Source organism: Marinobacter sp. (genome assembly GCF_052094685.1).
In the GTDB taxonomy this organism is placed as follows: Bacteria; Pseudomonadota; Gammaproteobacteria; order Pseudomonadales; family Oleiphilaceae; genus Marinobacter.
On sequence record NZ_JBQDKB010000013.1, the window covers coordinates 1 to 56,436 of the forward strand.

The 56,436-nt window shown below is 53.8% G+C and carries 56 protein-coding genes and 1 pseudogene; 25 read left to right on the forward strand and 32 right to left on the reverse strand.

The window, feature by feature from the left end; genetic code table 11:
- Positions 1-20 precede the first annotated feature (20 nt).
- Positions 21-1,250, forward strand: coding sequence for a phosphoglycerate dehydrogenase (gene serA / locus ACTH3S_RS04480; protein WP_441807889.1), 1,230 nt, complete (start codon positions 21-23; stop codon positions 1,248-1,250).
- 92 nt (positions 1,251-1,342) lie between these two features.
- Here the strand turns inward: serA and ACTH3S_RS04485 are convergent, their stop codons facing one another.
- Both ACTH3S_RS04485 and ACTH3S_RS04490 read right to left on the reverse strand, forming a co-directional pair.
- Positions 1,343-1,999 (reverse strand): OmpA family protein, encoded by a 657-nt coding sequence (locus ACTH3S_RS04485; protein WP_441807828.1) that lies wholly within the window; start codon positions 1,997-1,999, stop codon positions 1,343-1,345.
- 83 nt (positions 2,000-2,082) lie between these two features.
- Positions 2,083-3,099, reverse strand: a complete 1,017-nt coding sequence (locus tag ACTH3S_RS04490) for an alpha/beta hydrolase (protein WP_441807829.1) — start codon at positions 3,097-3,099, stop codon at positions 2,083-2,085.
- 79 nt (positions 3,100-3,178) lie between these two features.
- On the opposite strand from ACTH3S_RS04490, the gene ACTH3S_RS04495 reads away from it, so the two are divergent.
- Entirely contained in the window at positions 3,179-4,072 is an 894-nt protein-coding gene (locus ACTH3S_RS04495) for an alpha/beta hydrolase (RefSeq protein ID WP_441807830.1), read from the forward strand.
- Here ACTH3S_RS04495 and ACTH3S_RS04500 read toward each other — a convergent pair.
- Genes ACTH3S_RS04500 through ACTH3S_RS04515 form a run of 4 tightly spaced genes read right to left on the reverse strand, consistent with a single transcriptional unit; the run spans position 4,050 to position 8,134 of the window.
- A complete protein-coding gene (locus ACTH3S_RS04500; protein WP_441807831.1) occupies positions 4,050-4,328 on the reverse strand; it encodes a GIY-YIG nuclease family protein in 279 nt (92 codons plus the stop codon). The genes ACTH3S_RS04495 and ACTH3S_RS04500 overlap by 23 nt on opposite strands.
- On the reverse strand, positions 4,318-5,226 hold the full coding sequence (locus ACTH3S_RS04505) for a DMT family transporter (protein WP_441807832.1): 909 nt from the start codon (positions 5,224-5,226) through the stop codon (positions 4,318-4,320). Before ACTH3S_RS04505 ends, ACTH3S_RS04500 begins: the two co-directional genes overlap by 11 nt.
- The gene (locus tag ACTH3S_RS04510) at positions 5,223-6,665 is read right to left on the reverse strand and encodes a sigma-54-dependent transcriptional regulator (RefSeq protein ID WP_441807833.1); all 1,443 of its coding nucleotides are present in this window, start codon (positions 6,663-6,665) and stop codon (positions 5,223-5,225) included. The genes ACTH3S_RS04505 and ACTH3S_RS04510 overlap by 4 nt, the downstream gene beginning before the upstream one ends.
- Positions 6,662-8,134, reverse strand: coding sequence for an ATP-binding protein (locus ACTH3S_RS04515; protein WP_441807834.1), 1,473 nt, complete (start codon positions 8,132-8,134; stop codon positions 6,662-6,664). Before ACTH3S_RS04515 ends, ACTH3S_RS04510 begins: the two co-directional genes overlap by 4 nt.
- A 191-nt stretch (positions 8,135-8,325) precedes the next feature.
- On the opposite strand from ACTH3S_RS04515, the gene ACTH3S_RS04520 reads away from it, so the two are divergent.
- Complete coding sequence (locus ACTH3S_RS04520) at positions 8,326-8,724, forward strand: DUF4168 domain-containing protein (RefSeq protein WP_441807835.1); 399 nt, start codon at positions 8,326-8,328, stop codon at positions 8,722-8,724.
- An 85-nt stretch (positions 8,725-8,809) separates the two neighbouring features.
- Here the strand turns inward: ACTH3S_RS04520 and ACTH3S_RS04525 are convergent, their stop codons facing one another.
- Genes ACTH3S_RS04525 through ACTH3S_RS04535 form a run of 3 tightly spaced genes read right to left on the reverse strand, consistent with a single transcriptional unit; the run spans position 8,810 to position 11,751 of the window.
- A complete protein-coding gene (locus ACTH3S_RS04525) occupies positions 8,810-9,613 on the reverse strand; it encodes a mechanosensitive ion channel family protein (protein ID WP_441807836.1) in 804 nt (267 codons plus the stop codon).
- 9 nt (positions 9,614-9,622) lie between these two features.
- Positions 9,623-10,915 (reverse strand): hypothetical protein, encoded by a 1,293-nt coding sequence (locus tag ACTH3S_RS04530; protein ID WP_441807837.1) that lies wholly within the window; start codon positions 10,913-10,915, stop codon positions 9,623-9,625.
- Positions 10,912-11,751 carry a 23S rRNA (adenine(2030)-N(6))-methyltransferase RlmJ gene (locus ACTH3S_RS04535; RefSeq protein ID WP_441807838.1) on the reverse strand — a complete coding sequence of 280 codons (840 nt, stop codon included), beginning with the start codon at positions 11,749-11,751 and terminating at the stop codon, positions 10,912-10,914. Before ACTH3S_RS04535 ends, ACTH3S_RS04530 begins: the two co-directional genes overlap by 4 nt.
- Before the next feature lie 475 nt (positions 11,752-12,226).
- Here ACTH3S_RS04535 and ACTH3S_RS04540 point away from each other — a divergent pair, with 475 nt between their 5' ends.
- The 5 genes from ACTH3S_RS04540 to ACTH3S_RS04560 all read left to right on the forward strand — a co-directional run bounded on the left by ACTH3S_RS04540 (position 12,227) and on the right by ACTH3S_RS04560 (position 18,561).
- A complete protein-coding gene (locus tag ACTH3S_RS04540; protein WP_441807839.1) occupies positions 12,227-13,525 on the forward strand; it encodes an imelysin family protein in 1,299 nt (432 codons plus the stop codon).
- 150 nt (positions 13,526-13,675) lie between these two features.
- Entirely contained in the window at positions 13,676-15,073 is a 1,398-nt protein-coding gene (locus ACTH3S_RS04545; protein WP_441807890.1) for a di-heme oxidoreductase family protein, read from the forward strand.
- A gap of 11 nt (positions 15,074-15,084) precedes the next feature.
- A complete protein-coding gene (locus ACTH3S_RS04550; RefSeq protein ID WP_441807840.1) occupies positions 15,085-16,119 on the forward strand; it encodes an imelysin family protein in 1,035 nt (344 codons plus the stop codon).
- A gap of 11 nt (positions 16,120-16,130) precedes the next feature.
- On the forward strand, positions 16,131-17,231 hold the full coding sequence (locus ACTH3S_RS04555) for a DUF1513 domain-containing protein (RefSeq protein WP_441807841.1): 1,101 nt from the start codon (positions 16,131-16,133) through the stop codon (positions 17,229-17,231).
- Positions 17,224-18,561 carry an MFS transporter gene (locus ACTH3S_RS04560; RefSeq protein WP_441807842.1) on the forward strand — a complete coding sequence of 446 codons (1,338 nt, stop codon included), beginning with the start codon at positions 17,224-17,226 and terminating at the stop codon, positions 18,559-18,561. Before ACTH3S_RS04555 ends, ACTH3S_RS04560 begins: the two co-directional genes overlap by 8 nt.
- 24 nt (positions 18,562-18,585) lie before the next feature.
- Here ACTH3S_RS04560 and ACTH3S_RS04565 read toward each other — a convergent pair whose 3' ends face one another.
- The 5 genes and pseudogenes from ACTH3S_RS04565 to ACTH3S_RS04585 form a co-directional block, all read right to left on the reverse strand.
- Positions 18,586-18,957: a DUF4870 family protein gene (locus ACTH3S_RS04565; RefSeq protein ID WP_441807843.1), complete on the reverse strand. Its 372-nt coding sequence runs from the start codon at positions 18,955-18,957 to the stop codon at positions 18,586-18,588.
- A 71-nt stretch (positions 18,958-19,028) separates the two neighbouring features.
- A pseudogene (locus ACTH3S_RS04570) lies at positions 19,029-19,202 on the reverse strand (methyl-accepting chemotaxis protein); the annotation flags it as partial.
- A gap of 111 nt (positions 19,203-19,313) precedes the next feature.
- Positions 19,314-19,469: a hypothetical protein gene (locus ACTH3S_RS04575; protein ID WP_441807844.1), complete on the reverse strand. Its 156-nt coding sequence runs from the start codon at positions 19,467-19,469 to the stop codon at positions 19,314-19,316.
- 236 nt (positions 19,470-19,705) lie between these two features.
- Positions 19,706-21,736, reverse strand: coding sequence for a PhoX family protein (locus tag ACTH3S_RS04580; RefSeq protein ID WP_441807845.1), 2,031 nt, complete (start codon positions 21,734-21,736; stop codon positions 19,706-19,708).
- A 193-nt stretch (positions 21,737-21,929) separates the two neighbouring features.
- Positions 21,930-22,223, reverse strand: coding sequence for a hypothetical protein (locus tag ACTH3S_RS04585; RefSeq protein WP_441807846.1), 294 nt, complete (start codon positions 22,221-22,223; stop codon positions 21,930-21,932).
- A gap of 210 nt (positions 22,224-22,433) precedes the next feature.
- Here ACTH3S_RS04585 and ACTH3S_RS04590 point away from each other — a divergent pair, with 210 nt between their 5' ends.
- A complete protein-coding gene (locus tag ACTH3S_RS04590) occupies positions 22,434-23,705 on the forward strand; it encodes an alkane 1-monooxygenase (RefSeq protein ID WP_441807847.1) in 1,272 nt (423 codons plus the stop codon).
- Between the two features lie 5 nt (positions 23,706-23,710).
- Here ACTH3S_RS04590 and ACTH3S_RS04595 read toward each other — a convergent pair whose 3' ends face one another.
- Positions 23,711-25,513 (reverse strand): acyl-CoA dehydrogenase, encoded by a 1,803-nt coding sequence (locus ACTH3S_RS04595; protein ID WP_441807848.1) that lies wholly within the window; start codon positions 25,511-25,513, stop codon positions 23,711-23,713.
- A gap of 175 nt (positions 25,514-25,688) precedes the next feature.
- On the opposite strand from ACTH3S_RS04595, the gene ACTH3S_RS04600 reads away from it, so the two are divergent.
- The 9 genes from ACTH3S_RS04600 to ACTH3S_RS04640 all read left to right on the forward strand — a co-directional run bounded on the left by ACTH3S_RS04600 (position 25,689) and on the right by ACTH3S_RS04640 (position 34,403).
- On the forward strand, positions 25,689-25,853 hold the full coding sequence (locus ACTH3S_RS04600) for a hypothetical protein (protein WP_441807849.1): 165 nt from the start codon (positions 25,689-25,691) through the stop codon (positions 25,851-25,853).
- Positions 25,854-26,225: 372 nt separating this feature from the next.
- Entirely contained in the window at positions 26,226-29,027 is a 2,802-nt protein-coding gene (locus ACTH3S_RS04605; protein ID WP_441807850.1) for a monovalent cation/H+ antiporter subunit A, read from the forward strand.
- Complete coding sequence (locus tag ACTH3S_RS04610; RefSeq protein WP_441807851.1) at positions 29,027-29,395, forward strand: Na+/H+ antiporter subunit C; 369 nt, start codon at positions 29,027-29,029, stop codon at positions 29,393-29,395. Before ACTH3S_RS04605 ends, ACTH3S_RS04610 begins: the two co-directional genes overlap by 1 nt.
- Entirely contained in the window at positions 29,392-30,930 is a 1,539-nt protein-coding gene (locus tag ACTH3S_RS04615) for a monovalent cation/H+ antiporter subunit D (RefSeq protein WP_441807852.1), read from the forward strand. The genes ACTH3S_RS04610 and ACTH3S_RS04615 overlap by 4 nt, the downstream gene beginning before the upstream one ends.
- Positions 30,930-31,418: a Na+/H+ antiporter subunit E gene (locus ACTH3S_RS04620; RefSeq protein WP_441807853.1), complete on the forward strand. Its 489-nt coding sequence runs from the start codon at positions 30,930-30,932 to the stop codon at positions 31,416-31,418. Before ACTH3S_RS04615 ends, ACTH3S_RS04620 begins: the two co-directional genes overlap by 1 nt.
- The gene (locus tag ACTH3S_RS04625) at positions 31,415-31,684 is read left to right on the forward strand and encodes a K+/H+ antiporter subunit F (RefSeq protein WP_441807854.1); all 270 of its coding nucleotides are present in this window, start codon (positions 31,415-31,417) and stop codon (positions 31,682-31,684) included. The genes ACTH3S_RS04620 and ACTH3S_RS04625 overlap by 4 nt, the downstream gene beginning before the upstream one ends.
- A 15-nt stretch (positions 31,685-31,699) precedes the next feature.
- On the forward strand, positions 31,700-32,032 hold the full coding sequence (locus tag ACTH3S_RS04630) for a Na+/H+ antiporter subunit G (RefSeq protein WP_441807855.1): 333 nt from the start codon (positions 31,700-31,702) through the stop codon (positions 32,030-32,032).
- A 135-nt stretch (positions 32,033-32,167) separates the two neighbouring features.
- The gene (locus tag ACTH3S_RS04635) at positions 32,168-33,811 is read left to right on the forward strand and encodes a fatty acid--CoA ligase (RefSeq protein ID WP_441807856.1); all 1,644 of its coding nucleotides are present in this window, start codon (positions 32,168-32,170) and stop codon (positions 33,809-33,811) included.
- Positions 33,812-33,932: 121 nt separating this feature from the next.
- The gene (locus tag ACTH3S_RS04640) at positions 33,933-34,403 is read left to right on the forward strand and encodes a DUF4442 domain-containing protein (RefSeq protein WP_441807857.1); all 471 of its coding nucleotides are present in this window, start codon (positions 33,933-33,935) and stop codon (positions 34,401-34,403) included.
- On the opposite strand, the gene ACTH3S_RS04645 is transcribed toward ACTH3S_RS04640, so the two are convergent.
- The 6 genes from ACTH3S_RS04645 to ACTH3S_RS04670 form a co-directional block, all read right to left on the reverse strand.
- Positions 34,400-35,653 (reverse strand): D-amino acid dehydrogenase, encoded by a 1,254-nt coding sequence (locus ACTH3S_RS04645; protein WP_441807858.1) that lies wholly within the window; start codon positions 35,651-35,653, stop codon positions 34,400-34,402. The two genes, ACTH3S_RS04640 and ACTH3S_RS04645, sit on opposite strands and share 4 nt — an antisense overlap.
- Positions 35,654-35,690: 37 nt before the next feature.
- Positions 35,691-36,047, reverse strand: coding sequence for a translation initiation factor Sui1 (locus tag ACTH3S_RS04650; protein ID WP_441807859.1), 357 nt, complete (start codon positions 36,045-36,047; stop codon positions 35,691-35,693).
- Between the two features lie 71 nt (positions 36,048-36,118).
- A complete protein-coding gene (locus tag ACTH3S_RS04655) occupies positions 36,119-36,649 on the reverse strand; it encodes a DUF4136 domain-containing protein (protein WP_441807860.1) in 531 nt (176 codons plus the stop codon).
- 75 nt (positions 36,650-36,724) lie between these two features.
- Positions 36,725-37,330 carry a YigZ family protein gene (locus tag ACTH3S_RS04660; RefSeq protein ID WP_441807861.1) on the reverse strand — a complete coding sequence of 202 codons (606 nt, stop codon included), beginning with the start codon at positions 37,328-37,330 and terminating at the stop codon, positions 36,725-36,727.
- A gap of 19 nt (positions 37,331-37,349) precedes the next feature.
- Positions 37,350-38,666 (reverse strand): sensor histidine kinase, encoded by a 1,317-nt coding sequence (locus tag ACTH3S_RS04665; RefSeq protein WP_441807862.1) that lies wholly within the window; start codon positions 38,664-38,666, stop codon positions 37,350-37,352.
- On the reverse strand, positions 38,663-39,349 hold the full coding sequence (locus ACTH3S_RS04670; RefSeq protein WP_441807863.1) for a response regulator transcription factor: 687 nt from the start codon (positions 39,347-39,349) through the stop codon (positions 38,663-38,665). The genes ACTH3S_RS04665 and ACTH3S_RS04670 overlap by 4 nt, the downstream gene beginning before the upstream one ends.
- A gap of 231 nt (positions 39,350-39,580) precedes the next feature.
- Between ACTH3S_RS04670 and ACTH3S_RS04675 the strand changes: the two genes are divergently transcribed.
- Positions 39,581-39,943 (forward strand): hypothetical protein, encoded by a 363-nt coding sequence (locus ACTH3S_RS04675; RefSeq protein WP_441807864.1) that lies wholly within the window; start codon positions 39,581-39,583, stop codon positions 39,941-39,943.
- Between the two features lie 57 nt (positions 39,944-40,000).
- The gene (locus ACTH3S_RS04680; RefSeq protein ID WP_441807865.1) at positions 40,001-41,167 is read left to right on the forward strand and encodes a GNAT family N-acetyltransferase; all 1,167 of its coding nucleotides are present in this window, start codon (positions 40,001-40,003) and stop codon (positions 41,165-41,167) included.
- 39 nt (positions 41,168-41,206) lie between these two features.
- Here ACTH3S_RS04680 and ACTH3S_RS04685 read toward each other — a convergent pair whose 3' ends face one another.
- From ACTH3S_RS04685 to ACTH3S_RS04705, 5 genes are all read right to left on the reverse strand, one after another.
- Positions 41,207-41,422: a dodecin gene (locus ACTH3S_RS04685; protein WP_441807866.1), complete on the reverse strand. Its 216-nt coding sequence runs from the start codon at positions 41,420-41,422 to the stop codon at positions 41,207-41,209.
- Between the two features lie 113 nt (positions 41,423-41,535).
- Positions 41,536-42,852, reverse strand: coding sequence for a hypothetical protein (locus tag ACTH3S_RS04690; RefSeq protein WP_441807867.1), 1,317 nt, complete (start codon positions 42,850-42,852; stop codon positions 41,536-41,538).
- A gap of 112 nt (positions 42,853-42,964) precedes the next feature.
- Positions 42,965-43,276 (reverse strand): AzlD family protein, encoded by a 312-nt coding sequence (locus ACTH3S_RS04695; protein WP_441807868.1) that lies wholly within the window; start codon positions 43,274-43,276, stop codon positions 42,965-42,967.
- Positions 43,273-44,004, reverse strand: a complete 732-nt coding sequence (locus ACTH3S_RS04700; protein WP_441807869.1) for an AzlC family ABC transporter permease — start codon at positions 44,002-44,004, stop codon at positions 43,273-43,275. Before ACTH3S_RS04700 ends, ACTH3S_RS04695 begins: the two co-directional genes overlap by 4 nt.
- Positions 44,005-44,087: 83 nt before the next feature.
- A complete protein-coding gene (locus ACTH3S_RS04705) occupies positions 44,088-44,663 on the reverse strand; it encodes a hypothetical protein (RefSeq protein WP_441807870.1) in 576 nt (191 codons plus the stop codon).
- A gap of 418 nt (positions 44,664-45,081) precedes the next feature.
- Here ACTH3S_RS04705 and ACTH3S_RS04710 point away from each other — a divergent pair, with 418 nt between their 5' ends.
- The 3 genes from ACTH3S_RS04710 to ACTH3S_RS04720 all read left to right on the forward strand — a co-directional run bounded on the left by ACTH3S_RS04710 (position 45,082) and on the right by ACTH3S_RS04720 (position 48,839).
- Complete coding sequence (locus ACTH3S_RS04710) at positions 45,082-46,182, forward strand: Leu/Phe/Val dehydrogenase (RefSeq protein ID WP_441807871.1); 1,101 nt, start codon at positions 45,082-45,084, stop codon at positions 46,180-46,182.
- Positions 46,183-46,267: 85 nt separating this feature from the next.
- Complete coding sequence (locus ACTH3S_RS04715; RefSeq protein ID WP_441807872.1) at positions 46,268-47,677, forward strand: sodium-dependent transporter; 1,410 nt, start codon at positions 46,268-46,270, stop codon at positions 47,675-47,677.
- A 109-nt stretch (positions 47,678-47,786) separates the two neighbouring features.
- A complete protein-coding gene (locus tag ACTH3S_RS04720; protein ID WP_441807873.1) occupies positions 47,787-48,839 on the forward strand; it encodes a sodium:calcium antiporter in 1,053 nt (350 codons plus the stop codon).
- Here ACTH3S_RS04720 and ACTH3S_RS04725 read toward each other — a convergent pair.
- The 4 genes from ACTH3S_RS04725 to ACTH3S_RS04740 form a co-directional block, all read right to left on the reverse strand.
- Entirely contained in the window at positions 48,836-49,741 is a 906-nt protein-coding gene (locus tag ACTH3S_RS04725) for an NAD-dependent protein deacetylase (RefSeq protein ID WP_441807874.1), read from the reverse strand. The two genes, ACTH3S_RS04720 and ACTH3S_RS04725, sit on opposite strands and share 4 nt — an antisense overlap.
- A 16-nt stretch (positions 49,742-49,757) precedes the next feature.
- Complete coding sequence (locus ACTH3S_RS04730; RefSeq protein WP_441807875.1) at positions 49,758-50,489, reverse strand: spermidine synthase; 732 nt, start codon at positions 50,487-50,489, stop codon at positions 49,758-49,760.
- A gap of 181 nt (positions 50,490-50,670) precedes the next feature.
- Entirely contained in the window at positions 50,671-51,234 is a 564-nt protein-coding gene (locus tag ACTH3S_RS04735) for a DUF1415 domain-containing protein (RefSeq protein ID WP_441807876.1), read from the reverse strand.
- A gap of 175 nt (positions 51,235-51,409) precedes the next feature.
- Complete coding sequence (locus ACTH3S_RS04740) at positions 51,410-52,996, reverse strand: ABC-F family ATPase (RefSeq protein ID WP_441807877.1); 1,587 nt, start codon at positions 52,994-52,996, stop codon at positions 51,410-51,412.
- Positions 52,997-53,195: 199 nt separating this feature from the next.
- Between ACTH3S_RS04740 and ACTH3S_RS04745 the strand changes: the two genes are divergently transcribed.
- A complete protein-coding gene (locus ACTH3S_RS04745; RefSeq protein WP_441807878.1) occupies positions 53,196-53,474 on the forward strand; it encodes a peptidylprolyl isomerase in 279 nt (92 codons plus the stop codon).
- Between the two features lie 87 nt (positions 53,475-53,561).
- Here ACTH3S_RS04745 and ACTH3S_RS04750 read toward each other — a convergent pair whose 3' ends face one another.
- Entirely contained in the window at positions 53,562-54,380 is an 819-nt protein-coding gene (locus ACTH3S_RS04750; protein ID WP_441807879.1) for a DUF2059 domain-containing protein, read from the reverse strand.
- An 89-nt stretch (positions 54,381-54,469) separates the two neighbouring features.
- Between ACTH3S_RS04750 and ACTH3S_RS04755 the strand changes: the two genes are divergently transcribed.
- Positions 54,470-55,189, forward strand: a complete 720-nt coding sequence (locus ACTH3S_RS04755; protein ID WP_441807880.1) for a transglycosylase SLT domain-containing protein — start codon at positions 54,470-54,472, stop codon at positions 55,187-55,189.
- A gap of 18 nt (positions 55,190-55,207) precedes the next feature.
- On the opposite strand, the gene ACTH3S_RS04760 is transcribed toward ACTH3S_RS04755, so the two are convergent.
- A complete protein-coding gene (locus ACTH3S_RS04760; RefSeq protein ID WP_441807881.1) occupies positions 55,208-56,107 on the reverse strand; it encodes a LysR family transcriptional regulator in 900 nt (299 codons plus the stop codon).
- Positions 56,108-56,436: the final 329 nt, after the last annotated feature.

The window sequence follows — 56,436 nt, forward strand, 5'->3', positions numbered from 1 at the left end:
AAGGTTCGGAAGCAAAGCCCATGTCAACGACGTCTCTCGAAAAGAGCAAAATCCGGATTCTGCTGCTGGAAGGCGTGCACCAGTCCGCGCTAGACACCCTGAATGCTGCAGGCTACACCAACATTGAGTATCTCAGTCACTCTCTGACCGAGGAAGACCTTATCGAGAAGATTGCCGATGCGCACTTTGTCGGTCTTCGCTCGCGTACTCAGTTGACCGAGAAAGTATTCGAGGCTGCTAAAAAGCTGGTGGCCGTGGGCTGTTTCTGCATCGGAACCAACCAGGTTGATTTGCAGGCGGCTACCCGTCGTGGCATCGCCGTATTCAACGCGCCATTCTCCAACACTCGCAGTGTTGCTGAGTTGGTGCTGGCGCAGGCTATTCTGCTGCTGCGCGGTGTTCCTGAGAAGAGCGCCAAGGCGCACCGTGGCGAATGGCAAAAATCAGCCAAAGACAGCTACGAGATTCGTGGTAAAAAGCTGGGCATCATCGGTTACGGCAACATAGGTACGCAGTTTAGTGTTCTGGCTGAGAATCTGGGCATGGATGTGTACTTCTACGATGTAGTCTCCAAGCTGCCTATCGGCAATGCCACTCAGGTAGGCTCATTACAAGAGCTTCTCAACATTTCAGATGTTGTGAGCCTGCACGTTCCAGAAACAGCTGCAACCAAGTACATGTTTAAAGCAGAGCAACTGGCACAGATGAAGCCCGGCTCTATTCTGATGAACGCTTCACGGGGTACGGTTGTTGATATTGAAGCTCTGGCAGACACACTGAAAAGCGGCAAGTTGCTGGGCGCTGCTATCGATGTGTTCCCAGTTGAGCCTAAGTCCAACAATGAAGAATTTGTGTCTCCATTGCGGGAATTCGACAACGTGATCCTAACCCCACACGTGGGCGGCTCCACCATTGAAGCCCAGCAAAACATCGGGCGCGAAGTGGCTGAGAAGCTGGCTATGTACAGCGACAACGGCACTTCGGTTTCTTCTGTAAACTTCCCAGAAGTCGCTTTGCCAGCGCACCCAGATCAACACCGCATACTGCACATTCACGAAAACGTGCCGGGCGTGATGTCTGAGATCAACCAGGTGTTCTCCGAGAACGGTATCAACGTATGCGGTCAGTACCTACAAACCAAACAAGATATTGGTTACGTAGTGATTGATGTCGACAAGGCCTATGGTGAACTTGCCCTAGAGAAGCTGCTCAAGGTAAAAGGCACCATCCGCGCCCGCGTGCTGTTTTAAGGGGCTATCGTCCTCATAAAAAAACCGGAGCTGTTATGCAGCTCCGGTTTTTTTATGTCCGGACAAGGCCGGGAGTTCAAACTGGTTTTAGCTTACTTCGTAGGGATCAGCGTTAGCTCAACCCGACGGTTCTGCTCACGGCCACCCGCGTTGTCGTTAGAGGCAATAGGGTAACGCTCGCCGTATCCAACTGCACGGGTACGCTTAGACTCGATACCTTGGTTAAGCAGAAAGTCTCGCACGGTGCCCGCACGGCGCTCACTCAGCAACTGGTTATAGCTATCAGCGCCGGAGCTGTCTGTGTGCCCTTCAATCTGGATGGCGGTTTTGCTGAACTCTTTCACCACCAGTGCCACCGACTCCAGAGTATCTGTGAAACCCGGGCGGATGGACGTTTCGTTCAACTCGAACGTGATGTTCCCGGGCATGATGAGCTCTATTTCATCCCCATTACGAACAACCCGAACACCTGTGCCTTTCAGCTTGTGTCTCAGCTCTGCTTCTTGCCGATCCATGTAATAGCCAACGCCACCACCAACGGCTGCACCGCCTGCCGCACCAATCAGTGCGCCTTTACCACGGTCGCTCTTGCTTGAGGTTGCAGCGCCTATGGCTGCACCACCGATAGCGCCGACAATGCTGCCTTTGGTGGCATTCGAGGTTTTCTCTTCATCTGTGTATGGGTCATACGTCATACACCCGGCAAGGCCCATGGTCGTCACTGCTACTGCGAGCATCGTTTTCTTCACAGAATTCTCCTGTGGTTGGTTTTTTCTGCAGGCGCCGTTCAAGCTTCGTGCCGTCAAATCTCCCTAATCTTCTCATCACGACTTCAGGAGTTTTCAGGGGCGCCGGCGGTTGTCTCCTTAAACGTATCAATAATCGTATTGAACACAGTTGCTTGTAAATCTTTGGCTTCATTTACCAGATGGTGTCTGCCGTCGGCGATTTTCACTACTTCTACCGATGCAAACTTATTACGGATAATTCTCAGATTGTGCTGCCAGTCTACTGTCTGGTCTTTTTCACCCTGAACAACCGTAACCGGGAAGTTTACCGGGCGGGCAGATTCGATGTGTGGAATCCAGGTGCGCAGCGCGCTTACCCAATCCACGTGAACGGCTCTTGCTTGCAGCGGATCGTACTCCCGCAGGAAGCGCAAAAAGCGGGTATTGCCACTGTTCGCTGAAAACGCACGCTGCCATCGAGTAAGAAATGGCTTTGCCACCGTGTGCAACACTCTGGCACCTAACCAGCCTGCTGGCCGCACCAGAGGCGCCAGCAGTACCACTTTACGAAACTCCGAGGTTTCCCGCGAGTGGTGGTTCGACAGTAGGTAGTCAATCAGGATGCCTCCTCCCGTACTCTGTCCAACCGCAAACCATGGCCCACGGATTTTGTCACGGACATGAGTCAGAACTTCTGACAGCACCCCCTGATATTCCAGGAAACTGCCAATTGCCGCCGGTGTTCCGCTGGAAAGCCCATGGCCCGGCTGATCATACGCCAGCACATCAAAACCGGCCGTCAGGCAACGATCAATCAACTGGCTATACAAGCCCACATGATCAAAATAGCCATGCAAAATGAACACAGTGCCTCGCAGCGCACGAGGTTCCGGCAGCCGGAAATAATGCACCATGACGTCATGCTGATCCGCCGTGACATAGCCCTGATGGTATTCAACTTCCGGGTGTTCCACCCAGAGGTCAAGGCCATAAAAATGGCAGTAAGCCACCATTTCTGTACTGAGCTCTCTCCGCTCTTGCGGATCAAATGGCTCAAGCCTGTCCAGCAGGGATCCACGATCCCAATCCGGTATTTCTATGGTATCTGTTTTCCAGTACACGTAGAGTTAAACGCCTGTCATGAATAGATAATACGAATGTTGATGCACAATCCTAACCCATAGCGGGGGCATAACACAGATGTTGCAACATGTTCTTGAAACCGCACTGCGCCAGACCATGAACCGTTTGGTCAAGCCGTTTCTTCGCCCGGCAATACCGGTTTCAGTACAACGTACAGTAACTCGCCAAGCCTACCGAAGCTCGGTACCGCCCCGTGGCTGCCGATTCCAGGCAGGCACACTAGCAGGCATACCGGTTATCAGTAGCTCCTTTGGCCAAGCCACACGCGGCGCCGTGCTGTACCTGCACGGCGGCGGCTACATCATTGGCTCTGCCGCAACCCATAAAGGCCTTACTGGACACCTCGCCAAAGCAAGTGGGTGCATGGTGGTTGCACTGGACTATCGCCTTGCCCCAGAACATCCTTTCCCGGCCGCATTAGACGACGCCGAAGCCGCTTGGCTGGCGCTGATTGATGAAGGGTTTACGCCCGAACAAATTGCTATCGCAGGTGATTCTGCCGGTGGCGGCCTGGCGATTGCACTGGCTATGCGCTTGCGTGACAGCAATCAACCGCTGCCAGCATCCCTTACGGTTTTTTCACCCTGGACGGATATGACCCAGCAAGCGCTGTATTCACCAACGTGCGAACCGGTGCTGCAAGTAAGCTGGATAGCCAAGGCTGCCACACTTTACGCCGGTCAGGAATCCCTGCGCAATCCCCTGCTTTCACCCGTGTTTGGGAATTTCCAGGGCTTGCCACCGCTATTGATTCAGGTCGGGAGCCAGGAAATTTTGCTTAACGATGCGGAACGACTTGCAAGAGCAGCCCGTGAGGCTGGCGTAAAAACCCAGTTTGAGGTGTTCAACAACCTTTGGCACGTGTTCCAGATTCACTGCGGGCAACTAGACAGAGCTACCGCTGCCGTGACAACCGCAGGCGAGCATATCAGAGAGCATCTGGCAGACTGAGCGTGCCTAGCACAAGCGCTTCTTTGCGCCGCCTTGGCCACTGTTTAATATGCCATTCCAGCTTTGATGCCCGGCTACGGTCGCCTGCCGGCGAATAGAACACCAGCTCCAGCGGGCCCTTTCCCCTCAGGCTTCGCGCGCCCTTAGGGGCACCGGCCTGGTGTTCGGCAAAGCGGCGGGATACATCGGTGCTGATACCGGTATAAAGCGCGCCACTGGCGGTACGAACCATATAGACAAACCAGTCACTGGCCACCGACTAGCCCCTTCTCACGCGACTTCAGCTTTTTTTGCTGTAACCAGAGGCCCAACACGATTAGCACCAAGCCGATATAAGTCGACGGCAGAATCTGTTCGCCAAGAATAAAGTAGATGAACACGAGTGACAGGAACGGCGAAATAAAAATCAAATTGCTGACTCTGGATGTGTTTTCCGCCTTTTTCATGGCATAAGACCAGAGCACAAAGGCTATGCCCATCTCGAACACACCTACATACACCGCAGCAGCCAACGAGCTTGTTACAGGCAGCGCCAACCCCTCAGTCCACCAGCAAATCAGCACGATTACCGGTAGGCCGAACAGAAAGTTGAGAAACAACCCAACCACCGGGTCCCGAGTATCACGGGTAGCAATAATCCAATAAGAGGCCCACACCAGAGTGCTGCCAATGGCCAGCGCGACACCTAGCGGATCTGAAAAACTCAATGTGGTCACGGCACCCCGGGTAGCAATTACCACCACCCCGGCGTAACACACCAGCCCGGCCAGAATATCCAGCTTACGCAGTCGATGTCCTAAAAAGGGCACCGACAGGTATGCCAGAACCAGCGCCCAAGTATAATTTAACGGCTGGGCCTCTTGGGCAGGCAACCGGTCAAAAGCACCAAAAAGCAGAAAGTAGTAAAGACAGGGGTTTATCAGGCCCATACCAAAGGATTGAACGTATTGCTTTTTTTCCAGTGAAAACACCAAATGCCAGCGCTTCTGCAACACTAAAATAATTGCCATAACCACCACAGATGCGGTGCAGGCAACCAGCAGCATCTGCACAGGCGCAAGATCTGCAAGGGCTAACTTGAAGGCCGTCGCAACCGTGGACCAGAGCAAAACGGTGCCCAGCCCATACAACATGGCCGTTTTCTGATCTTTCATTCCGGTGCTCCTGGCTGATCTCGTACACTGCCATTTTCAGACTGGTGCTCATCGCCGTTTTCACCAGTCGGCTCACTGGCGGCCAGCCAACGGTACAAAGTACGCCGGTTAATACCTAAAATTTGTGCGGCACGGCGTTTGTTGCCGTTTACCGCTTGCATCACCTCTCTTACATAGCCCTGTTGCAAATTATCCAGCGTCGGCCATTCAGAGATGTTGTCATCTGCTCGAGTAGACTGAGGGCTGGAAGCACCGCCTTGGCGCTTGCGAATACGTTCAGGCAGATGATCGGGTTGAATGGTATCGCCTTCACAGAAGGTCACTGCCCTCTCGATTGCACTACCCAGTTCACGGACATTCCCAGGAAACGGGTAATCCATCAGGGTGCGGGAGCTTACTTCACTGAGTTTTAGAAACCCGCGCTGATGCCGGCGCGCAGCTTCTCTTACAAAATGCATAGCAAGCAGATCAACATCATCCCCACGCTCCCGAAGTGGCGGAATACGAAGGCTCAGGGTTTCCAGCCGGTAGTAGAGATCTTCCCGAAAGCTGCCCTCGCGCACGGCTTTGAGCAGATCCACATGGGTAGCCGCCAAAATTCGCACATCCACCGACTCTTCCTGGTCCGAGCCAACCGGTTTAACCATACCTTCTTGCAATACCCGAAGCAGCTTTGCCTGCAACCCCAGGGGCATTTCCCCAATCTCGTCCAGCAACAAAGTGCCGCCGTGGGCTTCTGCGAACAGGCCTTTTCGGGCCTGACGGGCACCGGTAAACGCACCCGCTTCGTGGCCAAAAAATTCACTTTCCATGAGTTCCCCCGGGATACCCGCGCAATTAACTGCCACAAAAGGCTTGGCATCTCGCCCACTGGCCCGGTGGATGGCTCTGGCTACCAACTCTTTACCGGTTCCGCTTTCGCCACAAACCAACACTGCGGCTTCGCTACGGGCAATCTGACGAATTTCCGTACGCAGCCGAACCATGCTTTCATGCTCGCCAATCAAACCAAGAGATTCGTCGGCGCCATTGTGGGCGAGAAACTGCTGAAGTTGCCGGGAGAGATCCGCCTGGGTCAGTAAGCGTCGTATTTTTAGACGCAGGTGGTCAGTGGACAGCGGCTTGGTCAGAAAGTCATCCGCGCCTGCTTTCAACGCATCAACTGCCTGATCCACCGTTCCGAATGCGGTAATGATAATAAAAGGCAGACTGTGCCCGCCTGTTTGGGTGGCCTTAAGAAGCTCCAGCCCATCGCCATCCGGTAAGCGTAAGTCTGAAACAACCAAGTCTGGCGTTTCTGTTGCGAGCAGCCGACATCCCTCGTTCACCGTGCCGGCGCGAGTTACCCGGTAGCCATCCAGCTCCAGTTCCTCGCTCAAAAGCAGGCCTAGACTGGCATCGTCTTCTAGCAGCAGTATGGTTGCCTTGTGTTCACTCATGTTGTCGTCTCCACCGGCCAGAACAAGCTCATTCTGCAACCTCCAGCTTCGCTGGCTTCGATTTCAATTCGGCCACCGTGTTCTTTCAGTACACTACTGACTACCGCCAGCCCAAGCCCTGTGCCTTCCCCAGCCGGCCGGGTGCTATAAAAAGGTTCAAACACCGCTTCCCGCTTTTCCGCCGCTATGCCCGGGCCATCGTCGTCCACTCGCACCTCCCATTCGCTGTGGGCATGATGCAAGGACAAAACAACTTCAGAGCGTGCTGCCTGGCAGGCATTGCGCACCACGTTAAGACACGCCAGCCCCAATCTCACCGGCTCGGCTTTTACCCGGGCATCCACCTCTAGGCCTGCGCTCAGCAAACGCTTTCCGCGACACTTTTTATCCTCACCGGCACGATCCAACACATTCTTGAGAACAGCATTAAGGCTGACTGGCCGCCTTGAATCGGGCACATGGCGAAAGCAATCCAGCAGCTGCTGAATAATAGTGGTCATGCGCCCCACCTGGTAACCGATATCCTCCAATTGCCGGCGCTGCTCACTCGATAGTTCATGACGTGCCAGAATATCGGCGCGCCCCTGAATGACATTTAACGGCGCGCCCAGCTCGTGAGCGACACCACCGGCCACGCGACCAATCATCGCAATTTTTTCCTGATATTCCAGGCGCTCAGCGAGTTGACGTTCTTTCTCCACTCGCTGCTTTATTTCCTCTTCCGCTCGGGCCATACGTTCGCCCATCTCCCGCACACCACCATATATTTGCCGCAGCTCACGGGGGCCAGACGGCTTCGCATCAAGCCGCCAATAGCCAGGGGCCAGCTCACCCATGATGCTCAGCAACCTGCTTACATGGCGGCCAACAGCGCCATAATGCCCAAGCACCACCACCAGAATGATCGTGACCGCCAGCGCCGACCAGATAGACACGGCCCACAGGCGGATTGAAGCCAGCAGCTCATAAAAATCGCTGCGCCTTCTGGTGATCTGCAACAGACCCTGTATTCGGCCGTCATTAGCCACTAGGGGCGTGAAGTGGGAGAACACTGACTGCCCGTCTACTCGCCGAAAGGCTCCGCCAAGTTCACCGCTGTTGATCACCTGTTCCGCGCTGGCGCTGTTCCCCACATCTGTGTCAGCAAGGCCCAGGCTGGCGATTCTAGCGCCATCTTTATCAAATACCGACGCACCAGAGACCCGACCGATCCGGAAAATTGATTTCAGGGAATCGCCAATCACCAGCTCGTCTTTTTCTTGCATCGCCCGGGAAAGCGGGCCGCTGGCAGCGCGAGCCACCAGTTCCAGATCTTCCTGTAAGCGATCATTCAAAGCTTTCTCTACAGCCCCAAACCCCAAATATATGCCAAGCGCACTGATAACGAGCAAAGGAACCACAATGCTCAATACGAGCGTTAGCTGTATCGACCCGATGATCTGCCCGGCGTTTCTCAAAGAAGGTTTCATTCTGCCTCCAACGACATAATTGCCACACTCTTTTGCCACATGTGGCATTTCGCCACAACCCTTATTACTTGGGGTTAATTGATAAAATCCCGTAACACCATGATTTTAAATAATATATATATATACAGAGAACCTGGCACGGCACGTGTATTAGTTTTTGGTGACTGCAAATGAAACAGGAGATGTTGATTATGAATAAGCTACTTGTATCCATTACCGCATCCATTGCTCTGCTTGCCGCCGGACCGGCCTTGGCTCAGCAGAACCAGCAAAGCCCGGCAGCCGCCGGAGACTCCAGCGGCTACTCCAACCCAGCAGCTGCGGGCACTCAGAAAACAGACTATACCGATGCGGAATTGAAGCAATTCATCTCGGCGCAGGAAGGCATTACAGATGTGCGAGAAGAGTACATCGAGAAAATTGAAGGGGCCGACTCTCAGGAGAAAGCACAAGAACTGCAGATGAAGGCAAACGATGAGATGGTATCAGTCATCGAGGATGCCGATATGGACATCCCAACCTACAATGCCATTGCCACCGCGTACAGCAGCGAGCCGAAGGTACGTAACCGCATTGAAGCGTTGATGTAAACACCGGCAGAAACCGGACCAACTGTTCGTCAGTTTAGCCCCGCATTTGCGGGGCTTTTTGCATTGTAGGTACCACCAAGCCAAGTCAATTTCCCGTAACCGGTGCCGATACAAACCTCACACCTTGGCGTGCCAGCTCTGCGGAACCGCGCGCCGTGAGTTCGGAAATAAATTGAAACTGTTCTTTGGGGTCAAACGGGTAAGCCTTCAGCCGATAGTGCATGCCCCATGGCTTATTAAAAACAATCACCAACACAGGCTGCCAGGTTTTTGTTCGCGGGCTGGTAAACGCTACGTCTCGAAGCATCTCCCGCACCAGGCTCACATCGTGGTTCGCCTCAAGATGAAAATCTGCAACACACATGAGGTTGTCGGTGCCATCGTTACCGTTTGCGATCAAAGAGTTCCACAACTTATTGTGAGGAATGATCACCACTGTGTCATCGGGCGTAACAATCTCGGCCGCGCGAGCACCTATCGCCCGCACTTCGCCATAATGGCCGTCCACTTCAATCCAATCACCTGGCCGATAAGGCATTTCGTACAACGTAACAATACCGGCGATCAAACTGTTGGCGTAATCCTTGAACGCAAAACCAAGGGCCAAAGCCAGCGCGCCAAAGATGGCCACCATGTTCTCAAATGACGGCTCAACCAGTATTGGAATCACAATCACAATAGTGGCCAGAATAATCAACAGGCGAAGCAAGGGAACGGAAGCTAATAGATAAAGGCGTGGTTTGCCTCCCAGCCTCTCAGCTACCCGGGGCAGCACTTTCTGAACCGCCAGTGTGATCAGTGAGGCGATCACAACAACCAGCAAAGCTTTCAGCAACGCCTGCCCAGTAATGGACGCAAAGGCCTCCTTAATTCCAAGATCTTCCATCATGGCTGGCTCCTAAAATTGGTCTACCGGGAATCCCCAGCTCTGCAGGTGGCGCCTGATGGTAGGGTAGCCGATAGCGGTTACCTGCCAGCGTTCACTAGGCTGATCGTAGATTACCAGCTCAGCACGCATCAGACGGGAAAGCACGAGACTCAGTTCGGCAGCAGAAACACCAGTAACAGCCTCCAGTGAGGCCGCATTAAGGCCGTTGTGTAACAATAATCCGTGAAGCACAAACCCAGTGACGCTCTCTTGGCTCTGGGGCATTGTCGGCAAACTCAACTGAGCCAGCGGCACAACCCAGCAATCTGCTGCTCGGCTCTGTTTTTCTGCGTTTTGGTCGGCCTCATCCAGGTCGGCACCCTCATCCGGCCGCGCACGCAAAGATCTCTGCCAGATAGCCAGGGCTACGCCGGCGTTACCACGGGACGTAGCGGCCAGGTCACGTAAAAAAGTGCTGTATTTACGTTTTTTACTACTTTTGTCTTTTTCAGCTTCGGTTGTTTCGGCGAACGGCAGCACATATAGGCCATCCCCCGTCATTCGTGCGATCACAGATGATTTACCGTGACCCGACGCAAGATGCGTAAACCATATGCTCAGCAGTTCGGCATCCAGGGCTGCGGGGGTCCAGGGCGACATCTGGGCATCCTCAAGGTAATGCCCCCAGTATCGCCAGCACCAGCTTGAGCACCCAACAATACCTGCACCTGCCTCGCCATCTGCGATCCGGCGAAATAACTCTTTAACCAAAGCCAAACCCGAAAGACGCCTGAGCCAGAAATCTGCAAGCTCGGGAATCACCCAAGGCCGAGACAAATCCTGCTTATCCCACCATTCGATTGCACTTTGGTCGTCAAACAACAACGTATCCGGCGGTGAAATGACACGCCATGCTTCGCCCCTGGTTTCACACAGGCCTACCGGGTCAGGTTGTGAAAAGCGGGTAAGCGCCTGCTCCACGCCAGAAAAAGGTGGGGCGACCAGGCAGGCGACCTCTCGGATGAGTGAACCGCTGGATCGTGCGCTCTTAAGGCCACACGCAATAGCTGCAGCCTGGTCTGAACGATTCGGCTCTGGCACCAACCGTCTTTGCTGAGCGGCAGACAGCTCCGGCAGTTCATCCATACTTTCAAAAGGATCTTCGGTCTGGGACACACCTGCCCGCAACTGTGTAAGGACGTTGCGAATGGCATCCTTGAGCGAGCGGTGCACGGATGTTTGCGGCAATGTCCATTGTTCAACAGGTACCAAACCACCTGGGAGGCAAGGATCAACTTTATTCTCGTTCGTTTTATTCATCATTCCGGTGTCAACCAGCCGTGTTCATGCGAAAGGCCGAGAGCCTTCTCTGCGGCAACATCCTCAATCATGGCAGCAAAGCGATCACCAAACCCCCATGGTGGGTTGATCACCAGCATACCGGAACCAGTCATACCTCGCTCCGGCGGCGTTTTCAGGTGGACTTCGCTGCACCACACCTTGCGTAGCGGGCTGTCTTTTACCGCCTGTTTCAGAGTAGCTTGTAAATCACTGGTTAAAACCGGGTACCACACAAGGTAAACCCCGTGGCGGCACTTCTGCCAGGCTTTGTGCAAAGTATGTGCAACATCAAGGTACTCAGATTTAATCTCGTAGGAGGGGTCAATCAGTGCCATTAGCCTGGGCTGCTTGGGTGGTAGCTGCCTCAACAACCCCTTCAGGCCGTCTTCGTGCAGAACCCGCACTCTCTGTTCGACGGCCCAATCAGCAAGTTGGCCACTTTCAGAGGGGTGTAATTCAAAGGCCGTCAACGAATCGCCGGGGCGCAGACTCTGACGAATCCAGGCTGGAGAACCGGGATAAACAGCCAGCTGGCCCGCACCTGCGTTGAACTGCGATAGCACCTGCATAACCGATTGCCAGTCGTCAGAGCTTAGACCGCTCCGGTGCGCCCAAAGCTTTTGCACGCCGGCATCCGCTTCTGCGGTTTTCCGAGCACGCTCGCTCGTGAGATCGTAGATGGCGCTACCGGCGTGGGTATCAAAGCAGGCTATAGCGGAGGGCTTCGCCTGCATCATGGAAAGAATAAGCGATAGTGCCGCATGCTTCTGAACATCAGCAAAGTTCCCGGCGTGGAAAGCATGGAGGTAACTCAGCATAAATTGGCTCCCTAGCAACAGGAGCCATTAAGCCCGAGCGGGCACCGTCAGTGCAAGGAAATCAGGGGTTCATGGCCGTTCTCAAAGGAAAGACGTTAGTCAGTACCTCTGCTTGCGGGGGACGATTGGCAAGCGCCCCACTTCTCACTACTCCCTCGACGCACACTGTCTTTCTCAGCTGATTTGCGCAGTGACTGCCAAGCTGAGAAAACACTTTTTGAAGAACCTGCCAACCGAACCACTGATTCACTCATACGCTTCCTCCCCCGAATAAAAAAATGCTCAGGTCGGAATTTAGCATTACAAATCTTATTTGCAAATGATTCTCATTAATAAATATTATGTCGCCTTACTAGTATTTATCGGTGTGCGACACACGCCTAAGTATTCTTGCGTTGCGATGCTTTAGCCAACATAATTACGAACGATAATACATCCTATTACCATAATCGTTCCTCGAATTCCGGAGTTCTCAATGAAAACAATGTTTCGACCGGCCCCTCTGGCACTCACTATCGCCGCCGCCCTGAGCGCTGGCTGTGCCAATACCACCTCGTCAGATTCAGCCGCCTCGCAGCCCGCTACCAAAGCCTCGGTTGTAGAGCACTACGCCAATTTGGCCCATGCCGGTTATGAAGATGCACTGATTACTGCCAAGGCCCTGGATGAAGCTATCGATCGATTGTTGGCCAACCCAACCGAAGCCAATATGAAGGCTGCCAAAGAAGCCTGGCTTGCGGCGCGGGTGCCATATCAGCAAACAGAAGTGTTCCGCTTTGGTAACGTGGTAGTAGACGACTGGGAAGGTCAGTTGAACGCTTGGCCGCTGGACGAAGGCCTGATCGATTACGTGCAAGCGGACGACTACCAGTATGAACTGGGTAACGCCGGAGCCACCGCTAACATCATTGGCAGCAAAAGCGTAAATGTTGGTGGTGAAACGATTGATGTCACCAACCTGACCCCCGAACTGCTTGCCGACCTGAATGAAATTGGCGGGTCAGAAGCAAACGTAGCCACCGGTTACCACGCGGTTGAGTTTTTGCTTTGGGGCCAGGACCTACATGGCTTTGAGCAGGGCAACGGCGAGCGGCCGGTAACCGATTACCTTACTGGCACCGACTGCACCAATGGCAATTGCGACCGCCGCGCGGACTACCTAGACGCAGTCACTGACCTTCTGGTGTCTGATCTGGAATGGATGGTAGGCCAGTGGGCAGCGGATAATTCAGACAACTACCGCAGCCAACTTGTGAGTGCCAGTGCTGACGAAGGCGTTCAAAAAATGCTGTTCGGCATGGGTTCCCTGTCGCTTGGCGAACTGGCCGGCGAGCGCATGAAAGTGGCTCTGGAAGCCAACTCATACGAAGACGAGCACGATTGTTTCAGTGACAACACTCACAACTCTCACTATTACAATGGCCAGGGTATTCAGAACGTCTATACCGGCAATTATCGTCGTGTAGATGGCAGCCTGGTATCTGGCCCTTCACTGTCTGATTTGGTAGCACAGAGCAATCCTGAGCTGGATGCCAACTTGAATGAGCAGCTAAAGGCTTCTATGCAAGCTTTGGGCGTGATGAAGAGCAAGGCAGAATCAAGCCAGAACCCCATGCCATTTGATATGATGATCGCACCAGGCAACGCAGAAGGTGCAACCATCGTAAATGGCGCGATTATGGCACTGGTTGAGCAGACAGGTTCCATCGAGAAAGCAGCCCGTCAACTGGGCCTTGAAGCCCTGTCGCCAGACGATGCCGGCCACGCTTTCTAATAACGCATTAGAAGCGGACAAGTTTCCGGGGGCGTAAGCCCCCGGTACTCATAGAATAAGAACAAGCCATGGAAAGCCTGCTTTGAAAAGAGCGGATTTTCCATGGCTTATTCATTTGTATGGTAAGAATTCATGACCCAAAAACGACTCATGGCAGCACTGGCACCACTGCTTCTTTGTGGTGGCTTGAGCGCTCACGCTGAAACCCATGCGGGTTTCCCAATACAGGACACGCCCAATACCGGCGGTGATGGCACCGTTGAACAGCCAGACACCAATGCTTACTCCTTGCCCCAGGGCAACCTTTCGATGACCAAGCGCCTGGATTTCAGCGTGGGTAACAGCTTCTTCCGTAACCCGTGGGTTGAAGCGCCCGCCAGTACCACCGCGCGGGATGGTTTAGGCCCACTGTTCAATACCAACTCCTGCCAAGGTTGCCATATCAAAGACGGTCGCGGGCATCCGCCCAGCGATGTTGAGCGGCCAGTATCCTTGTTCCTGCGTTTGGCCGTGCCGGCAGACCCTCACACAGACGCGGACATTTTGCGCACCCATGGGTTCAAACCCGCCCCTGTGTATGGCAGCCAACTACAAACAGCCGCCCTGCCCGCAGCCAAGCCAGAAGCCGACTTGGTGTTAACATGGGAAGCAGTGACTAAAACCTATGCAGATGGCACTCAAGTAGAGTTGCGCAAGCCTGTATACAGCATCGAGAACCCGAACTACGGCCCTTTGCCCGACAACCTTCTGATTTCGCCCCGGGTAGCGCCACCGATGATTGGTGTAGGGCTGCTGGAAACCATCCCCATTGCCGATCTCGAAGCGATGGCTGACCCCCAAGACACGGACAATGATGGCATTTCCGGCAAGCTCAATCAGGTTTGGGACATAGCTAGCAAGCAAACAGTACCCGGCCGTTTTGGCTGGAAAGCCGTGGAGCCGAACGTACGCCAGCAAAGCATGGGCGCATTTGCGGGGGATATGGGGCTGACATCCAGCCTGCACCCCACCACCGACTGCACACCGGAACAGAAATGTGAGCGGTTCGCGGAAGGCGGCGAGCCAGAAGTCAGCGACAAAATTGAAAATTTTGTGACTTTCTACTCAAAAAGCCTGGCAGTTCCGGCGCGGCGCGATATGAACACCCCATCTGTGCAGCAAGGCGCCCAACTCTTTAACGAAACCGGTTGTGCCGCCTGCCATACGCCCAAGCACATCACGGGAACGGACGATGAACGCCCAGACTTGAGCAAGCAAACAATCTGGCCCTATACAGATCTGCTGTTGCACGATATGGGGCCTGCCCTTGCCGATGGCCGCGACGAGTTTCTTGCCAATGGCAACGAGTGGCGCACAGCACCGCTTTGGGGTATTGGTCTGGCACAAACAGTTAACCCGCAAGCCGGCTTTTTGCACGATGGCCGCGCACGCTCTCTGGAAGAAGCCATACTCTGGCATGGCGGCGAAGCAGCCCCAGCGGTGTCGCGTTTCAGCGAATTTGGCGCCGACAACCGCCGGGCCCTGCTCGATTTCCTGAACTCACTTTAACGGAACCCTATATGCAGCGACTGACACTTTCTATCTGCCTGGCCTCATCGCTCGCAGCCTCCCCTCTGATGGCGGCTGATACTAACAGCGCCAAGTACCGGGCACAGTGGCACAGCGACATTCGCACGGGTTATCAAAACCTGGCCAGCCAAGGTCAGGCACTGGCAGACCAAACAGAGATCTATTGCCAAGCGCCCTCCGCAGAAGAACTTGAGCAAACAAAACAAGCCTGGCTGGATGCATTCCTTGCCTGGCAGAAGGTCCGTTTTGTGGATTTTGGCCCAGTAGAACAGGAAAACCGCGCCTGGCAATTACAGTTCTGGCCAGATCCCAAAAACCTTGTCGCCCGCAAAGCCACGTATTTGCTCAAAGGTGAGGCGGCCATAAACCCCGAAAAAATCAACGAATCCGGCGTGGCCGTTCAGGGCTTCCCGATGGTGGAATACCTCCTGTACGACCAAGCGTTCAGCGAAGGCAGCAGAGCCCTGCCAGCTGACCGTAGTTGCCAGCTGCTAGTTAGCGTCTCCAACCACATCGCTGAAAACGGCGAAGCCCTTGCCAATGATTGGGGCAACTTTAAAAGCAGCTACGTAAACAATGAGCAGTACACGGATACTACCATCCGGGCTGCAATGGCCGGGCTGGAACTTCTCGAAGAGCGCCGTCTTGCCACACCTATGGGGCTGCGCGGTAACGGCCAACGCTCGGTATACCGTGCTGATGCCTGGCGCAGCGGGGCCAGCCTGACTGCGGCGAATGCAACCGTGCAGGGACTTGAACAACAATTCCTGCCGGCGTTCTCCAAGCTTCTCAAAGACCGTGGATATGCCGATCTTGCTAGGCGTATTGAGGAACAAGCCGGAGAAATACAGACCAAATTCCCCGAGTTAGATCGCCCAATGGCGCCGTTGCTGTCAGACGACAGTGAGTTCAGAATACTGCAAAGCCTCTATGTGCATGTTTCTCAGCTGACAGCGCTGGTGAATGACCGGGCCGCAGTTGAGCTAGGTGTTGTGCGTGGCTTTAACTCCAGCGATGGAGATTGAGGACACCGTCCATGCCCGAACTGACCCGCAGAAGCCTCATCAAGGCTGCCCTTGCCGGCGGCGCAGCGGCCACACTCACCGGGTGTAGCGTGCTGCCCCGCAAAGCCAACAGCGATGGCCCGCAGCAGTATACTGGCGCCATTGGCTTGCCAGATGGCAACTTTGCCGTGGGCGCTATTGCACCAGATGGCAACATGCTCTGGCAGTCGCCCGTAGCTTCCCGTTGCCACAGTGGCTGTAACCGCCCGGGGGCCGCCGAAGTGTTGTTTTTTGAACGCCGGCCCGGCTGGTCGTTTTACGTACTCAACAGTGAAACCGGCGAACGGCTGCACCGCATAAAGTCGGCGGAAGGCGAGCATTTTGTGGGCCATGGGGTATTCTCCCCGGATGGCCGATTTCTTTATGCCACTGCCAGCCGCTATGAACCCGGGGAAGGCATTGTGGCTGTGTACGACAGCCATGATAATTACCAGCGGGTGAACACCTTTGAGCTGAACGGCGTAGGTCCGCACCAGCTCACTCTACACCCCGACGGCCAAACACTGATCGTAGGATTAGGCGGCATTCTCACCCACCCGGATTACGACCGAATCAAGCTTAATCTGGATACCATGAAACCCGCGTTGGTTCTTGTGGACAGGCTCTCTGGTGAGACCCTCGGCCGGTTCAAGCCCTCCCATCCCCAGCTCAGTACCCGGCATGTGGATGTAGCACCAGACGGCACTATTTATGCCGCCTACCAATACCAAGGACCCGTCCATGAACTGCCGCCGCTGGTTGCGCGTTATCGCAACGGGCGCTATGAAGAGATTGATCTGGGTAAATCGGTGCACCGGGAGCTGGGCAACTATATCGCCAGCATTGTCGCGCATCCCGAGAACGACTTGGTTGCCATGGCATCGCCCATTGGTGGCACCGCACTGATCTTCAACAGCCGCTCTGGAAAGGTAATTGAAAAAGCCTCGATAGCCGATTGTGCCGGGGTAGAAGCCTTGGCAGGTGGGGACTTCCTGGTTTCTTCCGGGCGCGGAAAACTGGTTCGAATGGGCAAAGGGCAGCCGGCAACCGAGATCGCCAGCATGTTAGTACAATGGGACCATCACCTTGTCTGAAGAACACACTAATACACAAACCGGCACGATCGGGCATTCTGTTGATCGGCTCTACAGCTTGGTTGCCAATGAAGAAGACGCTCGGGTTTGCAAGGATATTCCTGCAGACGCCTGCCACGTTGTGCCACAAAACTTCTTTCTGATTCTAGCAGCTAACGTACTGACCAAACTGGGCGACCTTCTGATCAGTCCCAAAACCGTGCTGGCATGGTTGATGAGCGCCGTAGGTGCTCCGGCACTGGTGGCCTGGCTCGTCCCCATTCGGGAATCTGGCTCCATGGTGCCACAGATGGTGATCGCCGCCTGGGTGCGGCGCAAGCCGGTACGCAAATGGTTCTGGACCTTGGGTAGTTTTGGCCAGGCTGTGAGCGTGGCGGCCATGGCAGCATGCGTCTGGTTTTTGGAGGGCTATAGCGCAGGCGGTGGCCTCATTGGTGCACTGATCTTGTTTTCCCTGTCACGGGGTTTTTGTTCTGTGGCCATGAAAGACGTACAGGGAAAATGCGTACCAAAGACTCGCCGGGGCAGACTCTCTGGCCTTGCATCCACCATTGGCGGCACCGCCACGGTGGCCCTGACGGTTTTGCTGTTCTGGAATCGCGGCGAGCCCACTCTCGCCTTTTACAGCCTGTTGCTTCTGCTAGCGGCTGCACTCTGGGTTATTGCCGGGTTCTTGTTTGCAGGCGTAAAGGAGTATGAGGGCGAAACCGGGGGCGGCGGCAACGCCATGACAGAAGCCTTTAAAAGCCTGTCATTGCTCCGTGATGACGCGCCATTTCGCAACTTCGTGATCACCCGCGCACTGCTTCTGTGTTCTGCTTTGGCTTCACCCTACTTTGTGGTGCTGGCTCAAAAAGAATCGGATGCCAGCTGGATGTTGGGCGTGTTTCTTCTGGCAAGCAGCTTAGCCAGTTCTGTGTCCGCCAGTTTTTGGGGCTGGATGGCTGATGTATCGAGCCGCCGGGTGATGATTCGCGGCGCAGCCATCGCCAGTGGCGTATGCCTGACAGTCGGGCTTACGGCGCTATTTGCCGGCACTGGCGTTGGTAATGGCTGGTTTTATCCGCTGGCGTTTTTTGTGCTGAGCATTGCCCATGCGGGCGTAAGGCTGGGCCGGAAAACCTATCTGGTAGATATGGCAGGTGGCAACAAACGAACAGACTACACTGCGGTGAGTAACACGGTGATCGGTTTTTTACTGCTTGCTACGGGGGGCTTCACTGCCCTGATATCTCTGATATCAGACGCCGCTGTTATACTGGTACTCGGCTTGATGGGTATGGCCGGGATGTTCAGCGCTCTTCGGCTAAAAGAAGTCACCGAGGACTGACACGTCACTCCTAGGGCAATTACGTTAGATAGGTGCCTTGCCATCATTCAGTGCCAGGGCACCTTTTACAATACGGTAGATCAACCAGATCGCGATGCCCAGAAGAATGAACCACCCAATAATCAGAAAGGTGGTCACAACACCGATAACCGTCCATAACAGCCCAATCCAGAAGGTGCGGATCTGCCAACGAAAGTGCGACTCAACCCAGGTGCCGCGAACATCGTCCTGCTTTACGTAATTGATGATCACGCCAACCAGTCCGGTTATCCCGCCCAGAAAAAACGACAGTCCTTGAAGGATATAAACCACCACAGCCAGATTACGTGCAGGATCGGAACGGCGCGACAACTCATTCGCTTTCGCATCAGCAGGAATGAATTCCGAGTCAGCCAAGGTGCATCTCCTTTTTCAATATGAATTGGAAGTTTAACACAGGCTCTAGAGCTGGCCTTCCATTCACTCGATCAGTGATTGTCCGGACGGTACCCAAGCCGGAAGCCGCCCCAGTGCCTGCCATTCACATACACCGGAACAGAGAGGTCATGCATGATTTCCCCAGTGTTCCGACGGTAGGTTTGTAGCTACATATTTTCGGTGTGACTGCCACAACGAATCCCCGTGCGATCATTTGTAACTTCAGCTGATCTGCAGCGAAGGAAACCTGTGCCGCAGATATGGCACTTTTGTGAGCGCTGCCCCCAAGGGCCTTGATCAGTGCCCGCCCCGGCTGGGCATCTACAAGTAATTGTTCACACTTGGCTCGCAACAACAAGGCCGATGACTACCCCAATAAACAGAGAGGCAGAATCCAGGCCTAACAAAGGCACCACCACAAAGCAGGCAATCGCAAGATCAGTAGAGACTGCTCCTCCAAAACAGATCGTTGCACGGCTAAGCCACCCCATAAAAATCTCATTGTTGTTATCATTTTGCTCGTAGTTTTTGTTATATCTGATAGCTACACGGTTATACGGCCAGGGTAGAGACTAAGGAATTGACGCGGGTTAATAACTCATACTTTAGCGTATCTACTACACTTAACGGCCAGATTGATCACTTATTGAACAAAAAACCGCAAACCCAACAAGCCCTTTCAAACAGACTTGCAGGTTTGCGGCTTTATAAAAGGCCAGCCTTTCGCTTAGGCGCCAATTACGCCACTGTCGTTGCGGGTCACGATAACGGTGGCATCTCGGGGGTGATCACCCTCATTGCCAAACGGCCAGTCTTTAGCCGGGTGCTGAATATTCACAAACATGGTTTTGACATCCGGCGTGGTCACCACACCTGTTACCTCACAACCTTGCGGACCCACGAAGAAGCGCCTGATATCTCGGGTTTCGGGGTTGGCCGCGAGCATCATATTGTTCTGATACGGCGGCGCATCGGAGCCATCGGTCTGAATCCAGAGGCGGCCATTGTAATCAAACCACAAGCCATCTGGGCTGTTGAAGATGTTGTCGTCCGTTAACGACACCATAACCTCCCCATCTGCAACCGTTTCTGTGCCCTGCTCCCCGGCAAACACAAAAATATCCCACTGGAACCCAGTTCCGGCATAGTCATTCTCTGACTCACTCCAGCGAATAATGTGGCCAGTGCGGTTTTCTGCATTGGGGTTGGCCGCATCAACCTGTTCCTCTGTACGCTGGGAGTTGTTGGTTAGGGTGAAATAGACCTCGCCAGTGTTCGGATCAACCGCGCCCCATTCCGGGCGATCCATAGGGGTAGCTCCCGCTATATCGGCGGCCAGACGTGTGTTCAACAGAATATCCGCCTGGTTTTCAAATCCCTCAAACAGAACTTCACCCACTGTCGAGCCCTGTGCTGCCTCAATACGAGATACAAAATCTGGATCGTCAAGCGATAGCGACAACCAGTCGCCAGAACCGTCCTCGTTATAACGCGCTACATACAGCGTGCCTTCATCCAGCAAATAACCGCTGGCGGTTGCTGCATAGTAGGGCCTTGAGGATACAAACTTGTAGATGTATTCAAAGCGGGAATCATCTCCTGAGTAGCAGACAACTGGCTTGCCCTCCTCTACCGGTGCAAAAATCACGCCCTCGTGGCCAAAGCGACCCAGCGCCGTGCGCTTCTGAGGCTTGCTTTCCGGCGTAAAGGGATCGATTTCGACCATGTAGCCGAAGGTGTTGGCCTCGTTGCGATAGTCGTCTGCGCCGCTCCGTCCAGTAGGCGTAATGTTGAACCTCACGTATTGGTCATTACCACCTTCTGCGAGCTCCCAATCGTAGCGGGTTGAACTGCCAACACCGTGACGGGTCTGTTCCCGTGGTTGCATTTGCGCGCTGTTTGCAAAATAACCGTGCCAGTTTTCTTCCGCAGCAAGATAGGTTCCCCAAGGCGTTGGACCCATGGAGCAGTTATTTAACGTGCCCCGGGTCTGGGTGCCATTATTGCTGAAGCGAGTCGCGAGCTTCTGGTAACCGCGAACTGGCCCGCGGATATCCATATCGGTATTCCCGGTAATCCGACGATTGAACGGGCTTCCGAATACTATGTCCCAGGTGCCCGCACTGTCTTGCTTTATATGAACCACGGATACGCCGTGTGCGGCAATTTCCTTACGCACTTCATCGGTTGGGCGCATGCCGTTCTGGTTGTAGGTTGGGCCGTCGGGATGCAGAGCAGCCTGATTAATATACTCATGGTTCATTACCAGCAACCCTTCGTCAGAGCGGTTGCCGCCAGCTTTGAAATCAATCGGGAAAAAGTGCATGCCATCGTGGTGCATGCCTACCTGCTGCTCCTGGTCTGCACCTGAGCTGGAGGCGTCTGCCCGAAACGCTGGGTAAGATCCGGTAATCGGTGTTCCCCAGGGTAGAAAAGCCCTGGCGGAGTAGCCTGTAGGCACAACAACTGTATTGGCCGTGGAAACGGCGATCGCCTCAAAACCAAGATCGGTTGCCTTGGTGTTATCGGCATCAGGGGTCGTGCCCTCACCATTATTGTCACTCTTACTGTCGCTACCACAGCCCGCAAGACCGACGCCCATGATACTGGCCAGCGCTGCGCCAACGCCGCCTTTCATAAGGGTACGACGTTGCACGCGAGCGGCCAGCACTTCTTGGAATGCTTTGTTGCCAGAATGGTTTACAACAGGTTCGTAATCGGGATCCAGATAGTTGGGATCAAGGTTGTGCTTGGCCATGTTTTGTCTCTCTTTGTCTCTCGATAAACAACAAACGGGTGTTGTCGAAAGGACAGTGTCGACAAGAGACATGACAATGCAGAGACAGTAAAAAGACAAAACCGTTAACCTTTTCTAAAAAAGACTAACGGTTTTAAAACTCTCTGGTGGAATTACTCCGGCGCAAATAAAGCGCGCCGGAGCATAAAAGCGACTATTTGGTCACTTCGTCATAACCTTCTTCCATGGAGTCGCCGGCTTCTTCAGCGGCGTCACCCATCTCATCGCCTGCGTTTTCGGCACCTTCTTTCATTTCGCCCATCACGCCTTCGTCCTGACCGGTGGCTTCTTCGTAAGTTTCTTCCATCGAATTGCCTGCATCGTCCACCATTTCTTCAGCGTTGTCCGCAGCCTTATCGAAATCAGCTCCTTCATTATCCTCGGAGCTGCAAGCAGCAAGACCCAAAGTCAAAAACATAAGAAGTGCGCTGAGAGTTAACTTATTCATAACATATCCCTCTGTTGGTAAACGTTTGTAACCGTGTACAGAGTAAAGCCATGTCCGGCGCCACACAATTACCTGCCGATTACTCTTTGTTTAGCCTGCCGGGATCGTTTTGTCATTTCGAGCCAACCTCCAAACCACCCCTTCAATTTGTTGCATTGATAGATTGTCCGACATAAATTTGAATTACGCGCACCATATTGGAGAGACACCATGAAGGCAAAAACCCGTGACCATTTGGATTTAAAAATGGCCAAAAGCTCGGAAGAAAAACAAACAGCCTCTATAGCCAACACTGCAAAGTGGAAAGATCCAAAGCGCTATCTCTGGCTTTTAGGGCCAGCGTTGCCTGGCATAGGCTTGGTAGCACTAACCGGCTATGCGGTGGCTCCAAAAAAGCTTAGAGCGCTTGCCTGGACAGGCCCCGCACTGGTTCATGGCATTATTCCGGCCCTGGATCGCGCCATTGGAGAAGATCAGAGCAACCCGCCAGAATCCGCAGTCGGCTCACTTGAGCAGGACAAGTACTACGACCGTATCGTAAAGGCGTTCATCCCTACGCAGTATGCGATGACGTTTATGGGGGCCTGGCTGGCCAGCCGAAAGAAGACACCCATTGAGGACAAAATAGGCCTAACGCTGACCGTCGGTGCCATCAACGGCGTTGGCATCAATACGGCGCACGAGCTCGGCCATAAACCGAACAAATTTAATAAGTTGATGGCAATGGCGGCTTTGGCCCCAACGGGCTACACCCATTTTGTTGTTGAACACAACTTTGGCCACCACAAGCGGGTAGCCACTCCGGAAGATCCCGCGAGCAGCCGCATGGGTGAAAGCTTCTGGAAATTCCTACCGCGTTCGGTGTTCGGTGGCATGAAATCATCGGTAAAAATAGAGAAGGCGCGTCTGGCTCGCAAAGGCAAAAGTTTCTGGAGCCTAGACAATGAACTGTTGCAGGGCTGGGCCATGAGTGCAGGGTTCTTTGGCGCTACAACACTGGTCTGTGGTCCCCGGGCCGTGCCGTTCCTTGTTGCTCAGGCCGTTTACGGCGCCAGCTTGCTGGAGAGTGTGAATTACATTGAGCACTACGGGCTATTGCGCCAGAAAGACAAGAGCGGGAAATATGAGCGCACACAGCCGGAGCACAGCTGGAACAGCAACCATATTGTGACAAATCTGTTCCTGTACCAGTTACAGCGTCATTCAGATCATCACGCTCACCCACAACGGAGCTATCAGGCTTTGCGTCACTTCGAGAAGGCGCCACAGTTGCCCGGCGGTTACGCGTCTATGTTACTGCCAGCCTACATGCCGCAATGGTGGTACGAGACGATGGATAAGCGGGTGATTGATCACTACGAAGGCGACCTAAGCAAGATTAACTGGGATCCGGATCGCAAAGCGCAGCTCATAGCGAAGTATGCGGATTATGCTGCCGGCGTAGCTGCCGAAGCCGAAAAGCTTCGGCAGCTTAGCGCCTGAGGCGGTTAGAACCACTCTGTTTTCATGTTCAAACAGGTGTCGTCCATGTTTCGCAGTAGCACCAGGTCTTGGGCTACTGTTGGCAACTCCCAGTGGAAGAAGTACTGGGCGGCCTGAAGCTTGCCTTGATAGAAATTGCGCTCGTCATCGCTGTTGGCAGAAGCCACAGCATGGGCGGCGGCGTTGGCCTGGCGTAGCCACATCCAGGCAACGATGATGTGGCCGAACAGATGCAGGTAGCAGGAAGCATTGGCGAGGGTTTTATCCACTTCGCCACTCATCAAGGATTTACCTAAGCTTTGGGTAACCTTAACGGCCTGCTGCAGTGTTTCACTCAAAGACAGCGCCCATTGTTGGCAGCGATCCGTGGTCGCGCCCTGCAAATCCACCTGCATTTCCTGCATGAGCAGTTGCAGTCCGTGGCTTTGATCCTGCCATATTTTACGGCCCAACAAGTCCAGACCCTGTATTCCATTGGTGCCTTCGTGAATCGGGTTCAGGCGATTGTCGCGCCAACACTGCTCCACCGGGTACTCACGGGTGTAGCCGGCGCCACCATACACCTGAATCGCTAAATCGTTAGCTTTGGGGCCGTACTCAGAGGGCCAGGCTTTGATAATCGGTGTAAGTAGGTCGAGCAGCTTTCCGGCTTCGGTGCGCTTTTGTTCATCCGGATGGGTATTCTGGTCGTCCATTAAGCGAGCACCATACAAGCAAAGCGCTAACCCGCCTTCACTGTAGGCCTTTTGAGCCAGCAACATCCGGCGCACATCGGCGTGGTCGATGATTGGTACTTGCGGGCTTTCCGGGTTCTTTTCCGACGTTTTACGGCCCTGTAGTCGATCTTTAGCGTATTCCAAGCTGTGCATATAACCCCGATAACCGATCACAGCCGCACCAAAACCAACACCTACCCGAGCTTCGTTCATCATCTGGAACATGTACTTCAGACCCTGATGAGGGTCACCCACTAGATAGCCATGGCAAGGTGCGTCGTCACCAAAGCTGAGCGCTGTGGAGGTGGTTCCACGATAACCAAGTTTGTGAATGAGACCGGCGAGGCTAACACCGTTGCGATCCACGGAGTTGCCCTCACTGTCTACCCGAAACTTGGGAACGATGAACAGGGAGATACCTTTCACCCCCGCCGGAGCGCCTTTGATTTTGGCTAGCACCATGTGAACGATGTTTTCGGTGAGGCTCTGCTCGCCACCGGAGATGTAGATTTTTGCGCCTTTGATCAGGTGGTGGCCTTCATCTGTTGGCGTGGCCGAGGTGCGAATATCTGCCAGCGACGATCCTGCGTGGGGCTCGGTGAGCGCCATGGTTCCGGTGTAGCGGCCGCTGAGCATATTGGGCAAGTAGCTGGTTTTCTGTGATTCGTTGCCGAAAATACGAATAAGGTTCGCAGCTGCAGTCGTCAGAAATGGGTAACCCGCGGTGCCGGGATTAGCGGCGGTAAAGAAACCGTTGCAAGCGGCCATCACAGATTCGGGCAGCTGCATACCGCCCAGTTCGTAATCATAGCGCCCCGCGATAAAACCAGCCTCGGCATAAGCATCGAAAGCTTCCTTCACTTCTGGCAACATTTCCACTTGCCCGTTAACGAACTTGGGCTCGTCTTTATCAGCCGCGCTGTTATGGCTGGCAAACTTCTCTCGGGCCATTTTGTCGGCGGTTTCGATGACGGCATCGAAGGTATCGCGGCTATGTTCGGTGAAGCGATCGCGACTGGTTAGACTTTCAGTATCGAGAACTTCGTAAAGTTGAAATGCCAGATCGCGGCGGTCTATCAACGTGTCAGTCATTTGTGCGGTTTCCTAATGATTGGCTGGGGCATCTGCTTATGGCATACAGGCTCTCACAACCGGGTTTACCTGGGAACCCGGTTTGGCCCGGGTTATGCATTGGTTTACTCTAAAGGCCTCTGGCTGACTGTTTCCGTAAAGTATATTGACAGGTGTTATGTGGGAGAGAAGTGCCATGAACGCACCAGTTCGACAAACCCAGGCTGAAGTTCTTAGTCGGCTATACAGCCTGAAGCTTGCACAGATTGAACAGGCAACCCATCAGGGCAACAGCCTGCGCAGCCAGGTGCTGGAGGCCGAAGCCGAGGCCATTTTCAACGCTCTAAAATTGGCCAGGTGACGTAAAGGGGCCTAGCAATGCCCCTTTACGTCACTCTTAAACATTCTTTCTACCCTTGATCGATCACAAGTTGACTTGACCTGCGAGCCCGGGCACGTATCATCAGTTTCCAGGTTTTACTAACGGAGCAACCATGACCGCAAGGTCCGTCGGCTGCATGCAGATCAATCGTCCCCCCATTACCGCTGACATCTCGCGGCATCGCGGGCGTTTACCTTACTTCCCAGACCCACCGGCCTCCCGCTGATCCAACTCCTGTTGTCCGCCATAATCGTCGCGATGCGACTTATGCAGAGCGGCCAATCGGGGACTAGACTCAGGCTCACAAGCCATCTCCATTCATAAGAAAAGAAAACCGCTAACGAGGTTGCGATGTCGCTACCGCTGGTTGTACTACTGCCCTTTTTAGGGGCCATAGCTGCCCCCCTGTTTGCCCAGGGTGGGCGAACAGCTATCGCAATAGCATCATCTGTCCCTGCACTGATTGCACTGGCAGCTCTATTTCCACACTGGTCTGTTCTAGCTGCAGGCGGCACGGTGCTGCACAGCTATGAATGGCTTCCAGCTCTCGGGCTCTCTTTCAGTTTTCGCCTGGATGGCCTAGCACTGTTATTTGCACTGTTGATACTGGTCATCGGCCTTCTGGTGATTCTCTACGCCCACTACTACCTAAAGGCCCATGAGAATGTAGCCAAGTTCTACTCCCTACTTTTGTGTTTCAAAGGCTCGATGCTGGGCATAGTACTTTCTGGCAATTTACTGTTGATGCTGATTTTCTGGGAGCTCACCAGTCTAACCTCATTCCTGTTGATCAGTTTTTGGACTCACAAACAGGACGCAAGGCGCGGCGCCCGTATGGCGCTCGCCATAACCGGTGGCGGCGGGCTGGCCCTACTGGCGGGCATTCTGATTATCGGCAACATTGTTGGCAGTTTTGAACTAGACGACGTGCTCGCCGCGGGCGATCAGATCAAAGCACACGCCTGGTATCCGGTGGCACTGACCCTGGTTTTGCTCGGCGCCTTTACCAAGTCAGCTCAATTTCCGTTTCACTTCTGGCTGCCCCACGCCATGCAGGCACCTACGCCGGTCTCTGCTTATCTGCACTCTGCCACCATGGTAAAAGCCGGCATCTTTTTGATGGCCCGCCTTTATCCAGCTTTGGCCGGAACTGAGCAATGGTTCTACATGGTCAGTTTCACCGGCATGGCCACCTTGTTGCTTGGCGCCTATATCGCTATGTTCAAACATGATCTTAAAGGGCTGCTTGCGTATTCAACCGTAAGCCATCTGGGTTTGATCACCCTTCTGCTCGGCATGGGCACTCAATTAGCCGCTGTTGCTGCGATATTTCACGTAATCAACCATGCCACCTTCAAGGCATCACTGTTCATGGCGGCCGGTATCATTGACCATGAAACAGGCACTCGCGATATGCGCAGAATCAACGGGCTTTGGCGCTACATGCCCCATACCGCCACCTTGGCAATGGTTGCAGCCGCATCCATGGGTGGGGTCCCGTTGTTGAACGGCTTTCTCAGTAAGGAAATGTTCTTTGCGGAATCCCTTCAGCTCAATCTTCCTGGCTTGTGGGCATGGGTTCCCCCCATTATCGCAACCTTGGCGGGCATCTTTGCCGTGGCCTACTCGGCTCGCTTCATTCACGATGTTTTCTTCAACGGCAAGCCGGTTGACCTACCCAAATTTCCGCCCCATGAGCCGCCGCGATACATGAAAATCCCGGTAGAGATTCTCGTTTTCGCCTGCATCATGGTTGGCGTGTTCCCGACCATCTCTGTAGGGCCGCTGCTATTCTCCGCTGCGTCTGCCACTTTAGGCGGTAACGTGCCTGACTATGAACTGGCGGTTATTCATGGCTTTAACCTGCCGCTGCTGATGAGTTTTATGGCCTTCTTTGGTGGCCTGCTCATGTACAGCCAGCGCCAACGCTTTTTCGACTTCCATGCCCGCTTTAAGGAAATTGACGAGAAAGCCGTGTTTGAAAACGTGGTTTCAAAGTTCGTGAACATGGCCAACCGCTTTACGGGGTGGCTGGAAAATGGCTCTTTGCAGCGCTACGCCATGCTGTTGGTGGTAAGCGTTATTGCGGTAACCGTAATGCCGCTGATAGACAACGGTTTCTCTATCGGCGAGAACGGGCTGAGTGCAATAGATTGGCCAACGGGGATTGCGGCCTGCGTGCTTATAATATCTGCACTGGCAACGGCCGTTTGGCACCGAGAACGTTTTTACGCTCTGGTACTTCTTAGCGTTGTTGGGCTAACTGTGGCACTGGCGTTTGCCCGCTTCTCGGCACCGGATCTGGCCATGACACAGCTCTCGGTGGAAGTTGTCACCATTGTTCTATTAATGCTCGCGCTCTACTACATGCCGTCCTGGACACCCATGGAGAGCTCTAAAGCACAGCGTATCCGCGACATCTTCATCGCCCTGGCGGCAGGCACCGGGATGACTCTGATCACCTTGGCCATGCTAACCCAGCCGTTCAGCTCTATTTCCGAATTCTTCCTGGAAAACAGCAAACCGGGCGGCGGTGGAACCAACGTAGTTAACGTCATCTTGGTCGACTTCCGTGGCTTCGATACCTTGGGCGAGATAACGGTACTGGCGATTGCCGCGCTTGGTATCTACGCCATGCTCAAAAACACCGCGCTAACGCCTCCCCCGGGAGATGGCCTGGGGCACGCCTGGACACGAGATCATTATCCGTTAATGCTCAGGCAAATTGCCCGACCCATGCTGCCACTAGCACTCATGGTATCTGCCTATATTTTCCTGCGGGGGCACAATCTGCCAGGCGGCGGCTTCATTGCCGGCCTGATCACTTCGGTGGCGCTGATTCTTCAGTATATTGCCAGCGGTATGATCTGGACCCAGGACCGCATTCCGTTCCGTTACCATAACGTGATTGGTATCGGCCTATTGTTTGCAACCATTGCCGGCGCCTGCAGCCTGGCTTTCGGCTACCCCTTCCTGACAACCGCATTCGGCTATATCACCTGGCCCGTTGTGGGCAAATTCGAGGTTGCCTCGGCACTGGTGTTTGATCTGGGCGTTTACATGACAGTCATTGGCGCCACTCTGCTGGCACTGGTCAGCATTGGCCGGCTGTCTCCTCATTCGGCCATCAAGAGCAAACAGGAGGGCGTGTAATGGAACTGTTATTTGCACTGGTTATCGGTGCCTTAACGGCATCCGGCGTTTATCTGCTGCTACGCGCCCGAACCTTTCCCGTCATCATGGGGATCACCCTGCTGTCTTACGGGGTAAACCTGTTCCTGTTTGCCACCGGGCGCCTCGCCACCGGCCAACAACCTGTCATCGGTACGTCAGCCGCCTATGCGGACCCACTACCCCAGGCACTGGTGCTCACGGCGATAGTTATTGGCTTTGCTATGACAGCATTTCTGGTTGTTCTGTCTCTGCGTAGTCTGGCAGACAATGAAAACGATCATGTGGATGGCCGGCGCGATGAATCATCTCCCTCATCAAAACAGGAACGGGAGGTAACCGGTAAATGACTCACTGGCTTATCGCTCCCATTCTAATACCACTGCTCGGCGGCATTCTGCAGGTCGTTATGGGCTACGCTCCAATCAGCCTGCGCCGTACACTGGCATTGACTACCACGGTACTGATGCTGGCATCTGCCATAGTGTTGCTGGTGCTTGCCAGCGACGGCAGCTACCGCATTTATGCGTTTGGCAACTGGCAACCACCGTTTGGCATCGTTCTGGTTCTAGACCGGCTGGCAGCGCTAATGCTGGTGCTAACAGCGGTTCTCGGCCTGTTCTGTCACATTTACGCCAGTGGCGGCGCCGATGAGGGTAACCGGCAGTTTCATGCACTATTTCTGTTCCAGCTAATGGGCCTGAACATTGCCTTTCTCACTGGTGATTTGTTCAACCTGTTCGTTGCCTTTGAGGTGCTGCTTATTGCCTCTTACGGGCTGCTAATGCACGGTGGTGGAACGGCGCGAACCGTTCCCGGGCTTCACTATGTCGCTCTTAACCTTGTGGGTTCCGCACTATTCCTGATTGGTGTCGGCATGATCTATAGCGTTACCGGTACGCTGAATATGGCGGATTTGGCTGTAAAAATCCCGCAGATTACCGGTAATAACCTGAACCTTGTGAAAGCCGGCGGCATGATGTTGCTGGTGGTTTTCGGCCTGAAGGCTGCTATTCTGCCTCTGTGTTTCTGGCTACCCAAAGCCTATGCACGAGCAACCGCTCCGGTTGCTGCACTGTTTGCAGTTATGACCAAGGTAGGCATTTACGCCATTGTGAGAATTTTTCCGCTTATCTTTGGAGAAGGTGCCGGAGAACTGGCGAATCTTGGCATGGACTGGCTATTCCCACTGGCGCTGATCACTCTCAGCATGGGCGTTATTGGCGCTCTGGGTGCAGATAGCCTGAAAACACTGGTGGCCTGGCAAGTTATTATCTCCGTAGGGACTCTGCTTGCACCTATTGCGCTTGGCTCCGTGGCCGGTCTGTCTGCCGCGTTGTTCTATCTGGTCAGCACCACGTGGACTGTAGCCGCTCTGTTTTTGGTTTCCGAGCTGGTCGCAAGCCAAAGGGGCTTGGCCGGCGACAGCATCGTTACTGCGCCGAAAATGCGCCACCAGACATTCCTGAGCGTGCTGTTCCTTATCGGCGCTGTGGCCGCCGCCGGTTTACCGCCACTAAGCGGCTTTTTTGGCAAGCTACTGATTCTCCAGTCGGTTGAGCCCGGGGTTGAAATGGCCTGGTTATGGGGCGTTCTGTTAGTAGGTAGCTTCCTGACACTGATAGCATACAGCCGCGCCGGCAGCATCGTTTTCTGGTGGCACGTAGATGGCCACTTGGAAACCCCAGAACCCATGAACTACCGAGTTGCAATCTCCACAGGCATTCTTTCCTGCCTCACCATACTGATCGTTGTGCTGGCAGGCCCGGTAAGCGATTACACTCGCGCCACCGCTGAACAGTTGCACGACAACCGTGGCTATATCAATATTCTGCAGACTCCCGTACATGTTCCGCAGAATCCATTGGTTGGGGAGAGTAACTGATGTTTGATCGTCTGAGTTTTCCTCAACCCTGGCTGAGCTGGATTCTGTTCCTTACCTGGCAGATCCTCAGCGATGGGGTAACCGGCGGCAGCGTGGTGCTTGGGCTCATCCTGGCTTGGCTGATTCCCCAACTCACTCACGGGTTCTGGCCCGAGCGGCCTGGCTTTACAAGGCCCTGGCGCATGCCGATCTACATACTGCGAGTGCTGAAGGACATTGTGGTCGCCAGCTTCTCTGTGGCCTGGCTTATTCTCAGCCCCCGCTCACCGCGCCCGGCTTTTATCAGCTACCCGCTGCAGCTCGAACATCCGTTAGCCATATCCATTCTGGCGAGCACCATCTCGCTCACCCCAGGAACCGTCAGTGCAGATGTAAGCGATGACAACAAAACCTTGCTGATCCATGCCTTGGATGCAACCAACGATCAAGAAGTTATTGATACCATTTACAACAGCTACGAAAAGCCGTTGATGGAGATGTTCCGATGATCACCATTGCGCTATACCTCACCATCGGCATGGTGACCCTGGCCGCGTTGCTCAACGTATACCGTTTAATCAAAGGACCGGATGAGCCAGACCGGGTTCTGGCCATTGATACGCTCTATATTAATGCCATCGCGCTGATTATTCTGCTGGGTATTACTCTTAGCACACGTATGTACCTTGAGTCTGCGTTGCTTATTGCAGTTATGGGCTTTGTCAGTACCGTGGCCATGGCTAAATATCTGAAGCGGGGTAGCGTCATTGAGTAACAAATGGAGTAAATCATGAGCCAGTTCGCGGAATACGCCATATCGGCGCTGTTGTTATTCGGTGGTGCGTTTACACTGGTAGGCGCAATTGGCCTTGCCCGGCTGCCAGACTTTTACACCCGACTGCACGGCCCCACCAAGGCAACCACCGTTGGCGTAGGCGCTATCATGCTAAGTTCGGTTGTCTACTTCAGCAATGTGGACCAGGGTATCGATTTTTCCGAAATCCTGATCACGGTCTTTTTGTTTATGACCGCCCCGGTGAGCGCCAACATGTTGGCCAAAGCGGCCATGCATATAGGAGTGAAAACCGTAAAAGATACCGAAGGTAGTCCCTGGCATCAGTAGCAGTTCCCTCCGGTAGCTCTCTTTATCAAGGAGGGCTACCGGAGTAGCTTTGCAAGCTTCCGGTTTTACTCAATTTATGTCAGATTGAGCCAACTTCTCAGATAAAACAAACAAACGGGAAAGAGGATTTCAGACATGGTACAAACCCGAATTTTACCTGCGGCTGACAATGCCCACCAATACCCTCTTCTGATCAAACAACTGCTGCTTTCGGGGCCAAGATATGCTCCTGATCAGGAAATCGTGTACGCCAATCGCAGCAAGTACACTTACACCGATCTGGTCGAACGCATTCACCGTCTTGCAAACGCCCTCACCGATGCCGGTGTTAAGCCAGGCGACACGGTGGCGGTGATGGACTGGGACACGCCACGCTATTTGGAGTGTTTCTTCGCCATTCCCATGATCGGTGCCGTGCTGCACACCATCAATGTGCGCCTTTCGCCCGATCAGATCGTTTACACCATGAACCACGCCGAAGACGATGTGGTTCTGGTGCACGATGATTTCCTACCGATTCTGGAAGGATTGCAAAGCGAAATCACCACGGTAAAAACCTACATCCAGCTCAGTGATGAAAAATCCGCAAAGGCGACACAGCTAGATACCGCCGGCGAATACGAAGCACTTCTGGCCAAGGCTGAGACGACATTCGATTTCCCGGATTTTGATGAAAATAGCGTTGCAACCACCTTCTACACCAGTGGCACCACCGGTAACCCGAAAGGGGTTTTCTTCAGCCATCGCCAATTGGTACTGCACACCCTGGCAATGACAGGCTCTCTGGCCGGCTACGATGAAATGCCGCTGATGCGCTCGTCGTCGGTGTACATGCCACTAACGCCAATGTTCCACGTACACGCTTGGGGCGTTCCTTACGCGGCCACCATGATGGGTATCAAACAGGTTTATCCTGGCCGTTACGAACCGGAGTTGCTGGTCGACCTGCTGAAGGAACATAAGGTGTCGTTCTCGCACTGCGTTCCAACCGTCATGCAGATGATGATGGGTACAGAGTCCATCAAAACTGCAGATCTGAGTAACTGGCATGTACTGATCGGCGGTAGCGCCATGACCCGCGGCCTGTGTGATGCAGGTGCCAAACTGGGCATCCGTATGTACACCGGCTATGGCATGTCCGAAACCTGCCCACTGTTGAGCACAACGTATCTCAAGCCTGAAGATCTGGAGCTGCCGTTGGAACAACAAACGGCCCTGAGGGTTAAGACCGGCATTGCCGTGCCCATGGTCGACCTGGAAATTGTAGACACCTCAGGCAACCCGGTCGCTCACGATGGCCAGGCTCAGGGCGAGATTGTTGCTAGAGCTCCCTGGTTGACCCAGAGTTACTTCAAACAACCAGATAAAGGCGAAGAACTGTGGGAAGGTGGCTGGCTACACACAGGTGATGTTGCCTCTATGGAGCCAAACCATGTTCTCACCATCAAGGATCGCATCAAGGATGTGATTAAAACCGGCGGTGAGTGGCTGTCGTCACTGGATCTTGAAAACCTGATCAGCCAGCACGCCGCCGTGGCCGGCGCCGCTGTAGTGGGTATTCCCGATGAGAAGTGGGGCGAGCGTCCCTATGCTTTAATCAACCTGAAGCCCGGCGAAAACGCCACGGCGGAGGATATCCAGAGCCATCTGCAGTCATACGTTGATAATGGCGAGATCAATAAATGGGCCATTCCTACCCGGATTGATTTTGCTGAAGACATTCCGAAAACGAGTGTTGGCAAGATCAACAAAAAGCTGATTCGTGATCAATTAAAATAAATAAATAAAACGAGTATCACCATGGTCCGCCAGGTTTTCCTGCGGGCCATTTTGGTTTTTCAACGTATAATCCCCGCCTCAAACCTTTCTTCACTCACTGCTATAAAAGAGCCTTACCACCATGATGTCCAAACTGCGTAACTGGATAGCCAGCCCGAACGGCGTACGTAAAATAATGAACGTTTACGGCCCCTATGCCGGCGCTGGCGTGAAAGTTACCCACATTGCCGATGACTACAGCTCAGCATCGGTAGAAATGAACCTGCGCTGGTACAACTCCAACTACGTGGGCACTCACTTTGGTGGCTCGCTATATAGCATGGTTGATCCTATGTACATGCTATTGCTGATGAACAGCCTGGGTAAGGACTACATTGTTTGGGACAAGTCTGCTTGCATCGATTTCATTCGTCCCGGCAAAGGCCGGGTAACGGCGCATTTTGAGCTTACAAAAGAGAGGCTTGAGGAAATCCGCATGGCAACCGACGGCGGCGATAAAATGCTGCCCCAGTGGGATGTGGATATTGTTGATGAGGAGGGCGAGCTAGTCGCCCGGGTTAATAAGATGCTCTACGTTAGGAAGAAGCGTTAAACCCCTGAGAACGTAAAGTCCACCTCAGGCTTTCGGCCATCAACAATATCGGCCAGCGCAGCGGCAGAGCCACAAGAATGTGTCCAGCCCAGGGTGCCGTGGCCAGTATTCAGATAAAGATTGGCAAAGTGACTTTTGCCCACGTAGGGCACGTTGGAGGGGGTTGCAGGACGCAGCCCTGTCCAGAACTCGGCCTGATCCCAGTAGCCCGCCTCGGGCATGAGTTCTGCGGTTCGGCGTACAATGGCCCGACAGCGGGTGTAGTTCAGGGTACGGGTATAGCCACTCAACTCGGCGGTTCCAGCTACCCGAATACGGTCGCCAAGTCGTGAGTAAACCAGCTTGTATTCATCGTCGGTTAGGCTGACACTGAACGCGGCTTCTTCGGTCTTTACCGGCACAGTGATGGAGTAGCCTTTGGCGGGATAAATATTCAGAAACAGCCCGAGCTGCCGCGCAAGTGCCGCACTAAAGCTTCCCAAGCTAAGAACGTAAGCATCTGCGCGCATGGTTTTGTGGTGGCCGTCCTTTAGCACCTGAACCCCAAGAATACGCTCACTCGCACGCTCAAAACCGAGAACATCTGTGCCATAACAAAACTCAACGCCGGCTTGTCTGCAGCGTTCGGCTAGTGCTTGAGTAAACTTGCAGGCATCGCCGGATTCGTCTTCAGATGTGTAGGTTGCGCCCGCTATTTTGTGCTGGATATGCTTGAGCGCAGGCTCCAATTCTACGGCTCTGTTCGCATCGATAACCTGACGATCACACCCGAGATCACACATGATACGGGTTGGCTCAAGCGCTGCATCGAACTCGGCCGGGTTGGTATAAAAGTGAAGAATCCCCTTATCCACCTGGTCGTATTCAAGCCCGATTTCCTCGCGCAAAGTTTGCAACTGGCTGCGACTATATGTGCCAAGATTAACCATCTGGCGAATGTTATGGGCCGCTTTCGCAGTGGTGCACTGGGCCAGAAAAGACAATGCCCAGCGCCATTGAGCCGGATCCATCCTGGGGCGAAACAATAAAGGCGCATCTGCCCGAAACAGCCACTTCAGCACTTTCAAGGGCGCAGAAGGGTTAGCCCAAGGCTCAGCGTGGGAGACAGATATCTGGCCCCCGTTTGCATAACTGGTTTCCAGGCCGGCCTGGCTCTGTCGGTCTACCACCGTTACCTGATGCCCTTGTTTTTGCAAAAACCAGGCGGTGGTTACACCAATGACTCCCGCACCCAAAACCAGTATGCGCATGCTTGCCTCCTTTCAAAGAGAGTATGTGTCTATACCATCAGCCACCCGAGCGCTTTACAACCCAGCCTTTTTGTTCCAAAAGTGGTACAAGAACCTCTCGCTGGTCACCTTGAATTTCAATCACATTGTCTTTCACAGTACCACCGGTACCGCATTTGGCTTTTAACACTTTGGCGTAGGCTTTGAGCTCTTTCTCATCCATGGGGATACCCGTAACCAGAGTAACGCCTTTACCTTTGCGCCCTTTGGTTTCTCGGCTTACCCGCACAATGCCGTCACCTTCGGGGCGTTGTGCCTCGCGGCAACTGCAATCAGTAATCGGGTTGCGGCATTCCGGGCACATACGCCCCTGTTCGGTTGAGAAAACCAACCCACCTGTCGTTTTTTTAGCCATTTATTCTCCGTAAATCAGACCATCAGGCTTATGCCCCAAAGGAGTCTACAGCCTGAAAAGGCCTAATATTTTCAATCTAAATCGGGAGGATACTTGCTGAACATCTCGGCCACCACCTCGTCAATCAGCTTACTGCGTTTTTCTGGAGACTGATTTTCATTCAGATAACGGCGGCTTGCGGCGCGCCAAACCACTTCTTCAGTACGTTTGTCTACAAGCTCGATCACCAGCTTCCCTTCTTGCACTTCTCTTACGGGTGGCGGTGAAGAAAGTCCCCAACCAAAATTGCCTGTACCAAAACCAAAACCAAGCCCTAATCCGGATTGTTCAAGACGCTCGTGTTCCACGATTTTCCAACTCACCAACAGGTCTGCTTTTGGCTCATCAACCCTCTGCATTTCCTTGCGTTTCAACTCCCGCTCAACCGCACTCTGAATCCGGTTTCCATCCAGGGAAACAAACGAAGAGTTGCCATTGCCTGACGCAAACGCCCAAGATGAATAGTTGTCATAAACAACAGAGGAGTTGTAATCGGTAACCACATTACTGGCGCACCCAGCCATGGTCAGGGTTATCAGCACTACCATCAGAAAACGACTCATTGCCTACTCCTTAGTTTCTGAAAGTCCTTCTAGCAGTATACGCACAGGAACCTTAATCGATGCGGTTTTGCCAGGTCAGGTTTCAAAACGGTAATCCAATTTATGGGAATCACAAAAATCTGTGAAGGCGCCCATTTTGTCTTCCGGCACGAGTACCCGCGCGGTAACCGAAGCGCTGTAGCCGATTGATTCCAGCTCAGCCGAATGCACTTCACACCAATGCCGCAAAGGCTGTTCGTCGGCAAAGCCCATGGTTATATTTGCCACGCTAACCGGCTTGTGAACCACTCTTTCCACCTCTGAAAGCACACTTTCAGCTGCACCGGCATAGGCTCTCACGAGCCCTCCTGCGCCCAACTTAATGCCGCCAAAATAACGGATCACCATCACCAGAACATCACCCATATCTTTGTGCTGAATGACGCTCAAAATTGGCTTGCCTGCGGTGCCAGATGGTTCGCCGTCATCGTTCATGCCCGCTTCGGCGGCGGAACCTGGGCGCCCGATTTGATAGGCCCAGCAAATGTGGCGCGCATCAGGATGATCCCGATGCGCTTTTTCCAGCCATTCTTTCACCTCATCGCGAGACCCCACTGGCGCAAGCCGGGCAATAAAGCGGCTTTTCTTTATCTCGATTTCACGCTCAAGGTAGCCCGCAGGTACCGGATAATCTTTTTTCATGCACAAGCCTGTGGTTGTATTAATCGACGGCGAACACCGGTAACCGGGCCACTACCTGCAAACCACCGCGTTCACTGTTGTTTGCAGTGATGTCTCCGTCATGGGCCAGGATAATGTCTTTGGCAATGGCCAGCCCAAGGCCCCAGCCCTGGCCACCTCGGGACTTGTCAGCCCGGAAGAACGGCTCAAAGAGGTGCTCCAGCATGTTATTTGCAACGCCTGGTCCTTCATCCTCAATCACAAGGCTTATCCACCCTGATGACAACGCCAGTGCAACATGAACCACTTTGCCAGGTGGCGTATGATCCAGTGCGTTTTGCAAGATATTGTCGAATGCTCTCTGCAACAGCCCTGAGTCGCCCAGCACAGATACGCCAGTGCTTTCGGGCATGGAATCCAACTTACAGTCCACCCTTTGGAGCTCTGCATAATTGGCCGCATCCCGTAACACCTGATTCAGTAACTCCACAGGGCGCATAGGCTCCCGGGCAATATCACCGCCTTGCTCGGTAATCCGATATAAGGTCAGTATCTGCCCGGTCATAACTTCAAGGCGTTCGTTTTGACGCAGGATACTGGTCATCAACTCTTCTTCCACGTCGCCTTCACTGGCCAATTCAATAGCCACTCTCTGGCGCGCGAGCGGCGTACGTAAATCATGGGAAATATCTCGCAACAAGTGCTTTTGCCTTTCCAATAATTTGCAGAGTTGATCGGTCATAGCGTTAAACGCTGTAGCCAACTGCCCCACCTCATCCCTGCGCGTTGCTATTTGTTCATCAACTCTTAGCTGGGTTTTGCCTCCCGCAATGGCCTGGGCGGTGGCTTCCATATGCCTCATGGGCCGCGACACAAACCGTGCAATCAGCCAGCAAGCCAGGGTAATTAAAACAAACGCCAAACCCATCTCCATAAACCGGAAAACCCTGGGTTCCAGCCAACCCTCGCCATGCATTTTCGGCCAGGCAATCAAACGGTACCCATCGCCGACATCCACAATCGCAGGCTTTTGCCGATACCACCCAGACTTGATTCGTGAACGAATAGCCGAGGGCAAACGCTTGTCGCCATCCCCGCTGATCATCATCAGATGCAGGCCCAGCTCGTCCCCCTGGGCATTGAGGAATTTGTGCGCGCCCCTGCGCCCTTGGCTTTCCCGAATAGCGGCCACCTCAAACCCAAGATCCCGTAGCTCAAGCTGGCGCTCGATGGCCGCGCGTTCACGATCCAGCAATACCCGGGAGGCCAGATTGCTGACCACCACCGTTACCGCCATAGCCAGCCAGATCAACAGAAATATTCGCCAGAACAACGGAACCATAAACCGGCGCTTCATACTGGCACCCGGTAGCTATAGCCGAGACCGCGCATCGTCTCAATCCGGGGAGGGTCATCATTGCCCAGCTTCTTACGAAGATTACTGATGTGCATATCCAGAGTGCGGTCGTAAGCCTCCAAACGGCGACCCAAAGCCCACTGCATCAAATCTGTTTTGCGCACTACACTGCCGGCATGGGCCAGCAGTACCTGCAGAACTTCGTATTCTGTGGCGGTCAGCTCCAGCGGCTCGTTATCCTGGTAAATACGGCGGTGACCCAGCTCAACCCGCAAATCACCATAGTGCCGTGCCTCCTCTACTTCCGCCTTTTGATCCCAAGCTACCCGGCGCAATATCGCTTGCAGCCGTGCCACCAGCTCACGGGGGTTACAGGGCTTGGGAATATAATCATCTGCACCCACTTCCAGCCCTACAATACGATCCATCTCATCGCCCCGGGCTGTTAACAACACCACCGGCAAGTGGGTTTCAGCGCGCAACTCCCGCAACACCTCAAGACCGTTGATATCCGGCAGCATGATATCCAGAACAACGATGTCGCAGTGCTGCCCAAGAGCCAGTGCCAGCCCGTCTTTACCGTTGGCGGCCTCGCGCACAGTGAACCCTTGGCCACTTAAGTAGCGGGCAAGCAGTTCACGGAGCTCGTCGTCATCTTCTACCAGCAGGACCCTGTTTTGCATCGTTAGTCTCTATCCAGTTTTTGTAAATCCATGTGTGCTCAATTAATGTGAACTCAATGTATTTCCAAAGTCTAACACGGGCTTAACAACCCGCTGACTCAAGCCTGTGCTCCTTTGCAGAACCTTTACATGCCATTGACGCTCGTTTACCAACACCCGCAGTACCATGGCTGTGGATCGTGCTTATGCCGATAACGGCCAGGCAGCTACTTCACTGTGAGAGGAACTACCATGAGTCATCGTAAAACATCCACTATCACCGCAAGCCTTTTAGCGACGGCCTTGTTTGCAGCCAGCCCCGCGTTGATGGCTGGCCAACACTCAAAGCATCATGGCGAAAACTACCGCGGCAATCATCACAACATGACCGAAATGTGCGACAACATGCGCGAAGGCAAAGGGCGCTTCAATATGGAAGAGCGCCAGGCGAAAATGGCCGAGCACAGAGAAGCCATGGCAGAACGCCTGAAACTCAACGATGAGCAGCGTGGAATATGGAACGAGATCCATCAGGAAAGGCGCCAGCATCACGAAAAGCGCATGGGTAACTGGCAAAAAAAGATGGAAAAACGCTGCAACAACCAGAAGAAGTGATTACAAGCCGGGTTTTGACGTAAGGTATCGGAAGCGATCAAGGAGCCCGCGCCAGCTATGTCAGAACTTGCAGTATCATCTATAACACTTGAAACCTGTCAGTCCATTTCCGACATCTCTAAGGAAACCTGGGAAAGACTGGCAGGCACTGGCAATCCGTTTCTCCGGTACGAGTTTTTCGAGGCACTGGAAAGCTCACGCTGCACCAGCCCGGAGACTGGCTGGACACCCTGCCATCTTGTATTCCGCCAGGATGGCGAGATCGCCGGCGTTGCACCCGCTTACCTGAAAACCCACTCCATGGGCGAGTATGTGTTTGACTGGGCCTGGGCCGACGCCTATCGCCGCTATGGCATGGAATACTACCCAAAGCTCCTGCTAGCCGTGCCGTTTACACCCTCTCAAGGGCCGCGGTTACTGCTGCACTCAAAACTCCGCGATCTGCTTGATGCCAGAAGGCTCCACGACTTTCTGGACACCCTCATAGATCGTCTCGGTGCTCACTCCTGGCACCTTTTGTTCCCGAACGCAGATGACCAGACCCTGCTGGAGCAAGAAGGTCAGTTACACCGAATTGGCTGCCAATTTCACTGGCACAACCGCAATTATGAGTGCTTCGACGACTTCCTGGCAGAGCTTACTTCCCGTAAGCGTAAATCTATTCGCAAGGAACGCAGGCAGATAGCTGAGCAAGACATCACCTTCACCCGGTTTGATGGGCGGGATATATCCGATCACATTCTGGCAGCGTTTTATGTGTTCTATCAGGCCACCTACCTCAAACGCGGGCAGCGCCCCTACCTGAACAAGGCATTTTTTGAACAACTGCGGGAGAACATGCCGGAGCACCTGCATATAATCATGGCCGTGAAGGATGGAGAGATGATTGCCGGCGCTCTGTTTTTGAGCGGACAAGACACACTATATGGCCGCTACTGGGGCTGTCTCGACGAATACAATCACCTGCACTTCGAGACCTGCTATTACCAAGGCATTGAGCTGGCCATTGACCTGAGGCTGCAAACATTCGATGCAGGTGCGCAGGGAGAACACAAACTGGTGCGGGGCTTCGAGCCTTTGCTGACGCATTCGTGGCATGGAATTGCGCAACCCGCGTTTCATGAGGCTATTGAAACATTCACCCTGGAGGAAGCAGAGCAAGTTATGGGGTATTACGAAGATGCCAAAACGGTGCTTCCGTTTCGGCGGAATAGCGGAGCCTGATAGGCCGGCCTTCGGGCGCTACCTGGCTCCGCACCCGCATCAGTTATCCTTGATTCGAAAACCTATTTTCAGCGACACCTGATAATGGCCAACCTTACCATCAACAATGTGCCCACGGGTTTCCATCACTTCGAACCACTCCATATTGCGGATGCTCTTTGAGGATTCTGCAAGGGCATTTTCAATGGCGCCCTCAATGCTTTTCTCTGATGAACCCACAATTTCGACTTTCTTGTACACGTGGTTATTGGACATACCAAAGCTCCTTATGCTCAGTGACTTTCACTAAAAGCCTATAAGGCAATCCGCTGTCCGGCAAATCACAATCTCACAACCTTAAACCAATTTGCTTTAAGATTGAGCAAAGGTCAGCCTTTGGCAAACTCCAAATACCGACTAGCCGCCTGCTTTTTCTCGTTCTGACTGTTCAGTAGCTCAAGGCGAAGCTTATCGATAACGCTCATGTATTCATCCAGAGGCGATTTCGACTTGCCGAATTCCTTAGTCTCCTCAATGAACGCTTTTTGCTTCTCACGAATGTCATTGAGCTTTGCCAGTGCATCGCGAATTGCTTCCGTTCGGGCATCTGCCGGCCCATCACTTTCGCTGCCTCTGCCGGCGCTATCACTCCCAAGCATCTGTCCTGCGGACGGCGCCTGCTCGGTGTTTTGTTCAGCCAGGTTGATCTCTTCCAGGGTGCGCACTTCGCCGTCGGTTGTCAGGTAAATACCTGAGGCTTGGATTTCTCCCAGCGGCACGCCCTGGCGATTAGTAAGAGTGAAATTGTGTTCGGCACTGCCCACAAAAAGTGCCTGCACGCCCACTTCATTAAGGGACTTCAAGCTCTGTTCGCCGTCGGCGCCCTGAACCCATACAGAAAGCGATGAAAATACTTCGTCGTTGGCATCAATCCACTGATTGCCGTCGTCATCAAACTTAGCCAGTTCACCGAAGCCAGAACCACTTTGCGGGCCAAACAGCTCTGTGCCGTCATCCACTTCGCCGTTGCCATTGCGGTCAAATACCAGATAGCCACTACCACTTCCCAGTGAAGCAAACTGCCCGGTTTCTCCATCTCCGTCCATATCAAACTCAAACAGGGTGTCGGTAAGTTGTGCCGTTGCGCTGCCGAAGTTGATAACCAATGGGTCGGTCATAGGCCGCTCTTCAATTCGCAGGCTTTCGGAGTATTCATAACTGCGAGATTGAGACTGGCGAAGCGACAGGGTGAAATCGATGGTTTCACCGTTCTCCAAAGAAATGCTTCCTGTGGACGCAAACGAGCGGGTTTCGCTCTCGGAATGGAACATATAACGACTTGCCTCAACAGACATGCTGCCTGTTGCCTGAGTACCAGATTCGCCACCCAAAGCTGCGCGGCTTACGCTGACGGCCTGCTGGCCACGAAGAAACACCTCCGTGGTTTTCTCTGCGAGCTCGGCACTGGTAAACACAGCATTACGTTCGCCGCCGCTCACAGTGCTGGTACTAGTGTATCCAAGTCGCTCCTGGCTGTTGTAACGATAGGCAGCATCGCGGGTTATATTTACCTGCGCACTACCACCCTGGCCTTCCCAGCGATCCCCAAATACTGGCTGTTGGTTAATCCGGATCTGGCTCTGATCGAAGGACGTTTCTTGACGGGAGCTTCCCTGAAGGAAGGAAATCTGGCTGGACACAATCATGGCGCGGCTTACCTCTCAATGCCTTATCTCTCTACCCGTAGATCGGCTGAGACACGGCTAACTTGAGCAATTATTGCGCAAACTACTGTTCTGCCTGCTAACTACTTGTTAGCTATAACATATACCTAACAAGAGCAGCAGCTAGAATGCCTGCTGCAATCGCGGGCAATGGCTTTTTGAGGGCGAGCATGGCAACCGCAGTAACCGATAGCGCCGCTATCGCTCCCCCATCCCCGGCAAAAGCCATAGGCACGATAATGGCGATGAGCACGGAGCTGGCCATGGTGTTGATAAAGCTTTCAATGCGAGGGCTTATACGCACGAAGGACATAATAAATACGCCGCCAAACCGGGTGGCCAACGTTACCAATGTCATTATGAGTATCAGCGCCAGAACACCTGCCGTATTGGTTTCAATGGTCATGCTGACTGCCCCCCCTCGTCATCCGGTATCTTTTCCAACCAGAAGAAGCCAACAAGACCACCGGCCAGGGCGCCGGCAACCACGTGGGTATTGGCAGGCAGCCATTTCCAGGCCGCTAAAGACGCAGCAGCGGCCAGCGACCAGGCGACCAACACCCGGGGATTTTTCTTGCCTCCCAATGCCATGGCCAGCAGAAAACAACCCAGCACCATATCCAGGCCAAGGCTTTTCGGGTTCTGCAAAAGCCCGCCGAAATACACCCCTAACCAGGTACCAACAATCCACGCCAGCCAGAGTACGAGCCCGCCACCCAGAATCACTTCGAGATTGCGCCTGCCGCTTTGATATTCCTGGGCAGACACAGCCCAGTTGGCGTCTGTAAGAAGCAGGATAAGCCCATAACGTTTAGCGGGTGAAACGTCCCTCAACATGGGGTAAAGCGACGCGCCCATCAAAAGGTGTCGGGAATTGATGGCAAAGACCACGACCATAACGGGAATAACAGAGACTTCCGCTCCCCACATATCAATGGCGGCAAACTGCGACGCACCTGCAAACATCAAGGTGCTCATTAGTAAGGACTGCAGAGGGTCTAGCCCTTGCTGAGCGGCCGCCAATCCAAAGGCAGCTCCAAACGCCACCACAAACAGCGAAATAGGGAACATCCGGATAAGCTCGGAACGAACTTTTGCGGGCTGGAATTGGTAGGTATATTGCACATTTTTCATCTACGCAAGCTAAGTAAATTCTCGCTGCACGCGTATCAGTATTTTCCGCAGGTACCGACTACCAGCATGGCTGGTTGGCCAGTTTACTTGTCAGAAACCGCGCCTGAGTCATCCACCAACCGCGCCCGAACGCGAGGCAAGTATTCCGGATAATGCTTTTGAACGAAGACCACCAGGCCTTCCCGCACCGCACACCGAAGGTCCCAGACCTTACTTGAATCCGGTGCGCTCATCAGGAAGCGTATCTGTAAGGCTTGTTCACTGGAGTCGGTGACCTGCACCGTCTCAATCTTTCCATCCCACTGAGACGATTGTCTGAGCAAGCGCCCGAATTCCTCGCGCAACGGCTGTACGGGTATAGCGTAGTCCAGCCAGAGAAAAACCGTACCCAACATGTCAGTGGTGTTGCGCGACCAGTTCTGGAATGGGTTCTCGATAAACCATTGCAATGGCACGATCAGCCGGCGCAGATCCCAAACCCGCAACACCACGTAAGTCGCGGCGTCGAGAAAAATGCGGGGGACAGCCTTGGAACGGGAGAAGCGCCGCGTCAGTGCCAACACAAGCCGATAAGCGGTGTAGGTTGCTAATAGCGCCAACAACGCAGTCGCCCCTGGCAGTAGCCACGCACTAAGACCGGCCTCGATGGACTCCAACATCCTGTACTCCCAGGGCAAAAGTTCCAATGTCTTCAAATTAGCGTATGACCGCAGGTGGAGGCAAAAGAAAGTGAGCCTGCCCCGGTTTTGAAACTGTCAGAACCGGTTCAGACATCACATCTGCAATTGACGTCTGCACTCACACAGATTAGTTTACATTCAGTCCAGCCTCACAAGGGTTGTCTCCTTCGGGAGATACGGACACCTGAAATCAAACGCCGGCCACAAGCCGGACGACAAAAACAACACAACCACTGCCGCCGCGATCCGGCCAGGTGGAGAGGATTTCAAAATGCGTAACCCAGCACGCCTACAGGGCGTCTTGTGCAATGCACAAAAGTGCCCGTCTGTTAAGATAAGCGCCTTTCATTTCCGCAGGATAACGTCTATCCCAGCCATGGAAGAGAGGTAAGCCGCCATGAACGTATTCAGCCATCCCGAATTTGATAACCACGAACACTTGTCCTTTTTTTGCGACCCGGAAACCGGGCTCAAAGCTATTGTTGCCATACACAACACCTCCCGCGGGCCAGCTCTTGGCGGCTGCAGAATGTTCCCCTATGTCAGCGACGAAGAAGCATTGCGTGATGTATTGCGCCTGTCACGGGGTATGACTTACAAATCGGCACTGGCCAATCTTGACCTGGGCGGTGGCAAATCGGTGATTCTCGGAGACCCTCGCGAACAGAAAACCGAAGCCTTGCTAGAAGCCATGGGCAAACACCTTGAGGGACTTGGCGGCCAGTACATTGCAGCCGAGGATTCCGGCACCAGCGTGCCAGACTTGAAGGTCATGGGGCGGCACACAAAGCACGTTGCGGGTATTATTGAGCACACCGCGTTTGATGGTCAGCCCAGCAATGGCGATCCATCCCCCACCACTGCCTATGGTGTTTTTGTAGGTCTGAAGGCCGCAGTAAAACACAAGCTTGGGCGTGAGGATCTTACTGGCCTGAAAGTGGCTGTTCAGGGTATCGGCAATGTGGGATATCGCGTGGCCCAACACCTGAAAGACGCCGGCGCAGAACTCTGGGTGTACGACATTCACCCGAAGAACATGCAACGTGCGGTGGATGAACTGGGTGCCCATGCCGCGTCGGCCGAGGACATTTTGTTCCTGCCGGTAGATGTTATCGCACCCTGCGCCATGGGTGCCATACTGGACGACAACAGCATTCCGCTCCTGAAAGCCACCGTCATTGCAGGCGCAGCCAACAACCTCTTACAGCGGCCAGATCATGATCAGGCACTGAAAGACCGGGGCATTCTCTATGCGCCAGACTTCGCTATTAATGCCGGCGGTATCATCGATGTGTTCTACGAGCGCACCGGGGCTTCCCCGGAAGAGGTACGTGCCCACGTGGAAGGCATTGGTCAAACTCTTGCCGAGATCTTTACGCGCTCGGATAGCAGCGGCACGCCAACCGGTGCGGTTGCCAACACCCTCGCTGAAGAACGCTTTCGCAAGCGCACAGGCGTTGCCGAAACATTCCATGAGCAGCTTGCGGGCAGCCAATAAATAAAGACATTTGCTTTACGGGGCCGTGAAACACTCGCGGCCTCCACTCTTCCAAACAAAAACAAGTATCTGGCCGGAGACAAATATGTCTGAATCAAATGCGCCCTATTCCGGAGCTATGGAAGGCTCGAACGCTAAACGTGGGCTTTGGTCTTCACGCTTCGCTTTTATTCTTGCGGCCACCGGCTCTGCCGTTGGTTTGGGTAATATCTGGAAATTTCCCTACGTTACCGGTGAAAACGGCGGTGGTGCCTTTGTGCTGATATACCTTCTGTGTATCGCAGCCATTGGTCTACCCATCATGATGGCCGAAGTGTTGATTGGTCGCCGTGGCGGCCGAAGCCCGGTTAATAGCCTTAAACAGATTGCCAAACAGCAAGGGCTTAACCCGGGCTGGCGCGCCGTTGGCGCCGTTGGCATGCTTGCCGGCTTCCTGATTCTCTCGTTCTACTCGGTAATTGGTGGCTGGGCTGTATCCTATGTGGGCACAGCGGCTACCGGACAACTTGCAGGCCAGTCTGCGGATGCCATTGGTGCCATTTTCTCTGACCTATTGGCTGATCCTGCCACTTTGCTCATGTGGCACACCCTGTTTATGGCGCTAGTCATATTTGTGGTAGCCAAGGGCGTTCGTGCCGGGCTTGAGCGGGCTGTCAGCATCCTTATGCCGGCCTTGTTCCTGCTCTTGCTCACAGTGGTAGGCTATGCCATGACCACCGGTGAGTTCGGCCGAGCCGTCACCTTCCTGTTCCAGCCAGACTTCTCCAAACTCACTACCTCCGGTGTTCTCGTGGCGCTGGGCCACGCTTTTTTCACCTTGAGTCTCGGCATGGCGGTAATGATGGCCTATGGTTCTTATCTGCCAAAGAACATTTCCATCGCCAAAACGTCTGTTGCCGTGTGCCTGATTGATACCTGCGTGGCACTACTGGCGGGCCTTGCTATTTTTCCGATTGTCTTTGCCAACGGTCTTGAGCCTGGCGCCGGTCCCGGCCTGATTTTTCAGACCCTGCCGCTGGCATTCGGCCAAATGCCCATGGGTAGCCTGTTTGGGACCCTGTTCTTTGTATTACTGATATTTGCCGCCTGGACGTCGGGCATCTCTCTGCTGGAGCCCATCGTGGAATGGCTGGAAGAGCAAAAAGGCATGAATCGCACCATCAGTACATTGTGTGCCGGTTTTGTGTGCTGGGCACTGGGTATTGCCTCGATCCTTTCCCTGAACCTGTGGTCGGACTTTGCGCCATTGGGGTGGATTGGCATGCTTGAAGGTAAAACCATCTTTGATCTGCTGGATTTCTTTACCGCCAACATTCTGTTGCCTCTCGGCGGTCTGCTAGTTGCGATATTTGCCGGCTGGGTGATGTCACGCAAGGCGATGGAGAGCGAACTTGCGCTCTCACAGCCCATATTCCGTCTGTGGTACACCACTGTGCGTTACATTACGCCGGTGGCTGTAGGAACGGTGTTTGTCTATAACCTGCTAGGGGCCTAAGCTATGTCAAACTTGAAGGCGAGCCGAAAGGGGGCCAGGTAGCCTTAGCATTGTCCCAGAGTCGAAGCGCGTGGTTGGAGGGCCAACCATCTGATGGAGCTCGTTTAACGTGTCAATTCCACCGACAGAAAGCTGGACTCTATTACAGGGTGGCTTGGTGTTTTTGGTATCTGCGGCCATTATCGCCGTTACCGGAACGCGTATCACCCGGGTGGTCGACCAACTGGCTGACCGTACCGGGATTGGAGAGGCGGCCGCGGGGGCCGTGCTGCTGGGCGCCTCAACGTCTCTGGGTGGCTCGGTTCTCTCGGTCACCGCCGCATGGAACGGCCATGCCGAACTGGCAGTCAGTAACGCGCTGGGTGGCATTGCTGTTCAAACGTTTTTTCTGGCGGTTGCCGACATGGTCTACCGTCGAGCCAACCTGGAACATGCCGCGGCGTCGGTTCCAAACATGATGCAAAACGGGTTGCTGATTTGCCTGCTCGCATTGATCCTGTTCGCGCCATACCTGCCAGACATTACCATTGGCGGGATTCATCCGGTAACGCCGGTACTGCTTGTGGCCTATTTCTACGGCATTTACCTGGTGCGCACCGCTTCAGAATCGCCCATGTGGCTGCCATCCGTTACCCAGGAAACCCGCGAAGACAAGCCCGACGACGTAACGGCGATGCCTCCCCTGTCTCGCCTCTGGGTCGAGTTTCTGTTGTTAATGGCCATTCTGGGTATCGCAGGCTGGGCGCTGGAGCCCGCGGCTTCGGTGATTGCCAGCAAGACAAACCTGACACAGACAGTGGTCGGGGTGCTACTCACAGCCATCAGCACCTCGATTCCCGAACTCGTGACATCGATTGCTGCGGTCCGCCGTGGTGCGCTTACCTTGGCGGTGGGCGGCATTATCGGTGGTAATGCCTTTGACACTTTGTTCACCGCCGCTTCGGACATCGCCTATCGGAAGGGCTCGATCTACCATGCGATGCCCGAAGATTCAAAATTCTGGGCGGTTCTCACGTTGCTGATGTCAGGCGTACTCATGATGGGGCTGATCCGTCGCGAACGCCATGGCATAGGGAAGATTGGCACGGAAAGCGCCGTCATTATGGCTTTATACGTTTGCGGGGTCGTGTTACTGCTTGGTGGTATTCAGGCCGCAAACTAGAGGTGATCCAGGGAGGCCTTCAGGGTCTCCCCGATTCTTGCATTCAGCTTCAAATCCGCCAGCTCCTCAGCCCGCGTTCTACCCAGGTTAAGGGTAGCAATAGGCTTGCCGAGTTCTTTGGCGTACCTACAAAAGCGAAAGCCTGAGTACACCATCAACGACGAACCGATCACCAACAGGCCATCACTGGCCTTGAGTGCGTCCAATGCTGACTGCACTCTTTGCTTGGGCACATAATCGCCGAAAAACACCACATCTGGCTTCAGAATGCCGCTACAGTGAGGGCAATCTGCCACACGAAACGCTGAGAAATTAACGTTTAAATCCGCATCCCCATCCGGAGCAGTATCCGCTCTGTACTGCCCGAAACCCGGATTGAGATCCGCACAGCGGTCGTGCACGTGATCCCTGGGGCATCGGTAGCCACAACTCATGCACAGTGCTTCATCTGCGCGACCATGCAGGTCGCTCACACCGTGGGTGCCGGCTTTCTGATGCAGACGGTCGACATTCTGGGTAACAACCAAACTGGAGTGATTACGCAGTTCGAGATCCGCAATGTGGTAATGGGCGGGATTGGGCGTGGCATTGCGAATAACTGGCCAGCCAATCAGGCTGCGCCCCCAATATCGCTGGCGGGTTTCATGGTTGTCCATAAAATCCTGATGCTGAACCGGCTGCTTGCGTTTCCAGGCGCCTTCTCCATCGCGGTAATCGGGAATGCCAGAATCCGTGCTAACACCCGCACCGGTCAAAATCAGGAGTTTGGGATAACGGTGAATAAAATCCGCCAGCAACCCTCCTGCCTGTTCCGGCTCGTGCAAAACCGAAGGTTCATCCAGCTCGGGAAGACGCTGGTTTGCACTGAAGGGGCGAGTACGGTGGGTAGTCACTGGCGGCATGCACACTCCGGTCGGCTTAGCCCGGTTTGCGGGCCACGTATACGGTATTGAAAGATTCTCTGTTCTGGAACGGGTTGTAGAAGCTCACGACGTGGCAGATCACCTCGGTGAAGACTTCACGCAACACGTTCATGAATACGGCATCTTCACCCTCATTGGACCACATGGCAAAGATACCACGAGGTTTAAGCTGCTGGGCCATGCGGCTGATGTTTTCAGTGGTGTAAAAGCTGGCGTTTGAATCGTGCAGCAAAGCGCGGGGCGAGTGGTCGATATCCAGCAAAATGGCATCAAACTCTTTGCCTGGCACTTCGGGGTCGAAGCCACCAGACGGTGAACCGGCAACTGCAAGATCAAAGAAGCTGCCGTGAACATAGCGGCTGCGGGAATCGGCGTTGATGTCTTTGCCGAGGGGCACATATTCTTGCTGGTGCCAGTGGATAACCGGCTCCAGGTACTCAACAATCAGCAACTCCCCTACCCGTTCATGTTTGAGGGCGGCCACGGCGGTATAGCCAAGGCCCAGGCCGCCAACCACAACGCTGAGGTTGTCGCCTTCGGTTTCACCTATCCCAAGATCAGAGAGGGCAACTTCGGCGTCCACAAACATGCTGGACATGAGAAATTCTTCGCCGAGTTTTACTTCGTAAATGTCTCGATCGCCCAATGCCGGAATACGGCGACGACGCAGGGTAATCTCTCCAATTTCGGAAGGCTGGCTATCAATTTGCTCGAAAAGACGTCCCACGGTGTTGCCTCTTTCTAGTCTTTGACTTGTCTATCGTCGGGCCTGCACCAATTCTGTACCGTGCAAGCGCCGGTGGGTTCCCCTCTCCCAAAAACCGCTGTGAATACATCCATGTACGCTTGGCTCCGCCATCCATGGCTCCGCACATTTTTGGGAGAGGGGTACCCACCGGCTCTACTATCTACTCCCCTGCATTCTCCGAGCCCTTCAAGCTGTCGATCAGAGTCGCTCGCATTTTCTCGGCACCGAGTTTGTTCATCAGTTCAATATTACGAGGCGGAATTCCATCCACATCCGGATGGCTATCAATCGCGGCTTCCAGACTGGCTTCGCGCAACAGATGCAACATGGGGAACGGCGAACGGTTGGTGTAGTTCTCCGCTGCATCTGGTTTTGTGTCTGCAAATTGGTAATCCGGGTGAAAACTGGCGACCTGGTACACGCCTTCCATATCCAGATACGTGAGTAACCCATCCGCAGCGTCAAGAAACTCATTATAGAGGCCGAAGTCCTGCATGACGTGGGGATGAATCAGCACAGTGGTTTCGATCTCCGGCTCGTCTTCCAAGCGCAGAAGCTCAGAATGCAGAGCCTGGAGCAGCGAATCCTCATTATCGGCTTCTGAAACCACAAACCTCACGCGGTTCCTGACCAACTCCCGCTTGGCGAACGGACACAGGTTGTAGCCAACCACAACGTCTTCAACCCATTTTTGGGTTGCTTGAACTACAAATTCTTCACTCACACAAAGCTCCTTTGGCTGTTGATCCAAACCACAAAAGTCAGATCGGGTAGGCTGGCAGGGCTGTCCAAAAATGTGCGGAGCCATGGATGGCGGAGCCAAGCGTACAAGGACGTATCAACAGCGGTTTTTGGACAGCCCTGCCAGCCTGCCCTAGCCCCCGCAGTGTAATTAGATTCTAGACGTACCCTTGACTGCGAAGGTAATCGTCATAGCTGCCGCTAAAGTCCGTAATACCTTCAGGCGTCAACTCAATAATCCGGGTCGCCAATGAAGATACAAACTCACGGTCGTGACTGACGAAAATCAGCGTACCCGGATAATTCTCAAGCGCCAGGTTCAACGCCTCGATGGATTCCATATCCAAGTGGTTGGTTGGCTCATCCATCAGCATCACATTCGGCTTTTGCAGAATCAGCTTGCCAAACAACATACGCCCCTGCTCGCCACCGGAAATCACCTGCACCGATTTACCAATGTCATCGCCAGAAAACAGCATACGCCCGAGCGTGCCGCGCACCAGCTGCTCTCCGCCGGTTGTCCACTGGGCCATCCAGTCCGTTAAAGTATCGTCAGTGGCAAAATCTGCCGTATGATCCTGAGCGTAGTAGCCCACTTCAGCGCTGTCGGTCCACTTTACTTCGCCGCTGTCCGGCTCATAGCCCCCCGCAAGACACTGCAGCAATGTGGTTTTACCAATGCCGTTGGGACCAATAATAGCCACACGCTCACCCGCTTCAACCTGTAAATTCAGCTTATTGAACAGAGTATTGCCGTCAAACCCTTTGGTCAGGTCCCTAAGGGTAACCGCTTGGCGATGCAACTTTTTGCCCTGCTCAAAGCGAATAAAGGGGCTCACTCGGCTGGAAGGTTTTACTTCATCCAGCTGAATTTTGTCGATCTGACGCGCACGGGAAGTGGCCTGCTTCGCTTTCGAGGCGTTGGCGGAGAAACGGCTTACAAACTGCTGCAGTTCCGCAATCTGGGCCTTCTTCTTCGCATTATCCGAGAGCATGCGCTCGCGGGCCTGAGTGGCGGCGGTCATGTACTCATCGTAATTGCCCGGGAACAGTTTCAGTTCGCCGTAATCCAGATCCGCCATGTGGGTGCAAACGCTGTTCAAAAAGTGACGGTCGTGGGAAATGATGATCATGGTGCTGCTGCGAGCCACCAGAATGTTTTCCAACCAGCGAATGGTGTTGATATCCAGGTGGTTGGTGGGCTCGTCCAGCAGCAGTACGTCCGGGTCCGAGAACAGTGCCTGAGCCAGCAGTACCCGCAGCTTCCAGCCCGGGGCCAGGCTACTCATGGGTTCATTGTGCTGTTCCAGCGCAATGTCCAGGCCAAGAAGCAACTCGCCCGCGCGGGAGTCGGCGGTGTAGCCGTCCATCTCGGCAAACTGAACTTCCAGATCGGCGACTGCCATGCCGTCTTCTTCAGTCATTTCTGGCAACGAGTAGATGCGATCACGTTCTTTTTTAACGTGCCACAACTCTTCGTGGCCCATAATCACGGTGTCGATAACCGAGCAGGTTTCGTAGGCAAACTGATCCTGCCGCAGCTTACCCAACCGAACGTTCGGTTCCAGCATAACCTGGCCACCGGAGGGCTCAAGATCGCCCCCGAGAATTTTCATCAGGGTAGATTTGCCGCTGCCGTTGGCTCCGATCAGGCCATAACGATGGCCGTTACCAAATTTAGCGGAAACGTTTTCAAACAGGGGCTTGGCCCCAAATTGCATGGTAATATTGGCAGTAGAGATCAAGAAACAAACCTATAGATGTGAGGGCCAGCGCCACGCCGGCTAAAGAAAGCGCGCATTGTACAGGTTTGCGAGGGCAATCGTGAGATCGCAGAAACACCGATAAAAAGACTTGCCTCCGGCCGTCTGTACGGGCAGCATTTGGCACTCTGCCTCGCTCATTCGTAGGCGCTTTTATCTGACTCATTAAAGGAAACTGAACATGGCACAGGCAACCGCACGCCACATTCTGGTAGACAGCGAAGCAAAGTGTGAAGAACTGAAAACAGCGATCGAAGGCGGTCAGGATTTTGCCGAAGCTGCCAAGCAGCACTCATCTTGCCCTTCTGGCCGCAGCGGCGGCGACTTAGGTACTTTCGGCCCTGGCCAGATGGTTCCTGAGTTTGATCATGCTGCGTTCAACAGCGAACTGAACACTGTGATTGGCCCCATCAAAACTCAGTTTGGCTATCACCTGCTGGAAGTAACTGATCGCAGCTAAGACGTTTCCCGGCACGATTTGTTGAGCGGCTCCTGATTGTTTCAGGAGCCAAGCTCATCAGTATCCAAGACGTTTACCGTATTGACCCTATTTTTTAGGGGTGAGAAAACGCGCCATCTGATTGCCGATAGATTCAATCGGGTCAGTAATGGCCTGCTGAATACTCTGAGTAACCGTTTTAGAAAACGCAGCCCCTGGGCCACTCTCCAGAAAGTCGATATACAGCCCCATCTCCTGGGTGCTCATCTTCTCATAGGTATGCAGATAACTGTCATACACCTGTTTTTCCACAACACCCCGAATGACGCCGCGCTGGCTCTCTATCTTCTGTTTAACGGCCTCGTAGTTATCCGAGTCATTGCTGAATGCCGCCATGGCGGTTGCCAGCCCGAGCTGCACGGCTATGGAAGTATCCACTGCGCTTTCCGTCGCGCGGGCGGCACGATCAAACCGTTCAAACATTTGGGCGCGGTCCGTACCCCTATACTTTTTGGCCAGCTCCGGCGCTTTGGCCTGAATTTGTTTCCAGGTCGCAGGGTCTGAGGCCGCAATTTCTGCCTCGGATATTTCCTTGGCCACGGGAGTTTCATACCAGCTATGCACAGCTTCAAGTTGCTTTTCAGACAGGTTCTTTTCCAGGTTTTCGACAATTTGTTGCTCTATGTCAGCGGCGCTAAAACTATTGGTCACAACGTACCCGATGGTGTCGGCAACCATGGGCGGAAGCTGCTGATTGCGCTTAAGACCCTCGCGGATGCCTTCAGCCATCATGGCAGGGTAGCGTTCAACAATATCGTCGATGGGCGATGCCGTCAGGACCTGCTGAGCACCAGGCGCAGCTATAACCGGCCCAGCCAGAAACAGACCAGCGACTAAAAGAGGTTTAATTAGGGTACCAAGCTTCATTTATCTATCATCCTGTTTGGTGGATGTTGTGTTTATGACACGCCCACCCTCCCCTGAGCAAGCAATCCACGGGTTCCGGAGATGACAGTTTGGTAGGAAAATTCTGGCAACCGGCGCGTCCACGCAAAAAACGGCGCCAGACCCGCCGTGATCGGTGGCTGTCCCGCACCAAATGGTACGGCCTTCCGGTTCTCGGGGTGCTTATCGGCACTTGGGCAACGCTGCGCTTCAGCCTGCTGGCCCCCAACCCGCCCGTCAACCCAGAAGATGTGTGCGACATTTTTCGGGAACACACGGTTTGGTATGACTACGCCAGTGATTCTCAGGCTCGTTGGGGTACGCCCATAGCCACCCAGATGGCTTTCGTTTACTACGAGTCTTCATTCCGTAGCCACGCCCAGCCACCCAGAACCAGGCTATGGGGGTTTATCCCCTGGAGCCGGCCTTCCACCGCATACGGATACGCTCAGGCTCTGGACCCAGCTTGGAGAGAATACCTTGCTGCCAATGGCGATGGTTTATTCACCGTGCGCACCGATATGGAGTACGCGCTGGATTTTGTCGGCTGGTACAACCACCTTACCAACCGGCAACTCGACATCCCCTTTCACAGCCCGCGCCGGCTCTACCTGGCCTACCACGAAGGCCGGGGTGGTTACGCCCGAAAAACCTATGCCCGCAAGCCGACGGTAACGGCTCTGGCTAAAAGGGTCCAGAACCGTGCCTTTCGTTACGACAACCAGCTCAAATCCTGTGAGCAGGAATTCCAGTGCTGGCACTGGTATCAATTTTGGCCATTCTGCGGCTGAAGGCGAATGGCTGAACCATCAGGCCCCCGGATTGAACTCAATAACAGACGCCTGAGCCTGCAGGCGCTCCACCAGAAACTCCATCACAATACGAACCCTGGCCATTTGCTGAGTATCGTGGTGTACATGCAACCAAAGATCGACACTTTCACCTTCTATCGGGTCTGAAAGGCGGCGCAGTTCTTTAGCGCTTTCACCCAGATAACATGGCAAAACAGCCAAGCCAGCCCCGGCCCGAGCCAGCGTGTGCATTGCATGCAAGCTATTGCAGCGAATCACCGAGCTCACGCTTTTCAGTTGCTTGCGGTACCACCGCCCTGTTGCCAGGTGGCTGAAGGTGTCATCCGGAATAATCCAGATGCACTCGTCTGCATGGTTCTCAATGTCCATATCGCGGTTACGCCGGCAATACGCGGCAGAACCGTAAACAGCCGACTCAATTGAAGCAATGCGCTCACCCTCCAGAGTTGCCTGAGGTTTGTTTTCGGGGCGCAAGGTCAGATCTGCCTCACGATGGCTGAGGTTTGCTACGTCGTTATCCGTTAACACTTCCAATTCAATGTCTGGAAACTCGCGCACCAGTTCTGCCAGAACTGGCCCAAGCAATTCGCTCATCATCGTGTCTTCTGCCGCCAAACGGACTCTGCCTACTGGCGCCGAATCCTGCCCTACCAGCTTGCGTTCGAGATTCTCCATCTCAACCGACAGCTTTGCGGCATTGCGGAATGCGGTTTCCCCTACCGGAGTCAGCTGCAATCCATCACGGTTTCGTTCAAAAAACTGCACACCCAACGATTCTTCCATTTGGTCTAACCGACGCAAAACCGTTGTTTGGTGCACACCCAGTATTTCTCCGGCTTTAGCGAGGGTTCCACCTATTGCCAGAGCGTGTATATATCGAAGATAATCCCAATCCATAAGCTACTGCGTATTTGCAACGTGGGTAGGGATTTTAACGTATTTAAACTGCATAAAAACACCTTTAGTATTAACTTAAATTCGGACAAGCCCCGTAATTAACTCACCAGATAAGGAGGAAGTCGCTATGACTCATACACATATCGCAACCGTACAACCGCTACCATCCAGCATCCTCCATAACAGTACTGCGGTGAGAAGCCAGCATACTCGTGCGGCGGCTAAGATGGCAGTTCAGTTCATGAGCCGTAAACTGCGTTCCTTTAATCGCAAGGCCGTAGCTGTAACAGACCTCGCTCAAATGCAGGGTGGTCACTGATAAAAGTTGA

What these genes read in the sequence shown, in the direction of transcription:
- serA (WP_441807889.1), top strand. Translation starts at nt 21, where the DNA reads ATGTCAACGACGTCTCTCGAAAAGAGCAAAATCCGGATTCTGCTGCTG.
- ACTH3S_RS04505 (WP_441807832.1), bottom strand. Translation starts at nt 5,226, where the DNA reads ATGAAAGATCAGAAAACGGCCATGTTGTATGGGCTGGGCACCGTTTTG.
- ACTH3S_RS04635 (WP_441807856.1), top strand. Translation starts at nt 32,168, where the DNA reads ATGGTACAAACCCGAATTTTACCTGCGGCTGACAATGCCCACCAATAC.
- ACTH3S_RS04725 (WP_441807874.1), bottom strand. Translation starts at nt 49,741, where the DNA reads ATGCCGCCAGTGACTACCCACCGTACTCGCCCCTTCAGTGCAAACCAG.
- ACTH3S_RS04530 (WP_441807837.1), bottom strand. Translation starts at nt 10,915, where the DNA reads ATGATGAATAAAACGAACGAGAATAAAGTTGATCCTTGCCTCCCAGGT.
- ACTH3S_RS04620 (WP_441807853.1), top strand. Translation starts at nt 30,930, where the DNA reads ATGTTTGATCGTCTGAGTTTTCCTCAACCCTGGCTGAGCTGGATTCTG.
- ACTH3S_RS04680 (WP_441807865.1), top strand. Translation starts at nt 40,001, where the DNA reads ATGTCAGAACTTGCAGTATCATCTATAACACTTGAAACCTGTCAGTCC.
- ACTH3S_RS04575 (WP_441807844.1), bottom strand. Translation starts at nt 19,469, where the DNA reads ATGGGGTGGCTTAGCCGTGCAACGATCTGTTTTGGAGGAGCAGTCTCT.
- ACTH3S_RS04645 (WP_441807858.1), bottom strand. Translation starts at nt 35,653, where the DNA reads ATGCGCATACTGGTTTTGGGTGCGGGAGTCATTGGTGTAACCACCGCC.
- ACTH3S_RS04650 (WP_441807859.1), bottom strand. Translation starts at nt 36,047, where the DNA reads ATGGCTAAAAAAACGACAGGTGGGTTGGTTTTCTCAACCGAACAGGGG.
- ACTH3S_RS04695 (WP_441807868.1), bottom strand. Translation starts at nt 43,276, where the DNA reads ATGACCATTGAAACCAATACGGCAGGTGTTCTGGCGCTGATACTCATA.
- ACTH3S_RS04750 (WP_441807879.1), bottom strand. Translation starts at nt 54,380, where the DNA reads ATGAAGCTTGGTACCCTAATTAAACCTCTTTTAGTCGCTGGTCTGTTT.
- ACTH3S_RS04585 (WP_441807846.1), bottom strand. Translation starts at nt 22,223, where the DNA reads ATGAATAAGTTAACTCTCAGCGCACTTCTTATGTTTTTGACTTTGGGT.
- ACTH3S_RS04555 (WP_441807841.1), top strand. Translation starts at nt 16,131, where the DNA reads ATGCCCGAACTGACCCGCAGAAGCCTCATCAAGGCTGCCCTTGCCGGC.
- ACTH3S_RS04670 (WP_441807863.1), bottom strand. Translation starts at nt 39,349, where the DNA reads ATGCAAAACAGGGTCCTGCTGGTAGAAGATGACGACGAGCTCCGTGAA.
- ACTH3S_RS04495 (WP_441807830.1), top strand. Translation starts at nt 3,179, where the DNA reads ATGTTGCAACATGTTCTTGAAACCGCACTGCGCCAGACCATGAACCGT.
- ACTH3S_RS04710 (WP_441807871.1), top strand. Translation starts at nt 45,082, where the DNA reads ATGAACGTATTCAGCCATCCCGAATTTGATAACCACGAACACTTGTCC.
- ACTH3S_RS04690 (WP_441807867.1), bottom strand. Translation starts at nt 42,852, where the DNA reads ATGATTGTGTCCAGCCAGATTTCCTTCCTTCAGGGAAGCTCCCGTCAA.
- ACTH3S_RS04510 (WP_441807833.1), bottom strand. Translation starts at nt 6,665, where the DNA reads ATGAGTGAACACAAGGCAACCATACTGCTGCTAGAAGACGATGCCAGT.
- ACTH3S_RS04615 (WP_441807852.1), top strand. Translation starts at nt 29,392, where the DNA reads ATGACTCACTGGCTTATCGCTCCCATTCTAATACCACTGCTCGGCGGC.
- ACTH3S_RS04525 (WP_441807836.1), bottom strand. Translation starts at nt 9,613, where the DNA reads ATGATGGAAGATCTTGGAATTAAGGAGGCCTTTGCGTCCATTACTGGG.
- ACTH3S_RS04580 (WP_441807845.1), bottom strand. Translation starts at nt 21,736, where the DNA reads ATGGCCAAGCACAACCTTGATCCCAACTATCTGGATCCCGATTACGAA.
- ACTH3S_RS04605 (WP_441807850.1), top strand. Translation starts at nt 26,226, where the DNA reads ATGTCGCTACCGCTGGTTGTACTACTGCCCTTTTTAGGGGCCATAGCT.
- ACTH3S_RS04655 (WP_441807860.1), bottom strand. Translation starts at nt 36,649, where the DNA reads ATGAGTCGTTTTCTGATGGTAGTGCTGATAACCCTGACCATGGCTGGG.
- ACTH3S_RS04640 (WP_441807857.1), top strand. Translation starts at nt 33,933, where the DNA reads ATGATGTCCAAACTGCGTAACTGGATAGCCAGCCCGAACGGCGTACGT.
- ACTH3S_RS04610 (WP_441807851.1), top strand. Translation starts at nt 29,027, where the DNA reads ATGGAACTGTTATTTGCACTGGTTATCGGTGCCTTAACGGCATCCGGC.
- ACTH3S_RS04685 (WP_441807866.1), bottom strand. Translation starts at nt 41,422, where the DNA reads ATGTCCAATAACCACGTGTACAAGAAAGTCGAAATTGTGGGTTCATCA.
- ACTH3S_RS04595 (WP_441807848.1), bottom strand. Translation starts at nt 25,513, where the DNA reads ATGACTGACACGTTGATAGACCGCCGCGATCTGGCATTTCAACTTTAC.
- ACTH3S_RS04745 (WP_441807878.1), top strand. Translation starts at nt 53,196, where the DNA reads ATGGCACAGGCAACCGCACGCCACATTCTGGTAGACAGCGAAGCAAAG.
- ACTH3S_RS04630 (WP_441807855.1), top strand. Translation starts at nt 31,700, where the DNA reads ATGAGCCAGTTCGCGGAATACGCCATATCGGCGCTGTTGTTATTCGGT.
- ACTH3S_RS04545 (WP_441807890.1), top strand. Translation starts at nt 13,676, where the DNA reads ATGGCAGCACTGGCACCACTGCTTCTTTGTGGTGGCTTGAGCGCTCAC.
- ACTH3S_RS04540 (WP_441807839.1), top strand. Translation starts at nt 12,227, where the DNA reads ATGAAAACAATGTTTCGACCGGCCCCTCTGGCACTCACTATCGCCGCC.
- ACTH3S_RS04705 (WP_441807870.1), bottom strand. Translation starts at nt 44,663, where the DNA reads ATGTTGGAGTCCATCGAGGCCGGTCTTAGTGCGTGGCTACTGCCAGGG.
- ACTH3S_RS04520 (WP_441807835.1), top strand. Translation starts at nt 8,326, where the DNA reads ATGAATAAGCTACTTGTATCCATTACCGCATCCATTGCTCTGCTTGCC.
- ACTH3S_RS04515 (WP_441807834.1), bottom strand. Translation starts at nt 8,134, where the DNA reads ATGAAACCTTCTTTGAGAAACGCCGGGCAGATCATCGGGTCGATACAG.
- ACTH3S_RS04590 (WP_441807847.1), top strand. Translation starts at nt 22,434, where the DNA reads ATGAAGGCAAAAACCCGTGACCATTTGGATTTAAAAATGGCCAAAAGC.
- ACTH3S_RS04760 (WP_441807881.1), bottom strand. Translation starts at nt 56,107, where the DNA reads ATGGATTGGGATTATCTTCGATATATACACGCTCTGGCAATAGGTGGA.
- ACTH3S_RS04550 (WP_441807840.1), top strand. Translation starts at nt 15,085, where the DNA reads ATGCAGCGACTGACACTTTCTATCTGCCTGGCCTCATCGCTCGCAGCC.
- ACTH3S_RS04535 (WP_441807838.1), bottom strand. Translation starts at nt 11,751, where the DNA reads ATGCTGAGTTACCTCCATGCTTTCCACGCCGGGAACTTTGCTGATGTT.
- ACTH3S_RS04715 (WP_441807872.1), top strand. Translation starts at nt 46,268, where the DNA reads ATGTCTGAATCAAATGCGCCCTATTCCGGAGCTATGGAAGGCTCGAAC.
- ACTH3S_RS04675 (WP_441807864.1), top strand. Translation starts at nt 39,581, where the DNA reads ATGAGTCATCGTAAAACATCCACTATCACCGCAAGCCTTTTAGCGACG.
- ACTH3S_RS04665 (WP_441807862.1), bottom strand. Translation starts at nt 38,666, where the DNA reads ATGAAGCGCCGGTTTATGGTTCCGTTGTTCTGGCGAATATTTCTGTTG.
- ACTH3S_RS04600 (WP_441807849.1), top strand. Translation starts at nt 25,689, where the DNA reads ATGAACGCACCAGTTCGACAAACCCAGGCTGAAGTTCTTAGTCGGCTA.
- ACTH3S_RS04700 (WP_441807869.1), bottom strand. Translation starts at nt 44,004, where the DNA reads ATGAAAAATGTGCAATATACCTACCAATTCCAGCCCGCAAAAGTTCGT.
- ACTH3S_RS04625 (WP_441807854.1), top strand. Translation starts at nt 31,415, where the DNA reads ATGATCACCATTGCGCTATACCTCACCATCGGCATGGTGACCCTGGCC.
- ACTH3S_RS04660 (WP_441807861.1), bottom strand. Translation starts at nt 37,330, where the DNA reads ATGAAAAAAGATTATCCGGTACCTGCGGGCTACCTTGAGCGTGAAATC.